The organism is Micromonospora arborensis, assembly GCF_003205615.1.
Classification (GTDB): Bacteria; Actinomycetota; Actinomycetes; order Mycobacteriales; family Micromonosporaceae; genus Micromonospora; species Micromonospora arborensis.
Genome location: NZ_PYBV01000047.1, coordinates 41,913 through 88,038 on the forward strand (window position 1 = coordinate 41,913; position 46,126 = coordinate 88,038).

The window sequence follows — 46,126 nt, forward strand, 5'->3', positions numbered from 1 at the left end:
GACCGTCGGTCACCTCCGTGGAGGGCGGATGCGGTAGTGAGCGGTATACCTCAGAGTCATATTCATACCTCTGAGGTATACCGCTCAACAGCACATCGACATGGCAGGCAGCGTTCCACGAACGTGCGGTACACCGGTGTTCCCGGCAGGTTGTCGCGGATGGCGAACACCACGTGGTCGAACCGATCGACCTCCCGCAGCGCGTACGCGAAGGCGTCGGCGACCGTAGCGGGATCGTTGCGGAACACGCCGCACCCCCAGGCGCCCAACACCAACGTCCGATGTCCGTGCGCGGCCGCGACCTCGAGCACCCGGCGAGCACGCCGGGCCAGCACCGCCGGCACGTCCGGGGAGAAGATGACGCGGTCGCTGTACCGCAGGTCCCGCTAGAACCCACCACCCGGGCTCTTCGCCGAGGCGAACACCAGACAGGCCGCTCCGGGGGCCAGCCGACGGGCCGCCTGCAACGTCGACTCGTACGTCGGCCGACGAGCTGCACCACCCAGCAGGTAGCTACGCTGGCGAGATCGGATGGCGGCTCGCGGCCGCCAGGACGCCCCGAACCCCCGCGTGGGAGATGCCCGACGATGAGACAGCGCTACGCCAACCTGGTCCGCATCCGCACGCTGGACCCCGAGCTTGACTGGCTGGACATCTACCAGACCATGCTGCGGTTGGAGTTCCCGTGGGACATGAAGCTTGGGCTGAACCTGGCGTTCAACCGGTCGTTCTCCGTACCGAGCATCGCCGCGGTGCATACCGCCACCGGGGAACTGACCGAGCGCACTCAGAAGCGGATCGACGACACCGGCCTGCTGATGTACGAGATGGTGCTCAACGGATTCGACCAACCACGCGGTCGAGACGCGCTGCGCCAGGTCAACCGGATCCACCGCCCGTACGACATCCCCAACGAGGAATACCTCTTCGTCCTCGGTTGCCTGGTGATCATCCCTACGCGGTGGCTGCAGAGGTACGGCTGGCGTCAACCGTGCTGCCATGAGCGGCGGGCCACGTACCTGTTCTACCGAGAGCTGGGCCAACGGATGGGCATCACCGACATCCCCGGCTCCTATGAGGAGTTCGAGACCTGGTTCGACGCGTACGACGCCGTTCACCTGACACCCAACGACGATGCTGCGGCCATCGAGCGCGCCACCCGGTCGCTGCTGCTCAGCCGGATTCCCAGACCCCTCGCGCCGCTCGGTGACGGGCTGGTCAGCGCCATGTACGACGATCGGTTGCGGCGTGCGACTCGGGTCGCCGCACCGGCGTGGCCAGTCCGAGCCGGCCTGTACCTGGCGTTGAAGGTGCGCGCCCGACTGAAGTGTTGGCTCGGAGCCCCGCAGAGAACGCCGTTGTTCTCTGACGGAATCAAAAACAGGACCTACCCCGGCGGATACGAGATCAACAAGCTCGGACCCCAGACCGACGAGGCTTCTGAGCCACCTCGATCATGACCCGACGGGTGACCCGAAGTTGATCGTCGCTGTGACTGCGCTTACCTGGTCCTAGTGCTGTGACCAGGAACGTTCACGGTGTTGGGTGACACGCCGTCTAGCTAGGCTGAACGCATGACTGACGCGGCGGGGCCGATCGAGCCGTCCGGGGTGTGGGCCACAGCCGTGGGCGTGGCCCGGGTGAGGGCAATGGAGACCGCACGCGAGCAGCCGCTGTTCCGGGACCCGCTGGCGCTGGCCTTCGCCACGGCCGGCGGGAAAGGCCCCGGGACGCCGCCGCCCCCGGGCGCGGACGAGGCGGCGCGGCGCCGCTGGCTCGGTGTGGCCTTCTCGATCGTCATCCGGACGAAGTTCCTGGACGACCTGCTGGATCGGGCGGTCGCGTCCGGCATCCGGCAGGTCGTGCTGCTCGGAGCCGGGATGGACAGCAGGGCCTTCCGGATGGACTGGCCTGCGGGTACGCGGTTGTTCGAGGTCGACACGGCCGAACCCCTAGGCTTCAAGGCCTCGGTGCTGCGTCAGGAGCGTGCTGTCCCGCGCTGCGAGCGGATCACCGTCCCGGTCGACCTACGCGAGGACTGGCCCGGCGCCCTGGCCGCGGCCGGGCACGATCCGGCGCAGCCGACGGTGTGGATCGCCGAGGGCCTGCTGATCTATCTACCCGAGGACGCGGTGGAGTCGCTGCTCGAACGGGTCGGCGCGCTGTCCGCCGCGGGCAGCAGGATGGGCCTCACACTGGGCTCGCGCGGTGTGGTCGAACGCTTCCGCGAGGATGCCGCTTCGGGATCGGCGGCGTCGATGTGGGTCTCGGAGATGCCGGAGGACCCGGTCGGCTGGCTACACGGCCTCGGCTGGGAGGCGGAGACCTTCACCCTGCGTGAGCGCGCCGAGGCCTACGGGCGTCCCGTGCTGACCCCGCCGCAGCAGGACGAGGGCGCGGGCGGGCTCGTCTCGGCGGTTCGCGCCACGCACTGAGCACGACGAAGGCCCGGTGGACGGCCAGGACGTCGGGATGGCGGGCGTTGGTGTTGCGCCAACGCAGTCGAGGCCGTGACCGGGATCGAACCGGCGTACGCGGTTTTGCAGACCGCTCCCTCACCACTCGGGCACACGACCAGGCAGAAGCGCCCGCGGAGGGAATCGAACCCCCGACACACGGGCGCGGGTCGACCGTCTCCCTCGTCCCGGAGGTAGTGCCCCCGGCCGGCCCACGCAGGCGCCGGCCGGGGTCTTGCTCCTGCCATCCGCTGTGGAGTTAAGAATCTGCGACGCCGCCGGCCGCAGCCGGTACGACAAGCAGGGGCGGCAGGACTCGAACCTGCAACCTTCGGTTTTGGAGACCGGTGCTCTACCAGTTGAGGGCTACGCCCCTATGGAGTTGTTCCAGTGAGCCGGTCGGTCCGAGCGTGGTTAGCCTGTCGTCTCGTCGGTGTCGGGCCAGAGCCGGACCGCCCGCGCGGCGGCGTCGAGGATCACCTGGCCGTCGACCTCCAACCGCGACTCGGGCATGTCGTACGCCGGCCACTCGCAGACGAAGGTGACGGGCCCGGACGGCGGTAGTGGCCAAATCCAGTAGTGCGCCTCGTGCCGCCGGGCGTCCGACTGAGAACTGCCCGGAAACAACAGCCGGCCAGCGGGCTCAGCATCCAGCGGCGTGAGTGAGCGTCGATCCATGTTGGTGACGGTGCTCCCGTCGGCGAACTGCACACCCACCCGGAGGAATTCAGCCGGCACGGGCTGCCCGGCCCAGTACCCGACCCGGTGGTGATGCATCAGATCAACCCGACGGTCCGGCGTACGCAGCACCGCGGTCACGCTGAACTCGAAGCCCGCAGGGTAGGCGAGTAGGCCGCTGATCGCGACCGCTACGCGATCGGTGTGGACCAGCACGTGGCTTTCGGCCACGACACCGGGGATCACCGCCTCGGGTTTCATCCAGGCGGGACGGGGCTCTCTGATCGGTTCTGGCTCGACGTCCGATGCCGCTACCTGCCGGTCGAAGAAGCCCATAGGGCCACCTTCCCACAATCCCAAGCTCTCATAGGGCCGGGTCGACCTGCGCTCCACCGACTCGGTGCTTACCCGGCACCGCCGAGGCCCGACGCATCATCGCGCAGGTAGACCGTGGCCGGCCCATCCACCGCCAGGGTGTGGTGTTTTCGGCGTAGGGCGATCAGTGTTGCCCGCACCTCAGGTTGCTGAGCGGCTTCGGCGAGGTCGAAGGCTTCGGCGGCGTAGGCGTGCGCGACGCGGAACGCGCCCAGGTCCAGGGCGAGGGCGCCGAGCAGCCCGGACAGGTGGACGGCGAGGGTGTAGAGCCGGGCGCGTTGCGGTGGGTGCTGCTGCCCGGCCATGAGCTCATCCACACAGGTACGCAACGGCCGCAGGCGCGCCAGGCGGGCTGCCGGCGGAAGGCGTTCGCGGTCGGCGATGGCGTGTCGGATCTCGTCTTCGAGGTAGCCGAGTCGGGCGTCTTCGTCGTTGCAGGACTTCAGCGCGGCCCGGCGGGCGTTGATGCTGTTCTCGTCTTCCCAGAAAGCTGATTCGTCTTCAGCGGAATCAGGGCTGCCGACGGGCTGCGGCCGGCGCGGGTTCTTCCCCGACGGGACCGCCGTTGGCTGTGGTTGGTGCCGCTGGGCTCGCTTGGTGAGGCGGTCGTACTCCTGGGTCAGGGTGCCGTCGGTGTGCAGGGCGGTGTCGCAGCGTGCCCAGAACTCGCGCTCGGGGTGTTGGCGGCCGGTCTCGGTGTTGGCGACGGAGCTGCGGCCGTACTGCACGAGCCGGGCGAGACCCTGCTGGGTGAGGTTGGCTTCCTTGCGCAGCTGTGCGAGCTGGCGGCCGAGTGCGCGCCGTGCCGTCGTGATCTCGTCGGTGTCGGCCATGGTCTGCCACCCCCTGGCGGTGCCGAGATGCGGTCACGGTGCGGGCAGACCGTATCCGCTGCCTCCGACAATTCCTGGGTCGGTCACCGAGGGCTGTCGTACGTCGGTAGGGCACGGACGGGGTGTGGCCGGCAGCCGCGCGGGGCCGGGCAGCCTACCGGCTGTGTTCGCAGCCGGGAGGGGTCACGCACGGCGGGCGATGTCGCAGTCTTGTCGGAGTCGGCGGCGGTATCTACCGACAATGTCGTGGCCCGGCGCGGCGGGCGTGTCGGACGGCCGGCGTCCTACCGTCGACCCATGCCCGCCGAACGCCGTGACTTCACCGCCGATCTACCTCGCAAGCCGGCCCGGCAGGCACGCGGCCACGGGTTCACCAGGTACGTGGAGAACGCGCTGCCGGTGGCCTGAGCCCCCGCCCTGCCAGGGCCAGCCCGTCCGCGATTCGACTCGATCCACACACGTCCCACCGCTACCGGTTTGCGTAATTTCGAGGAGGTTTGTTCATGACTCAGTCGGTCACCGCCAAGACTCCCAGCACAGCGGACCAGCCGGGCACCGTGCGACCGGAGTCGGTCTTGCCGGAGTTGCGGGCCACGTGGTGGGAGACGGGGGTGCGGGCCCGGGCGGAAGCGGGCGTGTTCACCGTCTTCGCGGAACTCCCCCGGCTCGTCTGGACCGCTCTGGGCGTCAGTTGGCGCGCAGACCGGTTCCGCACGGGTGTGGTGGCGGTAGCGACGGTCGGCGCCGGGGTGATGGCGGCCTTCGGCCTGTTGGCGACGCAGCGGGTGTTGGTGGAGTTGTTCGCCGGCGGGCCGACCGCCGACAAGGTCCGGGCGGCGTTGCCCGCGCTGGCCGTGCTGGCGGTGGCGGTCGCGCTGCGTGCGGGGATGGGCATCGCCACCGGGTACGCGCAGAACGCGTTGACGCCGCAGGTGAGCCGCGAGGTGGAGCGGGGCCTGTTCGAGGTGTCCACCGAGGTGCGGCTGGAGGCGTTCGACGCCGACGCGTTCGCCGACGACATGGAACGCGCCTCCCGAGGCACCGAATCCGCGATCGGCCTGGTGCAGTCCTCGATGAACCTGCTCGCCGGGCTGGCCGGCGTACTGGCGGTGGCCGTCGCCGTCGTGGTGATCCACCCGCTGTTGCTGGTGGCGTTGTTGGTGGCGACAGTCCCCAACGGGTGGGCCGCGCTGCGGGCGGGGCACCTGCGGTATCAGACCTACACCGCCGGGTCGGTACGGCGGCGCCGGCTGTGGCTGTTGCAGCGGCTGATGGCCGAGCGGGCATCCGCGCCGGAGTTGCGGTCGTACGGGCTGCGCCGGTTCCTGCTCGACCAGTACGACCGGGTCATGCAGGTCGAGACCGACATCCAGCTCGTCCTGGCGCGGCGGGTCACCACCACCACCTCGGTCGGGGCGATGATCGGCGGAGTAGCCACCGCCGCGGTGTACGTCCTGCTCGGCCTGCTGCTGATCGACGGGCAGATCCCCCTCGCCGCCGCGGCGACGTGCGTGATCGCCGTGCAGTCCGCGCAGCGCTCCCTCGCCATCGTCACCTTCCAGGTCGACCGTGTCTACACCGAGGGTCAGCACTTCAACGACTACACCGGGTTCATGACCCGCGCCGCCGCCTACCTCCCGGGCAGCAGCGGACCGGTGGCCACGACGGGCCCCGAACGGCTGCGGGAACTGACCGTCAGCGGGGTGAGCATGCGCTACCCCGACCGCGACACACCCGCCGTCGACAACGTCACCATGACCATCACCGCCGGGCAGACCGTCGCGTTCGTCGGGGAGAACGGCTCGGGCAAGACGACCCTCGCCGCGATGATCGCCACCCTCCGCACCCCCACCGACGGCGCAATCGAATGGAACGGCCAGCCCATGTCGGAGTGCGACATCGACGGGCTGCGAGCCCGGATCGCGGTAGTGACGCAGGAGTACCACAAATGGCCGTTCACCGCGGCCACGAACATCGCCATCGGCAACGTCGACACCGACGCCCAGCAGGCCCTCATCGAGGCCGCCGCCGCCCGCGCGGTCGCCCACGACATGATCACCGAACTACCCCACGGGTACGAGACACTGCTCGACCGCACCTTCGCCCGAGGCCAGGACCTCTCCGGCGGGCAGTGGCAACGCATCACCGCCGCCCGCGGCTTCCTGCGCGACGCCGAACTGCTCATCATGGACGAGCCGTCCTCCGCACTCGACCCCCGCGCCGAGGACGCCCTGTTCCAGGCCATCCGCGACCGCAGAGGCCGGGCCACCACGATCCTGATCACCCACCGGCTCGCGAACGTCCGCCACGCCGACCGGATCTTCGTCCTGCACCACGGCCGGCTGGTCGAAGCCGGCAACCACGCCGACCTCATCGCCACCGGCGGCCGGTACGCCGAACTGTTCGCCCTCCAGGCCGCCGGCTACGACACCACCCCGAGCGAGGACCACCCCATCCCGCAACAGCAGCTACCCGCCTCGCAGGGCGGATGACGTGTTCACCGCGCTGATCGCCCGCGCCGCCGCCGCCGGCCTGGTCGCGATGGTCTGGTCCATCCCACAGATGTCGCTGGTGACCATCGCGACGCGGCCGTCGAGGCGAAGAAGTGTCCGGGACCGTCGCTACAGGCCCAGGCTGCGCAGAGTTGGCACGGTCTGGCCCACCCAGGCGAGATCGGCGTCTTCGCGGGCACCCTGGGTGCGTTGTGTGCCGGCCAGGAACCACAGGAAGTAGGTGGTGTAGCCGGGCGCGCTGACCACTGTGTGGTAGCCCTCGGGCATCATCTGCATCACGTGGTCGCGGATGGTGACGTTCTCCTCGTACCCGTCGTCGGTGTAGACCCGGCTGATGCCGAACCCGTCCGCCGGGTTGACGCGGTAGTAGTACATCTCCTCGTGTGCGGCCTCGGCGGGCAGGTCGTCGACCCGGTGCCGGTGTGGCGGGTAGGTGCTCCAGTTGCCCGAGGGCGTGTAGGTCTCGCCGACGATGAGCCGGCGCGCGGGCAGGTCCGGTTGGGCGATCTCGGTGAGGATCTGGTGGTACGTGCGGCCGAAGTTGGCCGCTCCCCAATTTCCGGTCGCGACCTGCTCCGGCGCGATGACGTACGGGTCGGTGGCCAGCTCACTGGGTGCGCTGGGGAGGGCGATCTCCACGGCGGTGACGGCCTCGATGGTGATCGAGGAGCCAGCCGGGAGGTAGACGGAGTGCGGCTTGCCGGAGAACACGTCCGGACGACTGCCGACCTGCGGGAAGTGGTGGCCGCCGACGGTGAAGCTGGCCGTGCCGCCCAGGATGACGGCCAGGATCTCCCGATCACCGGACTCGCCGGTCCAGGACTCACCGGCCGACAGCCGCAGCAGGGTGAAGTCCAGCAGCCGGCAGGGGTTGAAGGGCAGCGTGTTCCGGCCGTCGGCGGCGGAGATGGTGCAGTGGTAGCGGTAGTCCATGGTCACCTTTCGGGATGCGGGGCGGTGCGGGTCGGTCGCGGTGCTCACCAGGGGCTGGTCCAGCCGGGGATCGTGGCGCGGGTGAGGGCTTCCAGGTAGAAGTAGTCGCCCCACAGGGTTCCCTCGTCGACGCCGACGTTCTTGGGTTTGTCGTAGACGCCGTGCAGGATCAGCGCGTTCGAGCCCGGCTGGCCGCCGGTGGAGTAGTGGTCGATGAGTGAACGCAGGATCTCGGCGGCGGCTGCCCGGTACCGGCCGGCGCTGGCCGGGTCGGTGAGGTTGTCGGCGAGTTCGAGCAGGCCGCAGACGGCGATGGCCGCGGCCGAGCTGTCCCGTTCCTGGCCGCTGTCGTCGCCGAACTCCAGGTCCCAGTACGCGACGTGGTCGTCGGGCAGGTGGGCGAGGAAACGGTCGGCGCAGGTCATCGCCGCGGCGAGCAGCGTGGGATCTCCGATGTGCCGGTGGTTGAGGCTGAACCCGTAGATGCCCCAGGCCTGCCCGCGCGCCCAGCAGGAGTTGTCGGCATGGCCCTGTTCGGTTTCCCCACGCAGTGGCACACCGCTGTCCGTGTCCCAGTAGAAGGTGTGGAACGTGGTGCCGTCCGGACGCAGGATGTGCTGACGCAGTTGAGCGGTGTGCCGGCGGGCCGCGGCGGCGTAGCGGTCGTCGCCGGTGGTCTGGCTGGCCCAGAAGAGCAGTGGCGTGTTCATGAGGCTGTCGATGATGGTCCGGCCCCGTTGGCGGGGGTCGTTCAGGTCGCCCCAGGCCTGGATGATTCCGGCGGGTTCGAGGACGCGCGTCATCAGGCGGTCGGCGGCGGCGAGAGCCGCGCCTCGGGCCCGTGGATCGTCGGTACGGCGGGCCGGGGTGACGCAGGAGAGGGTGTAGAGGAACCCGAGATCGTGGGTGTCCAGGTCGATGCCGCGGGTCATCCGGGACGCGAAACTGTCCACGTGGGACAGTGCGGCCCGCAGGTGCCGGTCGTCACCGGTCAGGTCGTGTGCCAGCCAGAGCTGGCCGGGCCAGAAGCTGGTGGTCCAGCCGACATTGGCGCCCTCGGGTTGGCCGGCGCTCGGCGGCCGGAGCGGGTAGCGGTTGGCGTCGGTGGTGTCCGCGGGGTACCGGTCGCCGAAGGTGACGATGTTCGCGTCGACGGTGCGTATCGCGGCGGCCACCGCGGCTGCCGTGGCCTCTGCGTCGGAGCTGGGACGGACGTCGGTCGCCGTCATGGATGCTGTTCTCCCTCGTGGGTTCCGGTCCGGTGCCAAGCAGGTGTCATCGGCGTCCCGGCTGGGTGGCCGGGACATGGTGGTCAGGCGCGCTGGGGTGCTGCCGTCGGTGGGTCGAGGGCGGCGCGCAGGGTGAAGCGGCTGTTGGCCCAGACGACGTAGAGCAGTGGCGCGGCGGCGAGGCCGAGCGCGATCGCGGGGCGGGCCGCCAGGATCTGGGCGAGCAGCGCGAGCACGAGCAGCGACGCGGCGGTGAGGTACCACCGGCGTACCGCCAGATACACGCAGGCGCGGGCCACCTCGCGCAGCGGCGCGGTGGGTCGCTCGGCGACTGTCACCAACCCGAGCAGCGCGGTCGCGACGGTGAGGACGATCAGGGTCGCCAGCACCGGCAGGGCGAGTGCCCCGACCCGGTGGCCCCACGCGGCGCGGGCGTCGACAGCGAGCACCACCAGGGCAACCATGGCTACCGCCGTCCAGAGCATCGCCGGCCGGGCACTGGCTCGCCAGGCGCGGCCGTAGGTGCGCAGCACGCCGCCGATGTCGCCGGCCGAGTAGGCCGACATGACGGCGAAGACCGCACAGAGCCCGGGCGCGCAGAGCGGGGCGGTCAGCGCGTACAGGGGCCAGGAGCGCGCCGCCTCGGTCGTGAACGCGAGCGTCACCAGTGGCAGGCAACCGAGCACCAGCAACAGGTTGGTGACGAGCGCGACGTAGAACCCGTCGAAGACGGCGGTGATGATGGTGTGGCGCGAACGCATGGACCTCAGCCCTTCAGCCCGGTCGAGGCGACGCCCTCGACGAAGTAGCGCTGGCCGAGCAGGAAGATGACGGCAACGGGCAGCACGGACAGCACCGAGCCCGTCATGATCAGCGCATACTCGGCGTTGTACTGGGAGATGAAGGTATTCAGCCCCAACTGGATGGTGCGCAGCTCCGGACTACGCAGATAGATCAGTGGGCCGAGGTAGTCGTTCCAGGTGGTCGTGAACGTCAGCAGGGCCAGGCTGGCGAGCGCCGGCCGGGACAGCGGCAGGATGATCCGTCGGTAGATGCCGAACTCGCTGAGCCCGTCGACCCGCGCCGCTTCGCTGAGCTCCTCGGGAATCGTCTCGTAGAACTGCTTCATCAGGAACACGCCGATCGCGCCGAACGCCTGTATCGCCACGATCGACCACAGGGTGTTCGACAGGTGCAGCTTCGACATGAGGATGAACTGCGGGATCATGTACGACTGCCAGGGCACCGCTATCGTCCCGACGTATGCCAGGAAGAGCAGGTTGCGGCCGGGGAAACGGACGCGGGCGAAGCCGTAGGCGGCGAAGCTGCCGGTGAGCACCTGCAGGAAGGTGACGATCACCGCCAGCAGCAGGGTGTTCCGTAGCCACGTCGTCATGTCCGAGCGTTGCCAGATGTCGAGGTAGTTGCGCCACACCACGGGATCGGGGAGCCAGGTGATCGGGATGGTGAAGACGTCGTTGTTGGTCTTCAACGACGTCACCACCATCCAGAAGAACGGCAGCAGCAGCCCGGCCGCCGCGAGCACGAGAGCGACGTACCCGACGAGCCGCCAGCCCCGAGACCTGACACGTCGGGCGGACGTTGCGTGGTTGCCGGGCGCGGCGATGGCCGGGACGGGTGTGGAGAGGTCGGTCGCGGTCATCAGCTGTTCCTCCGCTTGTTGACCCAGAACTGGATGACCGTGATGCCGAAACAGATGGCGAACAGGACGATGGAGACCGCCGAGGCGTAACCGAACTGGTTCTCCTCGAAGCCCTTCTGGTAGATGTACTGCGAGAGCACCAGTGTCGACTGGCCCGGTCCGCCGCCGGTCATCACGAGGATGAGGTCGAAGACCTTGAAACTTTCGATGGTGAGCAGCACGGTGACGAAGAAGGTCGTGGTTCGTAACCCGGGGAGGGTCACGTGCACGAACCGCTGCCACGGTGAGGCGCCGTCGGTCTCGGCCGCCTCGTAGAGCTGGGCCGGGATGGTCTGCAGGCCGGCCAGGAACAGCAGCATGTAGTAGCCCATGTACCGCCAGGTGCCGACGATGATGACCGCCGGCATCGACCAGGTCGACGACGCGGTCCAGCCCGGCGGATCGTCCACCCCGACGGCACCGAGGAGAGCGTTGATCGGGCCGTACTCCGGGCTGAACAGCTGGTTCCAGACGACCGCGATCGCCACGATCGACGTGATGTAGGGGAAGAAGGCGACGGTGCGGAAGAACCGTACGCCGCGCAGTTTGCGGTTGAGCAGCAGCGCCAGGCCGAGTGCTGCGGCGAGGGTCAGCGGGATGTGGAAGACGGCGTAGTAGACGGTGTTGCGCAGTGCGGTCCAGAAGCTCGCGTCGTCCCACATCCGCCGGAAGTTGGCCGTGCCGGTCCACTCGGCAACCCCGAAGACGTTCCAGTTGGTGAAGGCCACGTAGAACAGCACGACGACGGGTAGCAGTGTGAGCACGGCGAAGCCGAGGAAGTTGGGCAGGATGAACGACCAGCCGGCGACCGTGTTGCGCGACACCAGCCGCCGGTTCCTGGGTCTCGTGCGCGGCAATGTTGCCATAGGGAGTCTCCGGAAGCGTTCGGCATGGTGGCGGGACCGGCGTGCGGTTCAGGCGCGCCGGGCCCGCCATCAGCTCACTGGTTGAGGACCTCGTTCTTGGCGCGGGTCTGCGCCTTGCTCAGCTCCGCGTCGACGCCCTTGCTGTCGGAGAGGATCGCCGAATGCGTCTCGTTGAGGAGGTTCTGCAGGCCTGCGGTGTGCTTCGACACCGGGTTCTCCGGCTTGATGGTGTGCTTGGCGTAGGCGAACTTCGACAGGTCGTCCTGCGGTACGCCGTCCAGAGCGAACAGCGTCCCGGTGACCGCGTCGGTGACCTGGGCCGGGGTGATGCCGATCCCGGCCAACGCCTTGCCGGCATCCGGGCCGGCCGCGTACTTGAGGAATTCCTTGGCCGCGGCGGCCTTCGACTTGCTGATCTTCGGGTTGATCCCCAAGGCGGTCGGGTCACCGAAGGTGACCGGCGTGGCGGAGGTGCCGGTGGTGGACTTGTCGAACTGCGGCGCCGGGGCGATCCCCCACTGGAACTTGTCGGCGTCACCGCTCTGTCGCTGGTTGAGCAGCGTGGCCACGTACCAGGTGCCCATCAGCATCATCGCCGACTGCTGCTTGCCGAACTGCGCCTGGTAGGTGAGCTTGTTGGTCTTCGCGGTGCCGAAGGTCGGCTGCGCGCCGGCCGCCTGCAGGTCCAGTGACCGCTCGTAGTACGGCTTCATGAAGCCGAAGTCCCCGGAGAGCAGGTCCGCGTTGGGGGTCTGCGCGAGCGCGAATCCCTGCACGGTCGACTGGAACGTGTGCTGGTACGCGCCTGTCGCGTTCGAACCGGCCGCCTTCAGCCCGGTGTGCAGTCGCTTCGCCGCGTCGGTGTATTCGTCCCAGGTCCAGCTGCCGTCCGGCGGCGCCACCTTCGCCTTCGCGAACAGGTCCTTGTTGTAGTAGAGCACCCACGAGTCCAAGCGGTACGGCACCGCGTACGCCTTGCCGTCCACCTGGTACGACGCGAGCGCCGGGACCGAGCCGAGACCGGAGGTGACGTCGGAGACGTCGAGCAGCTGACCACCGCTCTGGTACGTGTAGAAGTTCTTGAGGTTCTTCATGACGTAGACGTCCGGGGCGGTGCCGGCGGCCAGGTCCGTGATCATCTGGGTGTCGTAGTCGTTGCCGGGGGCGTACTCCTTGAGCTCCACCGTGACGTTCGGGTGGGTCGCCTTGAAGCCGTCGGCGAGCGTCTTGAACTCGGGCGTGGACGCCAGGGTCCAGCCGGCCAGGGTGATCGTCACCGGGGCGTTGGGGTCGACTGGCTCGTCTCCACCCCCGCAGCCGGCGAGAACAAGCGTCAGGGCCGTCGCGGCGCTGATGACGGCCGGTATCGCACGCTTCATCCCTTTCTCCTTCAGGTCAAGGGGCCCGGACGGGCCCGTACTGCTACCAGGCCGCTTGGGTGGGCCGGGCATGCTCCGTGTCCAGACGGGTCGACGTGCTGATCCCGTCGGGCCAGTCGACCGCCAGGTGAAGGCCGTCGGCGTCCTCGTCGGCCACGACCTGGCAGGCCTGCCCGGCCGTGGTCGCCGGCACTCTGGACAACTCGATGAGGGTGGCGGCCCATGCGCCCGGCCGGACGGGGTGGTCCAGCCAGGGCACGACCAGTCCCCCGGCCAGCGGCCCGCCGTGCGGAACGGCGGTGGCACCGGCCGTTCCGCCGCCATGCACGCTTTCGAGCCTGCTGGTCAGGCCGGCCCCGGTCACGACCGCCACCCGGTCGCCGACGGTCGCCGTCGCATCCCCGGGAACGGCCCAACCGCCGATCCGTAGCCGCAGCGCAGCCGCCTCGACACCGTCGGCGAGGCCGTCGACGCGGGCCAGACGCAGCTCCCAGGGGCCCCGGACCAGCGAGTACACCGTGAGGTGCCCGGCCGGTCGGTACCGGCCCACGAGGCCCCCGCCGTGATCGCGCTGACCCGGATCCGGGTCGACCCAGTGGACGAGGGCACGTGACCCGGCCACACCCACGCCGTCGGTGTCGACGTGAACGGTCAGCAGGCGCATGCCGGCGCGGTGGGTGACCCGACCCGCGTCGTCGACGAGGGTGACGGACTGGTCGAGCGGGCTGGCCCAGCCACTGTCGTCGAGGACGGGGGTGGTGGCGGTGGAGTAGCCCAGTCGGGCGTAGAGCGGGGAATCCGAGACGGTGGCGCCCTCGACGGCGTGGTCGGTGCCGTGGTTGACGACGCGGACGATGCCGTCGGCACGGGTGCCGGAGACCAGCCAGCCGGGCGCGTGTATCGCCCGCACCGTGTCCCGCTCCTGCACCGGCAGCGGCTCCTCGGCGGCCGTCCACACCGGATGGTCGGCGGGTAGCGCGATGCCGAGCAGGCCCTTGCTGGCCCAGTACGGCGAGCCCGGCCCGGAGTACGACTGCGCAAGCCGCGGCCACGGCCCGTGCCAGCCGAGGGTGAGCAGGCCGCGTTCGTCCACGGCGCCGTTGGCGACGAAGTGGCGCACGATGCGGGTGGCCGCGCCGCGCAACCGGCCGAGGCTGACCGAGGGCACGCCGGCGATGGCGCCGACCCAGAACGGCGCCGCCGCGGCGAAGCGGTAGGTCAGGCTTCGCCCCTGGATCAACGGTGATCCGTCGGCGTCCACGAGTGCCACCGCGTCACTCAGGAAGCGGTCGAGGCCGGCCAGGTCCCGTTCGCGGCGCTGCTCGGCCAGGTCCGCGGCGCCGGCCATCCGCGCCCACAGCGTCGGGTAGAGATGCAGGGCCCAACCCACGTAGTGGTCGTAGGCGCGGTGTGCCCCGTCGGACATCCAGCCGTCCCCGCGGACGAAGCCGTCGTGCGTGGTCAGGTCCTCGTTCATCTCGTCGAGCGAGTGCGGCCCGCCCACCGACCGCAGGAACGTCTGCACGACCAGCCGGAACCAGACCCAGTTGATCCGTGGGTACGTGTCGTCGCCGACCGCCGGGCGCAGATAGTCCACCACCCGCTCCCGCACCCCGGACGGCAACCGGTCCCAGATCCACGGACGGGTCAGGTCCAGGACCAGCGCGATGGAGGCGGCCTCCACCTTGGCCTGGGGGTGCTCGTCCAGGCGCACCCAGCGGTCCGGAGAGCTCGGGTCGGTGCCGGCGGCGATGCCGGCCGCGTACCGCTCCACGAGCTCGTCCACGCCCACTCCCTGGGCGCCCGCGATGCGGAAGCCGGCCAGCAGGAAAGTGCGGGCGAACCCCTCCAGGCCGTCGATGGCCCGCCCGTAACCGCCCTCCGGCCCGGGAAAGGTGACGAGGGCGTGGCCGGGCGACGCGAACGGCCGGGCGGCGGCGAGCATCCGGTCGGCGAGGGCCAGCCAGTCATCCCGATGCCAGGTCGCGACGGCGGGGGCATCCGGGTTCGTCCCCGCCGCCAGCCGGCCGGCCGTCCCGAACGTCATCCGAGGTCCTGTCGCATCGAGCCGTCTCCATGGAATGTGGCGAGCGGGGCGTTGTCCATGAATGTGACGTACAGACATCCGCCGGGTTTCCGAAGTAAAACGCTCACAACAGAGCAAGTCAATGCCGTTATCAAACCGATGTGGACACAACCGATCACGAGAGCGCACAACGCCGCCTTGATGCGCCAAGTGCTCTGATACGATCACAATCGTTCACAGCCGCTCCACCGGCCGAGGAGTCATGACCGTCGCGGACCGCTTCGCAGACCCGCCGACTGCGGCGTGGCGCGGACGGCGTCGGCCGGCTCAGCGCCGGCCGGCAGCCGGGTTCGGCGTCGTGCGCCGCGACGACCCGGCGGAGCACGGCTCCTATGCTCTTCGACGGATGGGGAGATCAGCTGATCCGGCTCGCGATCGACGTCACCGCGTTCGACCCGGCCGGCGAGCTCGTCCGCACCCTGCAAGAGCTCTCACCGCACGAAGTGTTCCCCGGAGGTCCCCATGACCAAGGACAGTCCTGTCGTCGCCACGGCGGAGGGCTCCCGAGGGCCGCTTCAGGTCGCCCGCCGCCAGCAACTGTTGGCAGCCCTGCAACGTGACGGCTCGATGCGCGTCTCTGACCTGTCCCACGTGCTGGGCGCCGCGCCGGTCACCATCAGGCGCGACATCGCGGAGCTGGCCGCCGAGGGGTTGGTTCGCCGCGTCCACGGTGGGGTCGCCCTGATCCTGCCGGACGACGCCCCGACAGCGGACGAGGCACCTGTCGCCGGCCTGGACCCGCTGGTCGGGCGCGCCCTCGGCATGCTCGTGCCCTCGTTGGACTACTACTGGCCGGACGTGGCTCGCGGCGTCGAGGGAGCAGCCCGCGAGCTCGACATGCGCGTGGTTCTGCGCGGCTCCTCCTACGACACCGACGACGACCAGCCGCAACTGGCCCGCCTCGTGGAGCGGATGGGCGTCGACGCGCTCATCATCGCGCCGAGCATGGACGCACCGAGCGCCGAGCGCACCATCGAGTGGCTCGACCAGGTCGGTGTCCCGGTCGTCCTGCTGGAACGCACGGCCACGGTGGGCAGCCACCACGCGGTCATGGAGTCGGTGGTCACCGACCACGCACTCGGTGCGGCCATGGCGGTACGCCATCTCACCTCGCTCGGACACCGCAAGGTCGGCCTGGTGCTCGACGCCAACAGCCCCACCAGCCAGCACGTACGGCGCGGCTGGCTCGACGCCACGACCGAGTGCGGCCTCGACTCGGACGCGACGGTGGTGGCCGTGGTGCCCGACGCACGGTCACCGGAGCGGGACACCGTACTCAACGACGTCCTCGACCGTTGCCAGGCGACCGGGACGACCGCGCTGCTGGTGCACGCCGACGCCGAGGCCATCGCGCTGGTGCAGCACTGCGAGGAGCGGCATCTCTCCGTTCCCGGCGACCTCTCCATCGTGGCGTACGACGACGAGGTCGCCGGACTCTTCAGCCCGCCGCTGACCGCGGTCCGACCGCCGCGACGCTCGATCGGCCGGGCCGCCGTGCGTCTCGTCGCCGACCGGCTCGTCGACCCCGACCGCCCCACCCACCGGATCGTCATCAGCCCGTCACTGCGGATCCGGGGATCGACCGCGCCGCCGCCCGCGTAGGCGCTCTTCTGGGCGGTGACACGAGCCCGGGCTGCGGACCTGCCGCAGCGATTAGTGACCTCGGTCCCGGCGGAGGAAGCACGACAGCAGTTGCCGGAATTCGTGCGGGTGCTCGATCGCCGGCACGTGCCCGCATCGGCCGAACACGTGCAGACGGACATCGGCCAGATGTTCGAGCAGGGGCTGGGCTGCCGTCCCGAGCGGGGTGACTCGGTCCTCGGCACCGTGCACGAGCAGCACGGGCGCGCGTACCGCTGCCAGCGTCTGCGCCGAGAGGGTGAGATCGTCGACCCATCGTGCCCTCGGTGGAGGGAACAACGACGCGAATGCGACCTCCCCCGCTCGCATCGCAGCCGCACGGGCCTCGACGGCCGAATCGGTCACGAGCGCTTGGTCGAGGACGAGACGACTCAGCATGTCCCGTGCCCCGAGCGGGCCGGCGGGAGCGGCCCAGACCGCGTCGAGCTCGGCGGACAGCGGTGCCCCGGGGGCGCCCATCGTCGAGACCGCCACGACACGGGTGACCTGCCGGGGGCGCGCGGCCGCCAACGCCAGCGCCACGGCGCCGCCCATGGAGTGGCCCACCACGGCGTAGTGCTCGAAACCGAGAGCATCCATCAGGCCCGCGGCCTGCTCCGTCCACAGCCGGAGCCCGCCGGAGGAACCCGCCGGGACAGGTGTACGGCCGAACCCCGCCTGGTCAGGAGCCACCAGGTGCCAGGACATGCCCAACGCCTGCGCCGTCGCCGCCCAGGCGCCGGACCCGGTCGTGCCGGGTCCGGAGCCGTGCAGCATCAGCACCGCGGGCCCGGTGCCGCTCTCCAGGACGTGGACGGGCGAGCCGTCGACGGTGACAGTCCGAAGTGCCGTCACCGGGGCAGGCCAGGTGTGCTCATGCCGATGCGGAGTTGACCGACTTCGAGAAGAGCTCCATCATCGCCCTGCCGAACTGCGGCATGTCGGGCCACCCCCGGCAGGAGACGAGGTTGCCGTCCACGACGTCAGGAGCGTCGATGACCGTCGCGCCCGCGTTCTCCATGTCACCGGTGATGGGCGGGAAGCACGCCGTCTTTCGACCCTTCAGCAGCCCGTACACCGCTGGCACCTGCGCGCCGTGGCACACCAGCGCGACGGGGAGGTTACGCGCGAAGAAGTGCTCGGTGATGCGCCGGACGTCGGCGTCGACCCGGATCCACTCGGGGGCACGTCCCCCGGGAATGATGAGGGCGTCGTAGCGCTCGACGTCGACCTCGGCCCACGGCACGTCGACCGGCAGCTTCCGGCCGTCCTTCTCCACGTAGGCGTCGGAGTTGGGGTCGAACTCGTGGATGACCAGTTGCACGTCACGCGTCGTCCGTGACGAAACGTCAACGTCCCAGCCACCCTCCTGGACGCGATAGTAGGGATACATGGTGTCGAGTTCCTCGGCGGCATCGCCGGTCAGGAGCAGCGCTCGGGGCACCTGCTTCTCCTCGCAACTGGGGGACGGGTGAGGCGGATCCAATCCGATCCGATTCAATCGATTGTTAGCATTCCCCGGCCCAGCCCGCCCGTCAAGCCTCTACCGCCACTGCGTCCGCGTCCTTGACCTCGTCGAACAATCGGCGGAAACGCTCGCCGGAACGGAGGATGTGCCGACGCATCGCGTAGGCGGCGGCGTCCGGGTCACGCGCGGCGATCGCGGCCACAACGTCCTCGTGCTCGGCCATGGCCAGGTGAGTGACCTGGGTGTCGAAGTGGAGTCGGAAGAGGTGCACGTGGCTGTGCAGGCGAGCGAGCGCTTCACGGATGACCTGGTTCTCCGCGCTCAGGGCGACGAGATCGTGAAAAGCGGCGTCGCGTAGCCCGAAGGCGCCATAGGCCATGGGCCCGCTGCCGCCCTCCAACTCCGCCATCTCCTCCAGCATTCGCCGCAGACCGGCCACCTGCTCCATGGACGCGCGTTCGGCGGATCTGCGCGCCGCCGCCGGCTCGAGCAGCAGGCGCACCTCGAGCATGTCCTCGAATCGGTGACGAGTGATCTGGGGAGGAATGCGGTAGCCAGCATGGGGCACACGCACGACCAGACCCTCGGCCTCCATGCGGTTCAGAGCGTCTCGGATCGGCGTCTGCGAAACCCCCAACTCTCGGGCCAGGACGTCGATCGTGACGCGGGAGCCGGGCTCGATCCGTAGCGACATCAGCTGTCCGAGCAGGGTGTCGTACACCTCGTCGGCAAGCCGGCCGCCAGATCTTCCCGGCGGCGTTCCGCCTGCCACGGCCCTGCGGCCCGGCGCGATCATCGCTTCCTCGTCCATCGTGACGTGAGGTCCTTTCTTGCGTCTTCGGGAACCTGTTGACATCAGTCACAACGCTGCGGGATGCTGACGCCCCACCAAATCGTATATGAAATGTGCCGGATGCTCGCCATCCTGCACCATCGCGGAACCGTCCGCCATCGCTCCACTTCGATCCCTGGAGCTCCCCTGAGCGGCGTACTCGTGACGCCGGCCCGCGGGTCGCCCCCCGCGACAGCCCGGCGACACGCCTGAACAACCAGCAACTGCACGGCGAAGCGCATAGCGAGGCACTAGAAGTCCACAACCAGAAAGCAGGCGAGAAGATGCGGCATCCGAAGCGAACACGAATGTCCGATCCCCGGCGAAAGGTACAGCTGGCGACGGCGGCCCTGCTGCTGGTGGCCACGACCATGACGGCTTGCGGCGGTGACAAGGACGACGATGCGAAGGCGAGCGCCCCCAAGGCGCCGGCGACCATCCCGGAGCTCACCAAGGACCCGCTGACCCTCAGCTTCATCTGGTTCGACTGGCCGCCCGCCAAGGCACTGGAAGCCTTTGCGAACGCGGAGTACAAGAAGGAACGGCCGAACGCGACCATCAAGGTCAACACCGTACCGAACGCGAACTGGCACGACGCGATGTTCACCCAGTTCGCGGCGCGCAAGACCGACTTCGACATCGCGATCCTGGACTCGCAACACATCGGCGAGGCCGTGACGAACGGCAACATCCTCGACCTCACCGACTTCGTCAAGAAGAACATCGACGTCACGGCCTACAACCCGTACCTCCTGGCGGCCTACGGCCAGTACCCCCAGGCGGAGACCGGCAAGCGCGACGAGAACGCCAGCCTGTACGGACTACCGCTGCTCGGCGACACCTGGACGATGATCTACCGCAAGGACCTGATCGGCGACAAGCCACCGCAGACCTGGGACCAGATGATCTCAGCCGCCGAGAAGTGCCAGGCGGAGAACCCTGGCGTCAGCGGGCTGGCCTTCCACCAGGCCAACGGCTCCGACGCCGCGGCCGTCACCTACAACACGGTCAACGGCGTCTACGGCGGCAACCTCTGGGACCCCAAGGCACGCAAGATCGACGGCGTCCTCAACGACACCGCCGGCCAGGAGGCAATGGACGTCCTGGTCAACAAGATGAAGCCGCTGACCGCCAAGGGCTCCGGCAACTGGTTCATCGACGAGGTGAACGCGGCGGTCGCCCAGGGCAAGGCCTGCATCGCGTTCAACTGGATCGCCGCGAGCGGTGGCCTGCTCGATCCGAAGGAGTCGACGCTCGGCACCACCCGGGAACAGATTCTCGACAAGCTGGGCTTTGCCACCCTGCCGACCCAGAAGACGAACCTGGTCCCGCTCGGCGGCATGGGAATGCACGTGTCGGCCTACTCCGCCGGGGCAAACCAGGCCGAGGCCCTGAACTTCATGGAGTGGTTCGAGCGGGCCGACGTCCAGAAGAAGTGGGCCGCGGCCGGTGGCGTGCCATCGCGTACGGACGCCCTGCAATCGCCCGAGTTCCTCAATGCCGGACCGTTCAACCAGGTGTACACCGACTCGGTTCCGCGCATGCGGGACATGTGGAACGTGCCCGAGTACGCGCGCCTCGTCAACATCGAGAACACCAACGTGAACGCGGCTCTGAACGGTGCGAAGAAGCCGAAGGACGCGCTCGACGACATCGCCAAGGAGCAGCAGGGCGTGCTCGACTCCGGCAACCGCAAGGGTGGCGGCGGACTGTGAGTGACTCCGTCCCTCTGACGACCGACCGTCCCGGGCAGGTGGCGTCCGCGACGCCGCCTGCACCGGGGCGGTCCCGCCGGCTGAGCGACCGCGGGCTCGCCGTGGCCTTCATCTCCCCCGCGCTGCTGCTGTTGCTCGCCATGTCGGTGTTCCCGTTGCTGTGGGCGTTGTACCTGTCTTTCACCGACTACTCGGCCACCCGCGGGGGGCCCGCCAATTTCGTCTGGTTCGGGAACTACACCGCCATCCTGACGTCGGCGCAGGTCCACACGAGGGCCTTGACGACGTTGATCTACGTGGTCGGCGCGGTCGGCCTGCAGACCGTGCTCGGATTCGGCATCGCCTACCTGATCTCCCGGCGCACGCATGGGCGGGGAGTGCTGACCACTCTGTTCCTGGTCCCGATGATGCTGTCGCCGGTCGTGGTCGGGCTGTTCTGGCGGTTCATGCTCGACGCGCAGTTCGGCGTGGTCAACAGCATGCTCGGCTCGCTCGGCTTGGGGCAGGTGGAGTGGCTCACCCGACAGCGAACGGCGTTGCTTTCCCTGATCGTGGTCGACACCTGGCAATGGACGCCGTTCATCATGCTCATCGCACTCGCGGGCCTTACCGCGGTTCCCAAGTACCTGTACGAGGCCGCCTCGATCGACCGGGCGTCCGAGTGGTTCAAGTTCCGCACCATCACCCTTCCGCTGGTGTGGCCGCTGCTCCTCATCGCCGTGATGTTCCGGGCCATCGAGGCCTTCCGGCTGTTCGACCTCGTCTACATCCTCACCAACGGGGGTCCCGGTGTCTCCACCGAGACGTTGTCGTTCCACATCTACAAGGTCGCGTTCCTGGGCTTCAACACCGGAACCGCCTCGGCGTACGGAATCCTCATGGTCCTCGTCGTCATCGTCCTCACGCAGCTCTACCTGCGCTACCTGAACAAGCTCAAGGAGGGCTGATGGCCGTCTCCGTCGACGAGGCCGTGTCTACAGGTCCTGCCCGGGATCACACGCCCCCCGCGCGCCGCCTTGGCAGCCGAGGCCGCTCCGTGCTGGAGGTCGCGCTGTTGACCGTGCTGGCCGTCGTGATGCTCTTTCCGGTGCTGTGGATGATCGAGACGTCCATCAAGGAGAACCGGGACGTCTACGCAATCCCGGCCAAGTTCTTCGACTTCAAAGTCACTCTGGACCATTACAAGGACGTGTTCGTCGACCCCGGCGGCGGTCGCTCAGCCTTGTCCGTCTCGTTCCTCAACTCCGTCGTGGTCGCCGGAGTCTCCACGGTGCTGGCCACCGTGCTGGGGGTCCCCGCGGCCTGGGCCTACTCACGCTTCGCCGTGAAGGCCAAGAAGGACCAACTGTTCTTCATCCTGTCCACCCGCTTCATGCCGCCCGTGGTGGTCGTGATCCCGATCTTCCTCATGTACCGCCAGGTCGGACTCATCGACAACAAACTCGGCCTGATCCTCATCTACGCCGCGTTCAACGTCCCGTTCACGATCTGGATGATGAAGGGGTTCGTCGACGAGGTGCCTGCGGAGTACGAGGACGCTGCCATGCTCGACGGCTACACCCGATTGCAGGCGTTCCGGCGATTTACCCTTCCCCTGCTCGTGCCCGGCATCGCCGCGACGGCGGTCTTCGCCCTCATCTTCTCGTGGAACGAGTTCGTGTTCGCCACCTTCCTCACCTCCAGCGACGACGTCCGGACGGCCCCACCCGCCATCGCCGGCCTCATCGGCGGCACCACTACGGACTGGGGTCTCGTGGCCGCAGCCTCGGTGGTGTTCGCCCTACCGGTGCTCGTCTTCGCCTACCTGGTTCGCAAGCACCTCATCGCCGGTGTGACGCTCGGGGCGGTGCGACGCTGATGGCGGGCATCGAGGTGAGCGCGCTGCACAAGCGCTACCCGGACGGAACGGTCGCGGTTGAGCACGTGGACCTGTCCATCGGCGATGGCGAGTTGTTCGTGATGCTCGGCCCATCGGGTTGCGGCAAGACGACCACGCTGCGGGCCATCGCCGGCCTGGAGAGGCAGACGACGGGCGACATCCGCATCGGCGACACGCTGGTCAACGACCTGCCGCCCGCCGAGCGTGACATCGCCATGGTGTTCCAGTTCTACGCTCTCTACCCGCATCTGAAGACCCGCGACAACCTGGCGTTCCCACTGCGGGCCGAGGGACTACCCAAGCCGGAGGTGCACGAGCGGGTCAACGAGGCCGCCCGGCTGATGCGGCTCGGTCCGCTCCTGGACCGGCGACCGCGCCAGCTCTCCGGCGGGGAGCAGCAGCGCGTCGCACTCGCTCGCGCCCTGGTACGGCGACCGCGCGCCTTCCTCATGGACGAACCCCTCACCAATCTGGACGCGGAGCTGCGGGCGGACATGCGCACGGAGATCAAGCACCTGCAGGGGGAACTGGGGGCGACCATGGTCTACGTCACCCACGACCAGGTCGAGGCGATGTCGCTCGGTCACCGAATCGCCATCCTCAACAAGGGCCGCGTCGAGCAGATCGGCACGCCGTTGGAGGTCTACGACCGTCCGGCGAGTCTCTTCTGCGCCGCATTCATCGGTTCTCCGCCGATGAACCTCATCGAGGTGGAGGTGGCCGACGGGCAGCTACGCAGTCAGGGCGGCCTGGTCCTCACGCCACCGCCAGGCCTGGCGCGCGACCGTCGCCTGGTCGCCGGCGTCCGGCCGGAGGCGCTGGAAGTCACCGACCCAGGGGCGGAACGGTCGGTCCCGGCCCGCGTGGTCTCGGCGGAGTGGCTGGGCGACGAAATCATCTACGTGGTCGACCACGGCGGCCGGCGCGACGTACGGGTTCGGATGCCACCGACAGTCCGTTTCGCCGCTGACGCAAAGGTAGGGCTACGGCACACCGGTGGAACCCCGGCGGTCTACGACGTGCGCACGGAAGAGCTGGTGGCCTGATGGGAACCGTGGCAGTGCAAGGGCTGTGCAAGTCCTTCGGCAAGGTCCAGGCCCTGGACGGGGTGACGTTGGACGTGCCGGACGGCTCGTTCTTCGTCGTGCTCGGGCCCTCCGGGGCAGGCAAGACGACGACCCTGCGAGCGATCGCCGGCCTGGAGAAGCTTGACGCCGGGTCGGTGCATCTGGACGGGAGGGACGCGACCGGTGACACCCCGGCCGCACGCGACCTGGCCATGGTCTTCCAGAACTACGCCCTCTACCCGCGACACACGGTGTACGAGAACATCGCCTCGCCGCTGCGGGCACGCCGCTGCTCGTCGAGCGAGATCGCCGCTGCCGTCGAGCAGATGTCGAACCTGCTGCACATCGAACGTCTGCTGCAGCGTCGTCCCGCGCAGTTGTCCGGCGGTGAGATGCAGCGTGTCGCCCTGGCCCGGGCGCTGGTCCGTCGCCCGCGCGCGTTTCTCATGGACGAGCCGCTGACGAACCTCGACCTCAAGCTCCGCGTCGAGATGCGTACCGAGCTCACCCGCATCCACCGGAGCCTCGGCGCAACCTTCGTCTACGTGACCAACGACCAGATCGAGGCCCTGTCCATGGCCGACCAGGTCGCGGTCCTCAAGGAGGGGACGGTGCAGCAGGTCGGAACGCCGACCGAGGTGTACGAGCGTCCAGCCAACAAGTGGGTCGCAGGATTCGTCGGGAGCCCACCGATCAGCCTGCTCGCCTGCCGCGCCGAGGGAGATCGTCTGGTCGGTGCGGAGGGCTGGACCCTGCCGCGGCCCCGCTGGACGACGGCTGAGGACGGTCGTGCGCTGCTGCTGGGCCTGCGCGCCGAGGACCTGTCCGTCGAGCAGCGTGGGGACGCGTCGTTGTCGGGGGAACTCTACGGGCTTGAGCCGCTCGGTGACCGCACGGTGGTCGACGTCCGGGTGGGGACGGAGATCCTCAAGGTCAAGGCACGACCCACCGTCACCGGTACGCCGGGCGAGCGGCTGCGTGTCACGGTCGACCTGGACCGTGCGCACCTGTTCGATGCGGGCACCGGGCTGTCGCTGTCCGAGGCCGGGCGGTAATCGGCGGGGCGGCGACGGCACCATGCGCCGGCACGTGGCAACCGAGCCTCGACGGACCGTCACCGGTCGCACGGCCGGACGACGCTGGCCGTGGCCCGACAAGGCAATCGGTGGTCCTGGCCCTGCCGGCAAGGCGAGGGCCACATTCGACCCGCTCGGCAACTCGCCCCCGACGAGGGCGTGTGACCGTCCGTCCACGCGCACAGCCCGACCGCCGCGCCACGACGGACAGCACCAAGAAGATCACAGGAGGCGACGCAGTGAGTGACCCGATGAACGTCCTGGCCCCCGAGCACCGGCGGCTCCGGATCGGCGACGCCTGGCGCGACGCCGCAAGCGGAGCCACCTTTGCCGTCGAGGACCCGGCCACCGGCAAGACCATCGCCGAGGTGGCAGACGCCGACGTCGTGGACGGGCTCGCCGCACTGGACGCGGCGAGCACGGCAATGCCGGAGTGGGCGGCGACCCCGCCGCGGAGACGGTCAGAGTTGTTGACCGCGACGTACCGGGCACTGACCGAGCGATCCGAGGAGATCGCCCGGCTGATAACGCTCGAGATGGGCAAGCCGCTCGCCGAGGCTCGGGGAGAGGTGGCCTACGGCGCCGAGTTCTTCCGTTGGTTCGCCGAGGAGGCGGTACGCGTCGAGGGGCGCTACAGCACCGCTCCCACAGGTGGATATCGCATCCTCACCGTGCCGAAGCCGGTCGGACCGTGCGTCTTCGTGACGCCCTGGAACTTTCCGCTGGCCATGGGTGCCCGCAAGATCGCCCCTGCGCTGGCTGCGGGCTGCACGACGATCACCAAGCCAGCAGGGCAGACGCCACTCACCATGCTGCTCCTGGCCCGCATCATGGAGGAGGTCGGCGTTCCCCCGGGCGTCGTCAACGTGGTGACCACCAAGCGTTCCGGTGCGGTGGTCTCCGCACTGCTCGCCGACAGTCGGACCCGCAAGCTCTCGTTCACCGGGTCGACCGAGGTCGGACGCGTGCTGCTGCGACAGGCGGCGGACAACGTGCTGCGTACCTCCATGGAACTGGGCGGCAACGCGGCCCTGATCGTGTGTGCCGACGCCGACCTGGACGTCGCGGTCAACGGCGCCATGGTGGCCAAGATGCGCAACATCGGGGAGTCCTGCATCGCGGCCAACCGGATCTACGTCGAGGAGCCGGTGCGCGAGGAGTTCACGGCGCGCTTCGCCGAGCGGATGGGCGCGCTGTCGGTGGGCCATGGTCTCGACGACGGCGTGGACGTCGGGGCGTTGATCGACGAGGCCTCGGTCACCACGATCGACGAGCTCGTCGCCGACGCGGTCGATCGCGGCGCCCGGGTCCTGGTGGGGGGCGAGCGTCCGGACGGGCCAGGCCACTTCTACCCGCCTACCGTCCTCGTCGACGTGCCCGACGATGCGCGGATGCTCAGTGCGGAGATCTTCGGCCCGGTGGCGCCGATCATCTCGTTCACCTCCGACGACGAGGTGCTGGCGAAGGCCAACGACACCGAGCACGGCCTGGTCGGATACGTCTTCACCCGTGACCTCCAGCGAGCGCTCCGGTTCGCCGAGGGGCTGGACACGGGGATGGTCGGCATCAACCGTGGTCTGATCTCGGACCCGTCGGCTCCGTTCGGAGGCGTGAAGCAGTCCGGGATCGGCAAGGAGGGGTCGCACGAGGGCATCCTCGAGTACCTCGACCTCACCTACGCGGCGATCGACCTCCCGTGAGCGGTCCGCTGCTCCGGGCACCCGGCGCGTGCGCCTGCGCCACCCGGGCGACCAACCTTGCCGACGCCGTCCCGGTCTCGCAGGTGACCTGGACGTCCACCCAGCACATCGCCGCCGACGTTCCGGAGAGGCACTGACATGCTTGAGACCGTCCGCGGACCACGCCAACTGATAGTGGGCGAAGGGGTCGCGCAGAACATCCCACGAGTGGTGGCCGAAAGTGGCTCGCGAGTCCTCATCGTGACCGACCGGGTTCTTCTGGGGCAGCCGGGCGTGGCCGAGATCGTGGCCGCCGTGCGGGAGAAGGTCGAGGTCGTCGAGGTGTTTTCCGACGCGACCCCGGACGTGCCACTCGCCGATGTCGCCCTGGCCGTCTCGGTCGCCGCCGAGGTGGACGCCGACGTGATCCTCGCCATCGGGGGTGGCACGGTTATCGACCTCGCCAAAATCGTCGGCGTCATCCGTCGCCACGGCGGGACGCCGCGCGACTTCTACGGCGAGTCGAAGGTGCCCGGGCCGACGATGCCTCTCGTCGCGGTCCCGACGACGTCAGGCACCGGATCCGAGCTCACACCCGTCTCGGTGTTGACCGACCCGGACCGCGAGCTGAAGGTGGGGGTTTCCAGCGTCCACATCGTTCCCGACTTCGCCATCGTCGACCCCGAACTCACCTACACCTGCCCTCCGACCGTCACCGCCCACTCCGGCATCGACGCGTTCTGTCACGCGGTGGAGAGCTACACCGCGCGACCCCGGCCCCACGGACCGCGCGACCCGGTGGAACAGGTGTTCCTCGGCCGCAACCCGATCACCGACCACTACGCGCTCCTGGCCGCGGAACGGATCGCCCGTAGCCTGCGTCGTGCGGTCAAGGACGGAAGCGACACGGACGCGCGCGCGGACATGTCCTACGGGTCCATGCTCGCCGGGCTGGCGTTCTCCCACGCGGGCAACGCGGCCCCGCACGCCCTCCAGTACCCCATCGGCGCAGCCACGCACACACCGCACGGCCTGGGCGTCGGGCTGCTACTGCCCTACGCGCTGGACGCGGCCAGGGACGCCATCAGCGACCGGTTGGCCATCCTCGCCCGGGTGTGCGGACTCGACGTGACCGACGCCTCGGACGCCGAGGCCGCAGATACGTTCCTCACCTGGCTCGACGGGCTCCTTGTCGACATCGGCATCCCTCCCACCCTGGCGGACATCGGCGTGGCACGCGCCGACCTCCCGCGCTTCGCGGAGATGGCCAGTGGCGTCACCCGCTTGATCCAGAACCATCCGGGCCCGACCGACACCGCCAGCCTGACCGCGATCCTCGAAGCGGCCTGGACCGGGGACCGGACCCGCACGTCCTGACTTCGAGCAGAGATAGCGACCGGCCCTGCACCTGCCGACGAGTCCCCTGCCCCACCCTGGGTGTCGGCATGCTCGGCTACGCCATCGTCGGCGTCGAGGCGCTGCTTGGCGCATCGGCGGCTGAGCGCGTCGTAGCGGTAGGTGGGGTCGGTGAACGCGCTGTGCAGTGTCTGATGAATCCTTCTGCAGCCATCGGGATGGTCTTTTAGGCTGCGTGGGCGGGGCGCCCGGTTCGGCGCGGGCGTCGCGGTTGCGCTGCCTGGTCGGGGTGCTCCTCTCGGCGGCCCGGTAACACCACTGCGTCAGTCGGCACGGGAGCTGCCACGACGGCGCGTGACGCCCCCGGTCTCGCCGCCGGCGGCCGAGCCCGGCTACCGGTGAGGAGCACCGATGACCCACAGCGAACACCAACGCCCGGAGATCGTCGTCGGGCTGGTGGCCACCCCGCCGGACCACCCCGCCCGGGTAGCCGCACGGCTCACCGCCGAGCTGGCCAGCGGTCTCGCCGAGCGGGTTGACGCAGACGTGCGATGGACCGTCCGGGAAGGCTGGGGCGAAGTGGCGCCGCGCCGTGACCTCGGCGTTGAGGCACTGCTCGACGATCTTGCGCAGCGGCGCGCCGACGACCAGTGGGACGTCGCGATCTGCCTGACCGACCTGCCACTGCATGCCGAGCGGGTGCCGCTGGTCGCGCAGACCTCCGCTCGGCGTCGAGTCGCGGTGCTGTCCCTGCCCGCGCTGGGACTGCACCAGCTGCGAGCGGCCCGCGCAGCCATCCCGGATCTGGTGAGCAGGCTGCTGACCGAGACTTCCGACCAGCGGGTGACGCCGGCCGGCCGAGCACCGGCCGAGGTGCCACGCCGGCTTCCCGCCGTCCACCGAGTGGTCAGCGAGGCCGACGCTGGCGAGCGGCGCTACGTCGCCTCCCGCCTGGCCGGCCGGGCGCGGCTGTTGACCGGCATGGTCCGCGCCAACCGCCCCGGGCGTGCCCTGCTGGGCCTGTCCAAGCTGTTGGTCGGCGCGTTCGGCACCGCCGCGTTCGCGCTCACCACGGACACCATCTGGCAGATGGGCGACGCGCTCGGCGGGCTCCGGCTCACCGTGATCATGCTGCTCGGGCTGGCGGCGTTGGTGGCCTGGCTGATCGTCGCGCACGACCTTTGGGAGAAACCAAGCCACGAGACACCGACTGAGCTGGCACGACTGTTCAATCTGGGTACGATCCTCACCCTCACTCTGGCCACGGCGGTGTCCTACGTGGTGCTGTTCGTGGGAACGGTGCTCGTCGGCGTGCTGCTGATCGACACATCCGTGCTGGAACAAACCTTGCAGCGACCGGTCGACTTCACCGACTATCTGACGCTCGCCTGGATCACCAGCTCGCTTGCCACAGTCGGCGGCGCGATCGGCTCCGGGCTGGAGAACGAGGAGACGGTCCGGGCTGCCGCGTACGGCTACCATCCCGAACCAGGGGGCTGGCGGGACGAGAAAAACGGGCAGTCCGACGGCGGCAGGTAAGCGGGCCAGCCCTACAACATCTCGAGCGGTTGCGGGCCGGCCGGCGGCGGGAACGCCGTGTCGAGTGCCGCCACGTCTGCCTCGGTCAGCTGCACGTCGCGCGCTTCGGCGTTCTCCCGGGTGTGTTCGGGCCTAGACGATCGAGGGATGGCCGCGACCGTCTCCTGCCGCAGCAGCCAGGCCAGCGCGACCTGAGCGGGCGTGGCCTCGTGCCGGGCGGCGACCTCCGCGACCTGGGGATGGCCGAGCAGTCGACCCTGCTCGATCGGCGAGTACGCCATCACCGGAATGCGGTGCTGGCGTAGCCACGGTAGGAGGTCGTACTCGGGACCGCGGCGGGTGAGGTTGTACAAGATCTGATTGGTCGCGCAAGCGGTCCCGCCCGCCTCGAGGAGGTCCGTCATGTCGGAAAGATCGAAGTTGCTCACGCCCCACTGCCCGATGTCACCGGCGTCAACGAGTTCGGTGAACGCCTCGATCGTCTCCGCGAGTGGATGCGTGCCGCGCCAGTGCAGCAGGTAGAGGTCGATGTGGTCGACGCCGAGTCGTTGCAGGCTGCGGCGGCAGGCCTGCACGGTTCCCTGTCGGCTCGCGTTCGACGGGAGCACCTTGTCGACCAGAAAGACGTCGGCTCGTCGTCCGACGATCGCCTCGCCGACGAATTCCTCGGAAGCGCCGTCACCGTACATCTCCGCGGTGTCGATCAGGGTCATGCCCAGGTCGAGCCCGGTGCGCAGGGCGGCCAACTCGTCCTGCCGCCTCGCAGGGCGCTCGCCCAGATACCACGTTCCCTGGCCGAGCACGGGCATGGTCTGGCCGGACGACAACTCGATCGCATCGGCAGGCAGCGTCATGTCGACCTCTCCTGGTGACAGTGGGTGGCCTGGGTTACCCACCGCGACAGACAGCACACGCGCGCCGCTCGACCAGGCAGATCGCGGCTTCGAGATCTTCAAGAACAAGCAGGACAACTGCGAGAAGGTCGTCCTCAAACCCTGACGACCACCCGCATCCGGCCACCGGGGCTCGTCGCGTCGCACGCCGGTGGCCGGATGCGGCGTCGGTCCGGAGGCTCCGGTCCGCAGGGCGCCAGCATTCCCAACCAGGGTGTACGGCTGTTTGCCACAGACGACCATGGGTAGGCGCAGGCGGTGAGCGGGCCAGACGCAGACCTAGGCACCCGGTCGGACACCAGTCGCGCCGTGGCGTTCAGCGACGCCATCTTCGCCATCATCATCACGTTGCTGGTCCTGGACCTCCGGGTGCCGGACGTCCCTCCTGGCCGCCTCCTGTCTGGCCTACTCAACCAGTGGCCCTCGTACGTCGCGTATCTCGCGTCCTACTCGTACGTGGCCGTCGTCTGGCTCAACCACAAGGCGGCGTTCAACCGCATTCAGCAGGTCGATCGCGGCCTGCACTGGGTGAATTTGTTCGTGCTGTTCAGCACGGCGCTGCTGCCGTTTCCGACCATCGTCGTGTCGGATGCGCTGCAGGAGCACAACAACACGGACCAGCGTGTGGCCGTCGCCTTCTACGCGCTGATCGGCGCGTTGCTGTGCGCGACGTGGCTGGCGTTCTACCACTACCTGGCCCGGAACCCCGACCTGCTGAAGGAACAGGTCAAGGACGGCTTCTTTCGCGTCGAGCGGGTCCGTGCCCTCACCGGGGTCGTCCTGTACGTCCTCGCAGGAATGGTCGGCTACCTGGTGGCCCCCTTGATCGGCCTGGCCATCTTCCTCGTTCTGCCCATCTTCTACGCCATCACCAGCGCCGGCCTGTACCAGTTGCGGGTGACCCGACGTATCACCCACCGCCCTCCCCCACCACGCTGAGGACGGGCGAACCGCCGTGTTACCGAACTACAGCGAGTTCATCCAGTCTGTGGCAGCGCGACCCAAGGTCCCGCCGGGGCAGAGTTGACCGGGCCAGGATCGGGACAGCTCCAGCCCCGCCGGATCGGCACCTGGTAGGCCGCAGCGTGGACGGTCGGTCGGACCCGCCGCTCAGGGCTGATACTGACCGCGGGTGCGAGGCAGCCACTGGGGATGATGGTCGCGCAGGTAGCAGATCAGTCCCTCGCGCAGGTCGCATCGCAGGTCCCAGGCGCTGGCGCCGTCGGCGGCCGAGGCCTGCACCTGGATGACCACCGTCTGCGGGGTGGAGTCGACCATCTGGAGCACCCACTGGTGGCGATCCCACAGCGGTGACGACTCGACCAGCCGGCGCGCCTCCCGGCGTAGGTCGTCCAGGTCGGCGGTGTGATCGACATGAAGCTGCACCTTGCCGACAACCCTGAACTCGTTCCGGGTCCAGTTCTGAAACGGCCGCTCGGTGAAGTACGTGGTCGGCAGGATGAGCATCCGCTCGTCCCAGAGCCGGATCACCACGTTGGTCAGCTTCACCTCCTCGACCCGGCCCCATTCACCGTCGACCACCAGCACGTCGCCCACGTGCAGACCGTCGGCGAAGGCGACCTGGACGCCGGCGAACGCGTTGCCGAGCGCGGTACGGGCCGACAGGCCGATCAAAGCCCCGACAACCCCTGCCGACGTCAACATGGAGACGCCGAAGAGGCGTACCGGCCGAAAGGTGATCAGGATCAGGCCGATCGCGACGATCGTGACCACGGCGACGGTGAGCCGCCGCACGGGGCGGATCTGCGTCCGGGCCCGCCGAACCCGCCGGCTGGCGACCGCGTCACCGGGCAGTCGACTGAACGCGACCGCCTCGGCGACGTGCAGCGCATTGTTCACCAACCATGCCCCGGATATCACCAACGCCACCCGGGCGACGTGCCGCAGATGAGGCTGCCACCCGGGCGGTCCCAACGGCAGCGCGTAGTACAGCGCCGCCACCAGCAGAACCGCTGCCGCCGGGCGGCGGCAGGCATGCCGCAGCGGCTCCAGCAGCCACTGGTAACGGCCACGGGCCACGCGACGGACCAGCACGCCAGAGATCAGGTCCACGACCACCGCCGCCGCCAGCGCGGCTACTACGATCAACGCGGTACGCATCAGATACCGCTCACCGTAACCCCGATGCCAGCTTCCCTCGGCTCACTGCCCAGTCCACGTGCCCAGGGTGCCACCCGGCTCGGTTCTGAGCGGCGAGGATGGGCAAACAGCCGCTGACCGGGTCTGGCTTGAACAGCTGCGCTCAGGGTGGGGGTGGCGACCGATGAGGTGACCGCGGTCTGACCATGAGTCCGTCAGGCCATCGCGTCCAGATCCACCTCCTTGCGCAGCGCGGGCAGGGCGAACGCGAGCAAGGCGGCGGCCAGGGTGAGGCAGGCACCCACAAATCGATTTTGAGTACGTCTCCAGCATCGGCATCGTGGTGCTCGGCATAGCGAGGCGGCCAGTGGCCGGACAACAGAGGCACAACCAGGGCAGATTGGATGAGCAGTCCGGCGGGTAGGTACTGGACATGGCGAAAAATGATGCGATTTTGGTGGGTGGCCCGCGCGATGGAAGCCAGTACGTGGCCGAGGATGCCGGGCTGGTGGAGTTGGAGATCGAGGGCCTGATCCACCGTTATATCCACACGAGCCAGCACCGTCAGATCGATGGTGCCGAATTACGGGTCTACAACTACGACGGCGAGGTCTCGCCACAGGGTGCCCAGTCCGGAGTCGAAAACGCTCAGGACCGTGCGATGTCGCCGGGTCCTGACGCAGGACACTCCCCGGCTGATTCGCACAGCTGACAGCGAGGCTCGCCGTATTCCCGCAGTTGGGCCGGTGACCGCCTCTCGATAGGCTGGTCACCGGCTCGCAAGCTTCACCGCGGGCAAGCCCGCGAAGCACCCCTCGTTCTCCGGGCCACCGGAAGGGCCCCGGAATCAGGCCGCAGACTCGGGGCAGCAGACGGTGAGCGCGCCGGGCACCGAGCGAACCTTGAGTTTCCGAGTCGCCGCGCGCGCCCCGCCGTCGAGCTCGTACGTGCGTGGCACGTCGAGGCGGACCGTTACCCGGTGACCGCGGGTGATCCGGATGAAGGGCGAGTCCGTCGATCGGCCGACGGCCATTCGGCCGAGGGCGCGAGCCCACTCGATGGCCCCACTCGCGGTCGACACGCCCACCTCCAGACAGCCGTCGTCGGGACGCGCGTCGTCGAAGGCGGGGATGCCCCCGGTGATCGTCCCGACGTTGCCGAAGAGCACACAGCTCGCTTCGCCATCGAACCAGGTCACCCCGTCGACCCGGATCCGGGTGTGCGTCAACTCGCCCCGGACGTGGCGCAGCCCCGTCCACACGTACGCCAGCCGCCCGAGTCGGCCCTTGAGTTCCCGGTCCGCCTCACGGATCAGGTCGCCGTCGAACCCGGCCCCGGCCATCACCGCGAAGTGCTCGCCGTTGAGCCGACCCAGATCGAGCCGACGCCGCCGACCGCACAGGCCGATCCGCACCGCCTCGGCGAGGTTCTCGGGGATGTCGACGTTGGCTGCGAGGAGGTTCGCGGTGCCGGCCGGCAGGATCGCCATCGGCGTCCCGGTGCCGGCGAGCGTGTCCGCACAGCGCTGCACCATGCCGTCCCCACCCCACACGAAGACCAGCTCGGCGTCCTTTTTCAGCGCCTTACTGACCTTCTTGCGGGCTTTACGGCTCTTGGACACCTCGTACCAGAGCACGTCCTCGACACCGGCGGCGGCCAGGGTCGCGCGCAGCTCATCGAGGCCGCCACCCAGGTTCTTACGGCGGTGGGCGACCACCGCGACCCGGCCCGGCCGCGTGACGGTTTCGGGCGGGGCTACGGCCGTGGCGCTTGTGCTCATGGCAACCGGTGATACCCAGCCGGCCGATCCGGTACGCCTCGGGGGTTGGCCCCGAGCGTCGCGACCGGGCGGCCTCCGTCGACGTCCCGGAGCGCGTTTCGGGCTGCGGGCGGAGGGGCATCCCATCCGCGCCCGCATTGCCTTGCGCATTCTCGAGGAGCAGCACATGAGCGATGACCAGCAGTCCGAGCCGCAACAGCGCCCGCCCGGCACCCTGGACGTGATGCGCCGCAAACCGGATCACGGTGAGGAGTCCTACCGCGGCTCGGGGCGCCTGACCGGCAAGAAGGCCATCATCACCGGCGGCGACAGCGGCATCGGCCGAGCGGTGGCGATCGCGTTCGCCCGCGAAGGTGCCGACGTGCTGATCTCCTACCTCAACGAGCACGAGGACGCCCACCAGACGGCGAAGCTCGTCCAGGAGGCCGGTCGCCGGGCGGTCCTCGTCACGGGCGACCTACGCGACGCCGCGCAGTGTCAGACCGTGGTGGACCAGGCCGTCGCCGAACTCGGCGGCATCGACATCCTCGTCAACAACGCGGCCTACCAGATGACCCACGAGACCGTCGAGGAGGTCACCGACGAGGAGTGGCAGCACACCTTCGACGTCAACATCACCGCCATGTTCCGGCTCGTCCGCGCCGCCCTCCCCCACCTCGGCCAGGGCGCGTCGATCATCAACACCAGCTCCATCAACTCCGACCAGCCACGCCCGACGCTCCTGCCCTACGCGACCACCAAGGGAGCGATCGCGAACTTCACGGCCGGGTTGGCGCAGATGCTCGGCGAACGCGGCATCCGGGTCAACAGCGTCGCCCCGGGCCCGATCTGGACCCCGCTGATCCCGTCCACCATGCCACCGGAGCAGGTCGAGCAGTTCGGCAAGAACACACCGCTGGGACGTCCCGGCCAGCCGAAGGAAGTCGCCCCCGCATACGTACTCCTCGCCTCCGACGAGGCCAGCTACATCTCCGGGGCGATCATCCCGGTCACCGGAGGCAAGCCGATCCTCTAACTTTGCCACCACCTTCCAGCGCGACCCTGATCGAGCGAGGCCTGACCGCAACGCCGCACTCAACCTGGCCCCTGGCGGGTGCGACTCGTGTCCTGGTCCAGGTTGTCGCCGTTCCGAATTCGTCGCGTTTGGCAAGGATCGTGCCTGGGCATCGAGGATGCATGTCCGATTTGCAGGAGTCGGAGCCGCAGCAGTCACCGCCGAGCACGCCGACGGCGGTGGCTGCCCAGCCCGATGACGGTTTGGACACCCACCGTCTGGGACGGCCCGGCCATCCCACGGGGGTCGCGCCGGCGTACGTGCTGCTCGCCTGCGACGAGGCCCGCTACAGCCCCGGCACCGGCAGCAAGCCCTTCCTCTAGTTGAACGGAGTCGACCATGCCCGCAGGATCCAGCCCCAAGCGGGAGCGCCAGTACGAACACATCAAGACCAGCGCCAAGAAGCGCGGCGAGTCCGCCAGCCGGGCCGAGGAGATCGCGGCGCGGACCGTGAACAAGGAACGTGCCCGCGCTGGCGAGTCACGCACCGCCAGCAACTCGTCCACCAAGGACGTGTCCTCGGGACACCGCGGCGGCAAGCGCTCCCACTCTGGCGCTCAGGGCCGCACCAAGGAGCAGCTCTACAACGAGGCCAAGAAGCGCAACATCAAGGGACGTTCGAGCATGACGAAGGCCCAACTGGAACGCGCTCTGTCCTGATCGCGAGCACAAAGGTCCGCGCCAAGTCAGTGCCGAACGAACAACCGGCATCCTGATCTTGAAGGTGGTAGACCCGAGCACGGGGACGGCATCTCGTCGCATCGATGCCCTACGAAGCTTCGGTGACCCGGTCGATCGGGGCTTGGGCCACGTGGCGGGTGAGCACCTCGAAGTGGCCGGTCGTGCGGACGCGCCGCCGGCATGGGCCGGTCACCGGTGGATAGGCTCTTCCCGTCCTGCCGCGCACGGGTCGTGCCTCCCTCCCCGCACGGGACGCGGGATGCCGACGGAGGAATTCGATGACGGAACGAGAGCTCCCCGCGCTGACCCGCGCCGAGCAGGAACTCGTGGACCGCTACCTGCGCATCATCGACCTGGTGGCCCGCCTCAACCCGGCTCGGGACAGCGGTCACTTCGACGCACGGGGTTGCGTCCTTGCCGCGCAGGCGCTGGTTGCGGAGGCCAGGGCGATCGGCGTGGCGGCGGAAACCATGCTCGAACGCGGCGAGGACGAGTTGCACGCCGCGACGCTGGCCCGCGCGATGCGCGCCCTCGACGGCGAGCGCCGCATCGCGCGGCTACGGCTGCCCGAGAACTGAACGTCGCGCACCCGGAGAGGAGCGGGTTGCACGGGAAGAGGCAGCGGCTGGCCGTGGACTGACGAACGCGAAGGGTCACGGGACGCCGGATCGTCATCATCGACGGCCGGGGACGGTGCACACACCGCGTATACACACTATGTATAGTCGCCGACCATGTCCATTGGTCAGACCTTCCTGGGCCTGCTGGAGAGCAGCCCCCGGCACGGTTACGAGCTGAAACGGCTTTACGACGAGCGCTTCGGCCAGGGCCGGCCCCTGCACTACGGCCAGGTCTACGCGACCTTGGCCCGCCTTCTGAAGAGCGGCCTGGTAGAGGTCGACGGGGTAGAACCCGGTGCCGGCCCCGAGCGGAAGCGCTACGCCATCACGGCCGCCGGTGTCACCGACGTGGGGCAGTGGCTGGGTCAGCCCGAGAAACCGGACGTCTACCTGCAGAACATCCTCTACGCGAAGGTGGTGCTCGGCCTGCTCACCGGTCGTGACGCCACCGACATCCTGGACGTGCAACGCACCGCGCACTTGAAGGTCATGCGGGAACTGACCCGCCGCAAGACCAGCGGGGACCTTGCCGACGAGCTCATCTGCGACTTCGCGTTGTTCCATCTTGAGGCCGACCTGCGCTGGTTGGAACTGACTGCCGCTCGGCTCGATCAGCTCGCCGCGACACTGGCGGGCACCCAGACCGTGGGCGCTGGGACGCCCACCCACGACACCTCCGAACGGCGTGACGGGAGCCTGGCATGATCACGTCCAGCCCTGGTGAGCAGCCGCTGCTCTCCGGAATCGACCTGCGCAAGACCTACGGATCCACCCAGGCACTCAGCGGTGCCACGTTTCATGTCCGGGCCGGCGAGGTGGTCGCCATCATGGGCTCCTCCGGTTCCGGCAAGTCGACGCTGCTGCACTGTCTGGCCGGGATCGTCCGGCCAGACGGCGGCGAGGTCCACTACCAGGGCAGGCAGTTCGGCGCGATGTCCGACACCGAACGAAGCGCACTTCGGCGCGGCGACTTCGGCTTCGTCTTCCAGTTCGGCCAACTGGTGCCCGAACTGACCTGTGTGGAAAACGTCGCACTACCGTTGAGACTGAACGGATCACGCCGCCACGAGGCGGAACGCCGGGCAACGGAGTGGCTGGCCCGCCTCGAGGTCGCCGACGTGGCCGCGAAGCGCCCCGGTGAGATCTCCGGCGGCCAGGGGCAGCGGGTGGCTGTGGCCCGGGCCCTGGTGGCGGAGCCTCGGGTCGTCTTCGCCGACGAGCCGACTGGCGCCTTGGATTCACTCAATGGCGAGCGGGTGATGCGGCTGCTCACCGGGGCTGCCCGGCAGACCGGCGCCGCCGTGGTTCTGGTAACTCACGAGGCGCGCGTTGCCGCGTACGCCGATCGGGAAGTGGTGATGCGCGACGGTCACACCCGCGAGTCCCTGCTGGCGGAGCGGTGACCCCGCGGCGACGCGGCCCGAACTGGGCTGCGGACCTCGCCCTCGGCGCCCGGCTGGTCTTCGCCGGAGGCCGGCACGGTCTGCTCCGGACGTTGCTGACCGCGCTCGGCGTCGGCCTTGGCGTGGCGCTGCTGTTGGCCAGCACCTCGATCACCACCATGGTCCACGCCCGCTCGGAGCGGACCGCCGCACGCAACGACCAGCCCACCGGCAACCAGCCCGAGGCTTCGGAGCGGACCCTGCTGGTCGCCGAAACAGACACCGTCTTCCGAGACCGACAAATCCGCGGTCGCCTGCTACAGGCCGACGGTGCACACCCACCGGCACCACCGGGCGTGACCTCGGTGCCCCGGCCCGGACAACTGGTGGTCTCCCCCGCCCTGGCCAAACTGCTCAACTCGCCCGAGGGCGCGCTGCTGCGGCCCCGTCTCCACCAACAGATCGTCGGTACCATCGCCGACTCCGGGCTCGCCGGCCCGCACGAATACGCCTACTACCTCGGCACCGACCAACTCCACGACAGCCCTCGAACGCTGCGGATCGACCACTTCGGAGGCGGAGAACCCAGCACCGGACTCGACGCGGTGCTCGCGCTGCTGGTCCTCATCGCCTCCGTGGTGCTGCTCCTGCCCGTGGCCGTCTTCATCGCCGCCGCCGCACGGTTCGGCAGCGACACCCGCGATCGACGGTTGGCCGCGTTGCGGCTGATCGGCGCGGACGCCGCGATGACCCGCCGGGTCGCCGCCGGAGAGGCCCTGGTTGGGGCCATGTTCGGGCTGCTGGTCGGCGCGCTGATCTTCCTGCCGGCCCGGCACCTCGTGGAGACGGTCACCATTGCGGGGTTCAGCAGCTTTACCGAGGACCTGCAACCTGATCCCGTCCTCGCCACACTGCTCGTGCTGGCCGTGCCGGCCACCGCCGTCGGTGTCTCCCAGCTCACGCTCCGCCGGATCGTCGTCGAACCGCTTGGCGTCGTACGCCGCTCCGCCGGGCGCCGCCGGCGGTCGTGGTGGCGGTTGGCGCTGCCCGCCCTCGGTGCCCTGCTGCTGCTCCCCCTACGCGGCGGCATCGAGGGGGCCAGCGGTGCCTTCAACCAGGTCCGGGTGGCCGCCGGGGTGCTGCTGCTGCTCGCCGGATTGACCGCGCTGCTGCCCTGGCTGATCGAGACAGCGGTCCGACGGATACACGGCGGCCCGGTCTCTTGGCAACTCGCGATCCGGCGACTACAACTCGACAGTGAAAGCTCGGCGCGGCTGGTCAGCGGAGTCGCGGTAGCGGTGGCCGGCGGTGTCGCGCTGCAGATGCTCTTCACCGGTGTCCAACACGGCTACGTACACGCCACCGACCAGGATGTGTCCCGGGCTCAAGCACAGGTGATGGTGCCCGGCACGCTGACCGGGACGAACGCCGGTCAACTGGTCGCACGATTTCGGGCGGCGCCGGGAGTCGAGGCGGTCGTCGGCGTCTTCGACACCACGATGTCGCCGGTCGGCGTGCCGGCCGACGACCACGGCGAACGGCCGAGGCTCCTGCTACGCATCGGCGAGTGCGCGACCTTACGGGAGCTGGCCACCCTCGACCGGTGCACGGACGGCGATGCCTTCAACGCCGTCGACGCCCAGTCGACGGAGCAGACCGCACCGGACCTGCCGGGCCGCGGCGGAGAGCTGGAAATTGGCGGCGAGGACGGGGCCAACAGTGTTCGGTGGCGCCTACCGTCAGCCCTGCCGACCGTTCCGATCCGGGACGATCCCGGCGGCGGTCGAGCCAGCGCCATCCTCGCCACCCCGGGCGCACTGGACCTCCCCGCCCTACGGGGACTGGAAGCGAGGATCTTCCTCAACCTTGACCGTGCCCGCCCCGACAGCATCGAGCAAGCCCGCAACGTAGCCGCCGGCATCGATCCCAGCGCGCAGGTCCAGATATTGCAGGCGGTCCAGGAATCTGAACGATTCGGCCAGATCCGTCGGGGCCTCTTCGCGGGTGTGACAGCCACCCTGCTGCTGCTCGGCGCGAGCCTGCTCGTCGGCATCCTGGACCAGCTGAGGGAACGGCGCCGCACGCTCGCGGCGTTGGTCGCGTTCGGCACCCGCCGCACCACCCTGTCCTGGTCGATCCTCTGGCAGACCACCGTGCCGGTGCTGCTCGGCCTGGCCCTGGCTCTGGCCCTCGGCACTACCCTGGGCGCACTCCTACTGGTCATGGCCGGCGAACCCGCACGTCTGGACTGGAACAGCATCGCCGGCATGTGCGCCGCCGCCGCAGCCGTCGTGCTTCTGGTGACGGCGGCAAGCCTGCCGGTGCTGTGGCGGCTGCTGCGCTTCAGCAACCTCCGCACCGAGTAGCCGGTGGGACCTTCCTGCCGTCCTGTGCGGCAGGAAGGACCCACCCAGAGGGCAATTGACGCCGCGACGGCAGTTCGCACCTCTCCGTGTCGTGCAATGCATCGACGTGCCGTGAGAGGTACCCCACGTCGGAAGGCGCGTCACTGTTGATCTCGCTCCTGACGTGCCGTCGGTGCTGTGCCGGCGTCTAGGCTGCCTGGGTGGCTGATGGCGAGCTGGTGACGAACGACGAGCGGCTGCGACGTATCGAGGCGATCACCGACGCCGCGCTGTCGGGGCTGAACATCGCCGAGTTGCTCGACGAGCTACTTGAACGGGTCCGGGACCTACTCAAGGTCGATACCGCCACCATCCTCCTGCTGGACGACCACACCGGCGAGCTTGTCGCGACAGCGGCCAAGGGCCTGGAGGAGGAAGTGCGCCGCGGTTTCCGCATCCGGGTCGGACGCGGCTTCGCCGGCCGAGTAGCGGCGACACGAGCGCCGGTCACGATCCACGACGTGACGCCCGACGACGTGGTCAATCCCGTGCTGCTCGCCACGGGCATACGTGCCCTGCTGGGCGTACCCATGCTCGTCAACGGCGACCTCGTCGGCGTCCTACACGTCGGCTCCCTGAGCCTGCGTCAGTTCGGTCCCGACGACGTGCAGCTGTTACAGCTCGTTGCCGATCGCGCCAGCCTCGCAGGTCAGGCCCACGCGCAGGTCCTCGACCGGCAGGCAGCGCTCGCCCTGCAACACAGCCTCCTACCAGGCCGGCTACCCGACGTTCCGGGTCTGGACCTGGCCGCCCGGTACGCACCCGGCCACGACCTGGGCATCGGTGGCGACTGGTACGACGTGTTCACGTTGCCCTCGGGCTGGCTGGGCGCCGTCATCGGCGACGTCTCCGGCCACGGCCTGCCATCCGCCGTCATCATGGGACGCATCCGCAGCGCGCTACGCGCCTACGCCCTCGATTCCGACGACCCCGCCCAAGCGCTGACCTCCCTCGACCGCAAGATCCACCATTTCGAGGCAGGTACCCTCACCACCGCCGTCTACGCCCTGATCGCACCCGACCGCGCGAGGGTCCACCTCTCCTGCGCGGGCCATCTACCACCGCTGCTGGCTGTCCCCGGCCATCCCACCCAGCCCGTCAACCTGACGGTGGACCGGCCACTCGGTGTGGGCCGACCAGTGACCAATCGCCGCACCACCGTTCTGGACCTACCGCCGGGTGCGGCGCTCGTCTTCTACACCGACGGACTGGTCGAACGCCGCAGCGAACTCATCGACACCGGCATCGAGCGCCTCGCCGACGCCGTGCTGTCCGGGCCGGCCGAGACGTTATGCGACCACATCATGGCCACCACCGCCGAGGAGCACCCTAACGACGACATCGCCCTACTGATCATCCGCCGCCAACCAGCATCGGACTAAGCCGGTATACCTCGCTGCTGAAGGTTGTCGGTGATCTCGGCCAGGCGGGTGGCGATCCAGGGCGCGAAGAACGTGGTGCAGGCCGTGGAGGTACCACCGCCGGTGTCACCCTCCGTGACCCGGACACCGTCCGCATGCTCAGCAATGTGGGGGCACCGGGTACATCGGGCGCCTGGTCGAACTGAAGTAACCGCTGACACGGCGGTCGGACACAAAAACCGGCATTCCGGAAAAACCACCGTATTAGGTGCGTAACGTGCCGAACATGGTCTCTCGCACATGGCGTAACCTGTTGTTCACAGCGCTCGGGGTGGGCATGCTCGCCGGTGCCGGTCAACTCGGCATCGCGTTCAGCTTCGGCATCGTCCAGCTCACCGGCGCCTCCACCAGCGCCGCCGTCAACCAGTGGCCTGCCCAGCTCGTCTGGGTGGGCTGGTTCGCGGCACACGCCGCCGTAGCCGGCACCGTCGTCGCCGCACGCCTGGCCCGCCGGTTCGGGATGCTGGGGAGCACGGGCAGACTGGTGGCCATCGCCGCCGCCGCCGCGCTGGGCGCCACCGTCGTGGCGCCGCTCTGCGTCCGGCCGGCCCTGGCCGCCGAGCGCTTCTCTGTGGACCCGATCTGGGCCGTCGGCATCTGCGCGACCCTCGGCGCGCTGGTCGGCGCGGGTGCCGCGATCGCCGTACTGGTGAAGCCGCCGCTGGGTTGGAACATGGCGGCAGTGGGCGGCGTGATTTGGCTGCTGGCGCTCGTTTCGGTCGCCCCGTCGCTCGCAACCGCCGGGCCGTTGCCCGCCGTACGGCTCGGTGTGCTGGAGCCGGCCGGGCTCGACGCCGACGCGGCACACCGGCTGGCGATCCTGATTCTGCCGGCGGTTGCCCTGCTCATCGGAGCGGCGACCGGCGGGCTGGCCCGATGGCGCGGGCATCAGCCGCTGGTCAACGGCATGACCGGCACGGCCGGCCCGGTGCTGGTCGCGTTCACCTATCTGGCCGCCGGTCCCGGCGACGCCGTCGACCGGTACCAGATCACGCCGTACTACGGGGCTCTGCTCGCCGTCGCCGCCGGTGTGCTCGGTTCGGCCGCCGCCGCGTTGTTCCGCTGGCCGCTCCTGCCGCGCACCGCCGAAGCGCGGGTCGCCGAGCCAACCGACATCCTCCGTCCGCTGTCCGCCGGCCTCGCCGTGCGGCAGGCCGTTGGTGGTACGACCGACGAGCGGAAGCCCGTCGACCTGGCCGGCACGGGGCCGGTCGCCGGCGCGGCTGTAGCGAACTTCCCGACCGCAGCCGAACCGCTGGGCTTCGGTGCACCGGCTGGGGACCGGGACGCCAGCGCCGCACCGCCTGTTACCGCGGTATCGGCCGCACCCGCCGACCTCGCCACACCGGCCGACCTCGACGACACCTCGGAGACATCGGAACCGGCCCGCGCGACGGCGGCCCACCTTCCCGCGGGACCCGGCGGGAACGGCTCCGGGACCACGGGGGCCGAGGCCGAGGCCAACCCCGAAGGGATACCGCCCGGCGGGGCCCTCGTCGCCCCGGGGACCATCCGGATGCACCAGCCGCCGAGGACCGACCGGACGCGGGTTCAGGCGACCTGGCCGGTCGTTCCGGCGCGGCGGGTGCCGCCCTCGACCGAGCCCGCTCCGGGCGCCGAGGAGACCCAGTCAGCCGGCACGCAAGAGCGGCCCGAACCGGCGCTCCCACCTCGGCACCGGCCGCCCGTGCCCAACCTGGACCGGGCCGCGAACTGGGATGCCCTCGCGACCGCCCAGCGCGCCGGACCCCCGCCCACGAACGGTGCCGCACCGGCCCACCCCGCCAGGACCGGCCCGGTCCCCGCGCCGGCCGACCCGGGATCCGTCGTCGAGACGGGACGGGCCGGCGGGCGGCTGGGCCTGTTCCGGCGCAACAAGTCCCGGGCCGATGGGAACGGCGCGGGCACCCCGGCCGACGGCGAGCCGCTGCCGAGGCAGGACGCGGAGTTCGTCGAATGGGTGACCCGGCTGGGCAGTCCGGTGGCGGACAACGAGCTGGGTCAGGCAGGCGGTCTCCGGTCACTCCGCTCCACCGGCAGCCACCACAGCGACCGTTAGGAGTTCTCAGTACTCCAGCCGCACCTGGTGGAGTTGGAGTCTTCGCTCGTAGTGGGCTGTTCTGGCGCATCCCGCAGGCGCCTCGGTCGGAAGCCGGTGCGTCGACGGTGGTGCCGACGCGCCTTTCGTCCTACCTTTGCTGCGACTTTTGTCGGGATTGATGGGATCTCAGGCTTCAGCACAAGATAGATAACTCGAAATCCTTGACTCAGTGCCCGCGTTGCCGGTTAATCACATCTATGTGTCGGCTGTGTTTACCCTCGCGGGTGGCCGACGACGTCGGCGGATCGTCGAATCGATTCGACTACCGTCGGCAACGAAGCCTTGACCCGGAGTCGTAAGACTGTCGGTGAGTCACAGGAGGTAACCGTGCATCGTACGAACGTCCGCTGGGGTGGCCGATTGTCGGCGTCGGTCAGAGGGCTGGCCGCGACCGTGGCGCTCGGCCTGACCCTGACGCTGGGCGGCCTGCCCCTGGCGACCCCCGAGCCAGCCCTGGCCGCGCCGGTCGCGACCCAGAGCGTCGCGGCCGCCGGACTTGACGGTGTGGCGGCCGGGAACGCCGCGATCGCCTCGGTCGATCTGAGCGGGACGTGGAGCTTCACGCCCTCGGGTCGCGGAACGACCTCGATCACGGTGCCCGGTGGCGGCTGGTACAAGCAGGGCTTCACCGACGTGAACGAGGCGGTGTACTCGCGCAGCATCACCGTGCCGGACTCGGGGCAGCCGCAGTCGACCTGGATCGAGTTCGGCGCCGTCAACCACCAGGCGACGCTCTCCGTCGACGGCCGGGTGGTGGCGACCCAGACCACCGCGTTCACCCCGTCGAACTTCGACATCAGTAGCTATGCCGCACCGGGCACCACCCACACGATCAGCGTGCAGGTGAAGGGCCGCGGTGCGTTGCGGTCGTCCGACGGCAAGTACCTGGTCCCCATCGCGGCCGACTGGTCCGAGGCGATACCGCAGGGCATCTACCGGTCCGCGTCCCTGCGGGTGTACCCGGCGGTGTATGTCAGCGACACGTTCGTCCGCACCTCGGTGGCGAACCGCACCCTCAGCTACGACGTGTCGGTGACCAACTCCTCGTCCGCGAGCAGAACGGTCACCCTGAACGGATCGATCACGTCCGACGGCGCTGGCTCTTTCAGCTACCCGCAACTGCCGCAGCAGACCGTGACGGTGGCGGCCCGTTCGACGGCGAAGGTCACGGTGGGCCCCGTGGCGTGGAACCTCGGCGCCACCTCGTACTGGTGGCCCAATGTGCCGTACCGGTCCGGGTACCGGGCCCAACTGCACCGCCTGGCGATCCGCGCCACCGCTGACGACGGCCGCACCAGTGACGCCACGTACCGCTTCGGGTTCCGGGAGAGCACGCAGAACGGCGAGTACTACTACCTCAACGGCGCGCGGGTGAACTTCCGTGGCGACAGCCTGCAGGGTGCCGACTACGACCGGATCAACAACGGCGGCAAGGGCGACGCGTACGACACCCTGCCCGGGTTCCTGCCGCCGTCGTCCGGCAACGGCGGCTGGCCCGCGGCGGTGAACAACTACCAGCGGCTCAACTACAACGTGGTACGCATGCACATGGAACCGGCCAGCCCGTACATGCTCGACGTGGCCGACGAGATGGGCCTGATGGTCATCGACGAGACCGCCATCCGCAGTGGTTCCCAGGACTTCGTGTCCGGACGCAACAACATGGTGGCCCACGCTCGTGCACTGACCCTGCGCGACCGCAACCATCCGGCGATCATCCGCTGGAGCCAGATCAACGAGCCCAGCTCCAACAACAACGACTCGCAGCAGTTCCAACAGGACCTGTACGCGGCGATGAACGGCAACGACGGCACCCGGCCGATCAGCATCGACGCCGGCCCAGGTGCCGACTCGCCCAGCCGGTACCCAGCCATGAACTACTCCAACTTCGCCATCTTCGCGCACTACCTGGACGGCGTCGGCCGGTACGGCGAGGCCCTGAATCGCCATTCCGGGCGCCCGGACGGCGAAGGCGAGTACATCTGGCCTGCCTGCAGCACCAAGCAGGGCTTCACGTGGTTCGCCACCGCAACCGCTGCCAAGCGCGGCAAGGACGCCAGCGACCTGCGTCCGTACACGCTGCTGTCCGCCTGGGCCAGCGTCGTGCCCGGCGTGCGAACCACCGACTTCACCACGGAGGAGAACACTCGCCCGGTCTACGGCGCGGACAACCTGCCCGACCCCTGGAGCAACGCACAGATCCAGCGTGTGCAGGCGGCGTTCAACCCGGTGGCCGCGATCGACCTCCCGTACTGGTCCGCCTCCGGCAATTCGGACTCGAACGGCAACTTCCCGCTGGCGCAGGCCGTGCCCACCTACGCCCGTAACGCCACGGTGACCCGCAACATCACCGTGTTCAACGACGACCTCACCAACACGGCGGTGGGTTTCACCTGGACCGCCCGGCT

43 protein-coding genes and 2 tRNA genes are annotated in these 46,126 nt (G+C 69.2%); 26 read left to right on the forward strand and 19 right to left on the reverse strand.

What is annotated here, in order from left to right; translation table 11 throughout:
- Positions 1–62: 62 nt before the first annotated feature.
- The gene (locus C7C45_RS35275) at positions 63–344 is read right to left on the reverse strand and encodes a TIGR02452 family protein (protein ID WP_244200632.1); all 282 of its coding nucleotides are present in this window, start codon (positions 342–344) and stop codon (positions 63–65) included.
- Between the two features lie 42 nt (positions 345–386).
- On the reverse strand, positions 387–662 hold the full coding sequence (locus C7C45_RS35935; RefSeq protein WP_425271185.1) for a poly(ADP-ribose) glycohydrolase domain-containing protein: 276 nt from the start codon (positions 660–662) through the stop codon (positions 387–389).
- Between C7C45_RS35935 and C7C45_RS29380 the strand changes: the two genes are divergently transcribed.
- Positions 588–1,460, forward strand: a complete 873-nt coding sequence (locus C7C45_RS29380; protein ID WP_110567511.1) for an oxygenase MpaB family protein — start codon at positions 588–590, stop codon at positions 1,458–1,460. The genes C7C45_RS35935 and C7C45_RS29380 overlap by 75 nt on opposite strands.
- 114 nt (positions 1,461–1,574) lie before the next feature.
- Entirely contained in the window at positions 1,575–2,435 is an 861-nt protein-coding gene (locus C7C45_RS29385) for a class I SAM-dependent methyltransferase (RefSeq protein ID WP_110567513.1), read from the forward strand.
- Between the two features lie 70 nt (positions 2,436–2,505).
- Here the strand turns inward: C7C45_RS29385 and C7C45_RS29390 are convergent.
- The 4 genes from C7C45_RS29390 to C7C45_RS29405 form a co-directional block, all read right to left on the reverse strand.
- Positions 2,506–2,576 (reverse strand) — tRNA-Cys (locus C7C45_RS29390).
- Between the two features lie 181 nt (positions 2,577–2,757).
- Positions 2,758–2,832: transfer RNA gene (locus tag C7C45_RS29395), tRNA-Trp, on the reverse strand.
- Positions 2,833–2,870: 38 nt separating this feature from the next.
- Entirely contained in the window at positions 2,871–3,470 is a 600-nt protein-coding gene (locus tag C7C45_RS29400) for a hypothetical protein (protein ID WP_146247441.1), read from the reverse strand.
- Between the two features lie 68 nt (positions 3,471–3,538).
- The gene (locus C7C45_RS29405; protein ID WP_110567517.1) at positions 3,539–4,342 is read right to left on the reverse strand and encodes a helix-turn-helix domain-containing protein; all 804 of its coding nucleotides are present in this window, start codon (positions 4,340–4,342) and stop codon (positions 3,539–3,541) included.
- A 503-nt stretch (positions 4,343–4,845) separates the two neighbouring features.
- Here C7C45_RS29405 and C7C45_RS29410 point away from each other — a divergent pair.
- Positions 4,846–6,834, forward strand: a complete 1,989-nt coding sequence (locus C7C45_RS29410; protein ID WP_110567519.1) for an ABC transporter ATP-binding protein — start codon at positions 4,846–4,848, stop codon at positions 6,832–6,834.
- Between the two features lie 129 nt (positions 6,835–6,963).
- On the opposite strand, the gene iolB is transcribed toward C7C45_RS29410, so the two are convergent.
- The 7 genes from iolB to C7C45_RS29445 form a co-directional block, all read right to left on the reverse strand.
- Positions 6,964–7,836, reverse strand: coding sequence for a 5-deoxy-glucuronate isomerase (gene iolB, locus C7C45_RS29415; protein WP_110567521.1), 873 nt, complete (start codon positions 7,834–7,836; stop codon positions 6,964–6,966).
- The gene (locus C7C45_RS29420; RefSeq protein ID WP_110567523.1) at positions 7,833–9,017 is read right to left on the reverse strand and encodes a glycoside hydrolase family 88 protein; all 1,185 of its coding nucleotides are present in this window, start codon (positions 9,015–9,017) and stop codon (positions 7,833–7,835) included. Before C7C45_RS29420 ends, iolB begins: the two co-directional genes overlap by 4 nt.
- 83 nt (positions 9,018–9,100) lie before the next feature.
- The gene (locus C7C45_RS29425) at positions 9,101–9,778 is read right to left on the reverse strand and encodes a ferredoxin-NADPH reductase (RefSeq protein WP_110567525.1); all 678 of its coding nucleotides are present in this window, start codon (positions 9,776–9,778) and stop codon (positions 9,101–9,103) included.
- Between the two features lie 5 nt (positions 9,779–9,783).
- Entirely contained in the window at positions 9,784–10,680 is an 897-nt protein-coding gene (locus C7C45_RS29430; protein ID WP_110567527.1) for a carbohydrate ABC transporter permease, read from the reverse strand.
- Positions 10,680–11,543, reverse strand: coding sequence for a carbohydrate ABC transporter permease (locus C7C45_RS29435; RefSeq protein ID WP_244200633.1), 864 nt, complete (start codon positions 11,541–11,543; stop codon positions 10,680–10,682). The genes C7C45_RS29430 and C7C45_RS29435 overlap by 1 nt, the downstream gene beginning before the upstream one ends.
- 116 nt (positions 11,544–11,659) lie before the next feature.
- Complete coding sequence (locus tag C7C45_RS29440) at positions 11,660–12,964, reverse strand: ABC transporter substrate-binding protein (protein ID WP_110567531.1); 1,305 nt, start codon at positions 12,962–12,964, stop codon at positions 11,660–11,662.
- 43 nt (positions 12,965–13,007) lie between these two features.
- Positions 13,008–15,011, reverse strand: a complete 2,004-nt coding sequence (locus C7C45_RS29445) for a DUF2264 domain-containing protein (protein ID WP_110567533.1) — start codon at positions 15,009–15,011, stop codon at positions 13,008–13,010.
- Between the two features lie 501 nt (positions 15,012–15,512).
- Between C7C45_RS29445 and C7C45_RS29450 the strand changes: the two genes are divergently transcribed.
- The gene (locus C7C45_RS29450; RefSeq protein ID WP_110567535.1) at positions 15,513–16,652 is read left to right on the forward strand and encodes a substrate-binding domain-containing protein; all 1,140 of its coding nucleotides are present in this window, start codon (positions 15,513–15,515) and stop codon (positions 16,650–16,652) included.
- Positions 16,653–16,703: 51 nt separating this feature from the next.
- On the opposite strand, the gene C7C45_RS29455 is transcribed toward C7C45_RS29450, so the two are convergent.
- The 3 genes from C7C45_RS29455 to C7C45_RS29465 form a co-directional block, all read right to left on the reverse strand.
- Positions 16,704–17,525 (reverse strand): alpha/beta fold hydrolase, encoded by an 822-nt coding sequence (locus C7C45_RS29455; protein WP_110567537.1) that lies wholly within the window; start codon positions 17,523–17,525, stop codon positions 16,704–16,706.
- Positions 17,526–17,544: 19 nt separating this feature from the next.
- Positions 17,545–18,114: a DJ-1/PfpI family protein gene (locus C7C45_RS29460; RefSeq protein ID WP_110567539.1), complete on the reverse strand. Its 570-nt coding sequence runs from the start codon at positions 18,112–18,114 to the stop codon at positions 17,545–17,547.
- A 91-nt stretch (positions 18,115–18,205) separates the two neighbouring features.
- Positions 18,206–18,949 carry a GntR family transcriptional regulator gene (locus C7C45_RS29465; RefSeq protein WP_110567541.1) on the reverse strand — a complete coding sequence of 248 codons (744 nt, stop codon included), beginning with the start codon at positions 18,947–18,949 and terminating at the stop codon, positions 18,206–18,208.
- Between the two features lie 95 nt (positions 18,950–19,044).
- Between C7C45_RS29465 and C7C45_RS29470 the strand changes: the two genes are divergently transcribed.
- The 10 genes from C7C45_RS29470 (at position 19,045) to C7C45_RS29505 (ending at position 29,281) form a co-directional block, all read left to right on the forward strand.
- A complete protein-coding gene (locus tag C7C45_RS29470) occupies positions 19,045–20,685 on the forward strand; it encodes an extracellular solute-binding protein (protein WP_244200634.1) in 1,641 nt (546 codons plus the stop codon).
- The gene (locus C7C45_RS29475) at positions 20,682–21,632 is read left to right on the forward strand and encodes a carbohydrate ABC transporter permease (RefSeq protein ID WP_110567545.1); all 951 of its coding nucleotides are present in this window, start codon (positions 20,682–20,684) and stop codon (positions 21,630–21,632) included. The genes C7C45_RS29470 and C7C45_RS29475 overlap by 4 nt, the downstream gene beginning before the upstream one ends.
- Positions 21,632–22,543: a carbohydrate ABC transporter permease gene (locus tag C7C45_RS29480; protein WP_110567548.1), complete on the forward strand. Its 912-nt coding sequence runs from the start codon at positions 21,632–21,634 to the stop codon at positions 22,541–22,543. The genes C7C45_RS29475 and C7C45_RS29480 overlap by 1 nt, the downstream gene beginning before the upstream one ends.
- Positions 22,543–23,610 carry an ABC transporter ATP-binding protein gene (locus tag C7C45_RS29485; protein WP_110567564.1) on the forward strand — a complete coding sequence of 356 codons (1,068 nt, stop codon included), beginning with the start codon at positions 22,543–22,545 and terminating at the stop codon, positions 23,608–23,610. Before C7C45_RS29480 ends, C7C45_RS29485 begins: the two co-directional genes overlap by 1 nt.
- Positions 23,610–24,686 carry an ABC transporter ATP-binding protein gene (locus C7C45_RS29490; RefSeq protein ID WP_110567566.1) on the forward strand — a complete coding sequence of 359 codons (1,077 nt, stop codon included), beginning with the start codon at positions 23,610–23,612 and terminating at the stop codon, positions 24,684–24,686. Before C7C45_RS29485 ends, C7C45_RS29490 begins: the two co-directional genes overlap by 1 nt.
- Before the next feature lie 260 nt (positions 24,687–24,946).
- Positions 24,947–26,407: an NAD-dependent succinate-semialdehyde dehydrogenase gene (locus C7C45_RS29495; RefSeq protein WP_110567611.1), complete on the forward strand. Its 1,461-nt coding sequence runs from the start codon at positions 24,947–24,949 to the stop codon at positions 26,405–26,407.
- Positions 26,404–26,544, forward strand: a complete 141-nt coding sequence (locus tag C7C45_RS34270) for a hypothetical protein (protein WP_167454870.1) — start codon at positions 26,404–26,406, stop codon at positions 26,542–26,544. Before C7C45_RS29495 ends, C7C45_RS34270 begins: the two co-directional genes overlap by 4 nt.
- 1 nt (position 26,545) lies before the next feature.
- Positions 26,546–27,763, forward strand: a complete 1,218-nt coding sequence (locus C7C45_RS29500; RefSeq protein ID WP_110567568.1) for an iron-containing alcohol dehydrogenase — start codon at positions 26,546–26,548, stop codon at positions 27,761–27,763.
- Between the two features lie 68 nt (positions 27,764–27,831).
- Entirely contained in the window at positions 27,832–27,972 is a 141-nt protein-coding gene (locus tag C7C45_RS34275; RefSeq protein ID WP_167454871.1) for a hypothetical protein, read from the forward strand.
- 181 nt (positions 27,973–28,153) lie between these two features.
- Complete coding sequence (locus tag C7C45_RS29505; protein ID WP_110567570.1) at positions 28,154–29,281, forward strand: ABC-2 family transporter permease; 1,128 nt, start codon at positions 28,154–28,156, stop codon at positions 29,279–29,281.
- An 11-nt stretch (positions 29,282–29,292) separates the two neighbouring features.
- Here C7C45_RS29505 and C7C45_RS29510 read toward each other — a convergent pair whose 3' ends face one another.
- Positions 29,293–30,321, reverse strand: a complete 1,029-nt coding sequence (locus C7C45_RS29510; RefSeq protein ID WP_244200635.1) for an aldo/keto reductase — start codon at positions 30,319–30,321, stop codon at positions 29,293–29,295.
- A gap of 162 nt (positions 30,322–30,483) precedes the next feature.
- Between C7C45_RS29510 and C7C45_RS29515 the strand changes: the two genes are divergently transcribed.
- Positions 30,484–31,113, forward strand: coding sequence for a TMEM175 family protein (locus C7C45_RS29515; protein WP_110567575.1), 630 nt, complete (start codon positions 30,484–30,486; stop codon positions 31,111–31,113).
- Between the two features lie 171 nt (positions 31,114–31,284).
- On the opposite strand, the gene C7C45_RS29520 is transcribed toward C7C45_RS29515, so the two are convergent.
- Positions 31,285–32,295 (reverse strand): mechanosensitive ion channel family protein, encoded by a 1,011-nt coding sequence (locus C7C45_RS29520; RefSeq protein ID WP_110567577.1) that lies wholly within the window; start codon positions 32,293–32,295, stop codon positions 31,285–31,287.
- 412 nt (positions 32,296–32,707) lie between these two features.
- Between C7C45_RS29520 and C7C45_RS29525 the strand changes: the two genes are divergently transcribed.
- The gene (locus C7C45_RS29525) at positions 32,708–32,986 is read left to right on the forward strand and encodes a hypothetical protein (RefSeq protein WP_146247442.1); all 279 of its coding nucleotides are present in this window, start codon (positions 32,708–32,710) and stop codon (positions 32,984–32,986) included.
- Positions 32,987–33,121: 135 nt separating this feature from the next.
- Here C7C45_RS29525 and C7C45_RS29530 read toward each other — a convergent pair whose 3' ends face one another.
- The gene (locus tag C7C45_RS29530) at positions 33,122–34,054 is read right to left on the reverse strand and encodes a diacylglycerol/lipid kinase family protein (protein WP_110567581.1); all 933 of its coding nucleotides are present in this window, start codon (positions 34,052–34,054) and stop codon (positions 33,122–33,124) included.
- Positions 34,055–34,220: 166 nt separating this feature from the next.
- On the opposite strand from C7C45_RS29530, the gene C7C45_RS29535 reads away from it, so the two are divergent.
- From C7C45_RS29535 to C7C45_RS29580, 10 genes are all read left to right on the forward strand, one after another.
- Positions 34,221–35,069, forward strand: a complete 849-nt coding sequence (locus C7C45_RS29535) for a glucose 1-dehydrogenase (RefSeq protein ID WP_110567583.1) — start codon at positions 34,221–34,223, stop codon at positions 35,067–35,069.
- A gap of 161 nt (positions 35,070–35,230) precedes the next feature.
- Positions 35,231–35,431, forward strand: coding sequence for a hypothetical protein (locus C7C45_RS29540; protein ID WP_110567585.1), 201 nt, complete (start codon positions 35,231–35,233; stop codon positions 35,429–35,431).
- Positions 35,432–35,447: 16 nt separating this feature from the next.
- Positions 35,448–35,768 carry a plasmid stabilization protein gene (locus C7C45_RS29545; RefSeq protein ID WP_110567587.1) on the forward strand — a complete coding sequence of 107 codons (321 nt, stop codon included), beginning with the start codon at positions 35,448–35,450 and terminating at the stop codon, positions 35,766–35,768.
- 299 nt (positions 35,769–36,067) lie between these two features.
- Positions 36,068–36,367: a hypothetical protein gene (locus tag C7C45_RS29550; protein ID WP_110567589.1), complete on the forward strand. Its 300-nt coding sequence runs from the start codon at positions 36,068–36,070 to the stop codon at positions 36,365–36,367.
- A gap of 156 nt (positions 36,368–36,523) precedes the next feature.
- The gene (locus C7C45_RS29555; protein ID WP_110567592.1) at positions 36,524–37,114 is read left to right on the forward strand and encodes a PadR family transcriptional regulator; all 591 of its coding nucleotides are present in this window, start codon (positions 36,524–36,526) and stop codon (positions 37,112–37,114) included.
- A complete protein-coding gene (locus C7C45_RS29560) occupies positions 37,111–37,812 on the forward strand; it encodes an ABC transporter ATP-binding protein (RefSeq protein WP_110567594.1) in 702 nt (233 codons plus the stop codon). Before C7C45_RS29555 ends, C7C45_RS29560 begins: the two co-directional genes overlap by 4 nt.
- On the forward strand, positions 37,809–40,157 hold the full coding sequence (locus tag C7C45_RS29565; RefSeq protein WP_110567596.1) for an ABC transporter permease: 2,349 nt from the start codon (positions 37,809–37,811) through the stop codon (positions 40,155–40,157). Before C7C45_RS29560 ends, C7C45_RS29565 begins: the two co-directional genes overlap by 4 nt.
- Positions 40,158–40,357: 200 nt before the next feature.
- The gene (locus tag C7C45_RS29570) at positions 40,358–41,578 is read left to right on the forward strand and encodes a PP2C family protein-serine/threonine phosphatase (protein WP_110567598.1); all 1,221 of its coding nucleotides are present in this window, start codon (positions 40,358–40,360) and stop codon (positions 41,576–41,578) included.
- A gap of 265 nt (positions 41,579–41,843) precedes the next feature.
- On the forward strand, positions 41,844–43,676 hold the full coding sequence (locus C7C45_RS29575) for a hypothetical protein (protein WP_146247443.1): 1,833 nt from the start codon (positions 41,844–41,846) through the stop codon (positions 43,674–43,676).
- Positions 43,677–44,045: 369 nt separating this feature from the next.
- Positions 44,046–46,126 (forward strand): glycoside hydrolase family 2 TIM barrel-domain containing protein (locus C7C45_RS29580; protein WP_110567613.1); only part of this gene is annotated, 2,081 nt, incomplete at its 3' end.

Bases quoted from the DNA above. Each gene is read 5' to 3' on its own strand.
- C7C45_RS29380 (WP_110567511.1), top strand. From the start codon at position 588: ATGAGACAGCGCTACGCCAACCTGGTCCGCATCCGCACGCTGGACCCC.
- C7C45_RS29385 (WP_110567513.1), top strand. From the start codon at position 1,575: ATGACTGACGCGGCGGGGCCGATCGAGCCGTCCGGGGTGTGGGCCACA.
- C7C45_RS29400 (WP_146247441.1), bottom strand. From the start codon at position 3,470: ATGGGCTTCTTCGACCGGCAGGTAGCGGCATCGGACGTCGAGCCAGAA.
- C7C45_RS29405 (WP_110567517.1), bottom strand. From the start codon at position 4,342: ATGGCCGACACCGACGAGATCACGACGGCACGGCGCGCACTCGGCCGC.
- C7C45_RS29410 (WP_110567519.1), top strand. From the start codon at position 4,846: ATGACTCAGTCGGTCACCGCCAAGACTCCCAGCACAGCGGACCAGCCG.
- C7C45_RS29420 (WP_110567523.1), bottom strand. From the start codon at position 9,017: ATGACGGCGACCGACGTCCGTCCCAGCTCCGACGCAGAGGCCACGGCA.
- C7C45_RS29425 (WP_110567525.1), bottom strand. From the start codon at position 9,778: ATGCGTTCGCGCCACACCATCATCACCGCCGTCTTCGACGGGTTCTAC.
- C7C45_RS29430 (WP_110567527.1), bottom strand. From the start codon at position 10,680: ATGACCGCGACCGACCTCTCCACACCCGTCCCGGCCATCGCCGCGCCC.
- C7C45_RS29440 (WP_110567531.1), bottom strand. From the start codon at position 12,964: ATGAAGCGTGCGATACCGGCCGTCATCAGCGCCGCGACGGCCCTGACG.
- C7C45_RS29445 (WP_110567533.1), bottom strand. From the start codon at position 15,011: ATGACGTTCGGGACGGCCGGCCGGCTGGCGGCGGGGACGAACCCGGAT.
- C7C45_RS29450 (WP_110567535.1), top strand. From the start codon at position 15,513: ATGACCAAGGACAGTCCTGTCGTCGCCACGGCGGAGGGCTCCCGAGGG.
- C7C45_RS29465 (WP_110567541.1), bottom strand. From the start codon at position 18,949: ATGGACGAGGAAGCGATGATCGCGCCGGGCCGCAGGGCCGTGGCAGGC.
- C7C45_RS29480 (WP_110567548.1), top strand. From the start codon at position 21,632: ATGGCCGTCTCCGTCGACGAGGCCGTGTCTACAGGTCCTGCCCGGGAT.
- C7C45_RS29485 (WP_110567564.1), top strand. From the start codon at position 22,543: ATGGCGGGCATCGAGGTGAGCGCGCTGCACAAGCGCTACCCGGACGGA.
- C7C45_RS29490 (WP_110567566.1), top strand. From the start codon at position 23,610: ATGGGAACCGTGGCAGTGCAAGGGCTGTGCAAGTCCTTCGGCAAGGTC.
- C7C45_RS29500 (WP_110567568.1), top strand. From the start codon at position 26,546: ATGCTTGAGACCGTCCGCGGACCACGCCAACTGATAGTGGGCGAAGGG.
- C7C45_RS34275 (WP_167454871.1), top strand. From the start codon at position 27,832: ATGCTCGGCTACGCCATCGTCGGCGTCGAGGCGCTGCTTGGCGCATCG.
- C7C45_RS29505 (WP_110567570.1), top strand. From the start codon at position 28,154: ATGACCCACAGCGAACACCAACGCCCGGAGATCGTCGTCGGGCTGGTG.
- C7C45_RS29520 (WP_110567577.1), bottom strand. From the start codon at position 32,295: ATGCGTACCGCGTTGATCGTAGTAGCCGCGCTGGCGGCGGCGGTGGTC.
- C7C45_RS29525 (WP_146247442.1), top strand. From the start codon at position 32,708: ATGGCGAAAAATGATGCGATTTTGGTGGGTGGCCCGCGCGATGGAAGC.
- C7C45_RS29530 (WP_110567581.1), bottom strand. From the start codon at position 34,054: ATGAGCACAAGCGCCACGGCCGTAGCCCCGCCCGAAACCGTCACGCGG.
- C7C45_RS29535 (WP_110567583.1), top strand. From the start codon at position 34,221: ATGAGCGATGACCAGCAGTCCGAGCCGCAACAGCGCCCGCCCGGCACC.
- C7C45_RS29540 (WP_110567585.1), top strand. From the start codon at position 35,231: ATGTCCGATTTGCAGGAGTCGGAGCCGCAGCAGTCACCGCCGAGCACG.
- C7C45_RS29545 (WP_110567587.1), top strand. From the start codon at position 35,448: ATGCCCGCAGGATCCAGCCCCAAGCGGGAGCGCCAGTACGAACACATC.
- C7C45_RS29550 (WP_110567589.1), top strand. From the start codon at position 36,068: ATGACGGAACGAGAGCTCCCCGCGCTGACCCGCGCCGAGCAGGAACTC.
- C7C45_RS29555 (WP_110567592.1), top strand. From the start codon at position 36,524: ATGTCCATTGGTCAGACCTTCCTGGGCCTGCTGGAGAGCAGCCCCCGG.
- C7C45_RS29560 (WP_110567594.1), top strand. From the start codon at position 37,111: ATGATCACGTCCAGCCCTGGTGAGCAGCCGCTGCTCTCCGGAATCGAC.
- C7C45_RS29575 (WP_146247443.1), top strand. From the start codon at position 41,844: ATGGTCTCTCGCACATGGCGTAACCTGTTGTTCACAGCGCTCGGGGTG.